54 protein-coding genes and 1 pseudogene (2 of these 55 only partly in view) are annotated in these 56,779 nt (G+C 63.5%); 30 read left to right on the top strand and 25 right to left on the bottom strand.

Annotation, left to right across the window (positions count from 1 at the left end; translation table 11 throughout):
* The 7 genes from ACSVDO_RS26895 to ACSVDO_RS26865 form a co-directional block, all read left to right on the top strand.
* Nucleotides 1–412 carry the end of a methyl-accepting chemotaxis protein gene (locus ACSVDO_RS26895; protein ID WP_489597657.1) on the top strand. The gene continues 1,142 nt to the left of window position 1, outside the view, so 412 of the gene's 1,554 nt are visible here — the last part of the coding sequence; the start codon falls outside the window, past its left edge; its stop codon occupies nt 410–412.
* 164 nt (nt 413–576) lie between these two features.
* Nucleotides 577–1,047, top strand: a complete 471-nt coding sequence (locus ACSVDO_RS26890) for a Spy/CpxP family protein refolding chaperone (RefSeq protein ID WP_489597656.1) — start codon at nt 577–579, stop codon at nt 1,045–1,047.
* Nucleotides 1,040–1,360 (top strand): hypothetical protein, encoded by a 321-nt coding sequence (locus ACSVDO_RS26885; RefSeq protein ID WP_332538871.1) that lies wholly within the window; start codon nt 1,040–1,042, stop codon nt 1,358–1,360. Before ACSVDO_RS26890 ends, ACSVDO_RS26885 begins: the two co-directional genes overlap by 8 nt.
* Nucleotides 1,361–1,370: 10 nt before the next feature.
* On the top strand, nt 1,371–2,063 hold the full coding sequence (locus tag ACSVDO_RS26880) for a response regulator transcription factor (protein WP_332548904.1): 693 nt from the start codon (nt 1,371–1,373) through the stop codon (nt 2,061–2,063).
* The gene (locus tag ACSVDO_RS26875) at nt 2,060–3,427 is read left to right on the top strand and encodes a sensor histidine kinase (RefSeq protein ID WP_489597655.1); all 1,368 of its coding nucleotides are present in this window, start codon (nt 2,060–2,062) and stop codon (nt 3,425–3,427) included. Before ACSVDO_RS26880 ends, ACSVDO_RS26875 begins: the two co-directional genes overlap by 4 nt.
* A 108-nt stretch (nt 3,428–3,535) precedes the next feature.
* Nucleotides 3,536–4,162 carry a class I SAM-dependent methyltransferase gene (locus tag ACSVDO_RS26870; RefSeq protein ID WP_489597654.1) on the top strand — a complete coding sequence of 209 codons (627 nt, stop codon included), beginning with the start codon at nt 3,536–3,538 and terminating at the stop codon, nt 4,160–4,162.
* A gap of 541 nt (nt 4,163–4,703) precedes the next feature.
* Nucleotides 4,704–5,336, top strand: coding sequence for a hypothetical protein (locus tag ACSVDO_RS26865; RefSeq protein WP_489597653.1), 633 nt, complete (start codon nt 4,704–4,706; stop codon nt 5,334–5,336).
* A gap of 365 nt (nt 5,337–5,701) precedes the next feature.
* On the opposite strand, the gene ACSVDO_RS26860 is transcribed toward ACSVDO_RS26865, so the two are convergent.
* Nucleotides 5,702–5,863 (bottom strand): hypothetical protein, encoded by a 162-nt coding sequence (locus ACSVDO_RS26860; protein WP_489597652.1) that lies wholly within the window; start codon nt 5,861–5,863, stop codon nt 5,702–5,704.
* Between the two features lie 194 nt (nt 5,864–6,057).
* On the opposite strand from ACSVDO_RS26860, the gene ACSVDO_RS26855 reads away from it, so the two are divergent.
* From ACSVDO_RS26855 to acs, 10 genes are all read left to right on the top strand, one after another.
* On the top strand, nt 6,058–6,972 hold the full coding sequence (locus ACSVDO_RS26855; RefSeq protein ID WP_332682586.1) for a LysR family transcriptional regulator: 915 nt from the start codon (nt 6,058–6,060) through the stop codon (nt 6,970–6,972).
* A gap of 154 nt (nt 6,973–7,126) precedes the next feature.
* Complete coding sequence (locus ACSVDO_RS26850; protein ID WP_489597651.1) at nt 7,127–8,500, top strand: SLC13 family permease; 1,374 nt, start codon at nt 7,127–7,129, stop codon at nt 8,498–8,500.
* Nucleotides 8,501–8,540: 40 nt separating this feature from the next.
* Entirely contained in the window at nt 8,541–10,223 is a 1,683-nt protein-coding gene (gene mdcA, locus ACSVDO_RS26845; protein ID WP_489597650.1) for a malonate decarboxylase subunit alpha, read from the top strand.
* Between the two features lie 9 nt (nt 10,224–10,232).
* On the top strand, nt 10,233–10,565 hold the full coding sequence (mdcC, locus tag ACSVDO_RS26840) for a malonate decarboxylase acyl carrier protein (RefSeq protein WP_332537111.1): 333 nt from the start codon (nt 10,233–10,235) through the stop codon (nt 10,563–10,565).
* A complete protein-coding gene (locus ACSVDO_RS26835; protein ID WP_489597649.1) occupies nt 10,562–11,440 on the top strand; it encodes a biotin-independent malonate decarboxylase subunit beta in 879 nt (292 codons plus the stop codon). Before mdcC ends, ACSVDO_RS26835 begins: the two co-directional genes overlap by 4 nt.
* A 13-nt stretch (nt 11,441–11,453) precedes the next feature.
* Complete coding sequence (locus ACSVDO_RS26830; protein ID WP_332549173.1) at nt 11,454–12,155, top strand: biotin-independent malonate decarboxylase subunit gamma; 702 nt, start codon at nt 11,454–11,456, stop codon at nt 12,153–12,155.
* 14 nt (nt 12,156–12,169) lie between these two features.
* Nucleotides 12,170–12,853, top strand: coding sequence for a malonate decarboxylase holo-[acyl-carrier-protein] synthase (gene mdcG / locus ACSVDO_RS26825; protein WP_489597648.1), 684 nt, complete (start codon nt 12,170–12,172; stop codon nt 12,851–12,853).
* Nucleotides 12,850–13,713: a triphosphoribosyl-dephospho-CoA synthase MdcB gene (gene mdcB / locus ACSVDO_RS26820; protein WP_489597647.1), complete on the top strand. Its 864-nt coding sequence runs from the start codon at nt 12,850–12,852 to the stop codon at nt 13,711–13,713. The genes mdcG and mdcB overlap by 4 nt, the downstream gene beginning before the upstream one ends.
* Nucleotides 13,710–14,618, top strand: coding sequence for an ACP S-malonyltransferase (locus ACSVDO_RS26815; protein ID WP_489597646.1), 909 nt, complete (start codon nt 13,710–13,712; stop codon nt 14,616–14,618). Before mdcB ends, ACSVDO_RS26815 begins: the two co-directional genes overlap by 4 nt.
* Nucleotides 14,619–14,669: 51 nt before the next feature.
* A complete protein-coding gene (gene acs, locus ACSVDO_RS26810) occupies nt 14,670–16,631 on the top strand; it encodes an acetate--CoA ligase (protein WP_489597905.1) in 1,962 nt (653 codons plus the stop codon).
* A gap of 239 nt (nt 16,632–16,870) precedes the next feature.
* Here the strand turns inward: acs and uraH are convergent, their stop codons facing one another.
* Both uraH and ACSVDO_RS26800 read right to left on the bottom strand, forming a co-directional pair.
* Entirely contained in the window at nt 16,871–17,284 is a 414-nt protein-coding gene (uraH, locus tag ACSVDO_RS26805) for a hydroxyisourate hydrolase (RefSeq protein WP_332537101.1), read from the bottom strand.
* A 52-nt stretch (nt 17,285–17,336) separates the two neighbouring features.
* Nucleotides 17,337–17,837, bottom strand: coding sequence for a GlcG/HbpS family heme-binding protein (locus ACSVDO_RS26800; protein ID WP_489597645.1), 501 nt, complete (start codon nt 17,835–17,837; stop codon nt 17,337–17,339).
* Between the two features lie 148 nt (nt 17,838–17,985).
* Here ACSVDO_RS26800 and ACSVDO_RS26795 point away from each other — a divergent pair, with 148 nt between their 5' ends.
* Together ACSVDO_RS26795 and ACSVDO_RS26790 are read left to right on the top strand one after the other, a co-directional pair.
* Nucleotides 17,986–18,657 (top strand): heavy metal response regulator transcription factor, encoded by a 672-nt coding sequence (locus ACSVDO_RS26795; RefSeq protein WP_332537098.1) that lies wholly within the window; start codon nt 17,986–17,988, stop codon nt 18,655–18,657.
* Complete coding sequence (locus ACSVDO_RS26790; protein ID WP_489597644.1) at nt 18,657–20,051, top strand: heavy metal sensor histidine kinase; 1,395 nt, start codon at nt 18,657–18,659, stop codon at nt 20,049–20,051. The genes ACSVDO_RS26795 and ACSVDO_RS26790 overlap by 1 nt, the downstream gene beginning before the upstream one ends.
* Before the next feature lie 53 nt (nt 20,052–20,104).
* On the opposite strand, the gene ACSVDO_RS26785 is transcribed toward ACSVDO_RS26790, so the two are convergent.
* From ACSVDO_RS26785 to ACSVDO_RS26770, 4 genes are read right to left on the bottom strand one after another with little or no spacing between them, the layout of a single operon-like run.
* Nucleotides 20,105–20,482, bottom strand: coding sequence for a response regulator (locus tag ACSVDO_RS26785; protein WP_332537095.1), 378 nt, complete (start codon nt 20,480–20,482; stop codon nt 20,105–20,107).
* A complete protein-coding gene (locus ACSVDO_RS26780; protein WP_489597643.1) occupies nt 20,479–20,976 on the bottom strand; it encodes a GAF domain-containing protein in 498 nt (165 codons plus the stop codon). The genes ACSVDO_RS26785 and ACSVDO_RS26780 overlap by 4 nt, the downstream gene beginning before the upstream one ends.
* Before the next feature lie 48 nt (nt 20,977–21,024).
* Nucleotides 21,025–22,485 (bottom strand): chemotaxis protein CheW, encoded by a 1,461-nt coding sequence (locus ACSVDO_RS26775; protein ID WP_489597642.1) that lies wholly within the window; start codon nt 22,483–22,485, stop codon nt 21,025–21,027.
* On the bottom strand, nt 22,482–24,212 hold the full coding sequence (locus tag ACSVDO_RS26770) for a methyl-accepting chemotaxis protein (protein WP_489597641.1): 1,731 nt from the start codon (nt 24,210–24,212) through the stop codon (nt 22,482–22,484). The genes ACSVDO_RS26775 and ACSVDO_RS26770 overlap by 4 nt, the downstream gene beginning before the upstream one ends.
* Nucleotides 24,213–24,483: 271 nt before the next feature.
* Here ACSVDO_RS26770 and ACSVDO_RS26765 point away from each other — a divergent pair, with 271 nt between their 5' ends.
* Complete coding sequence (locus ACSVDO_RS26765; protein ID WP_489597904.1) at nt 24,484–25,296, top strand: EAL domain-containing protein; 813 nt, start codon at nt 24,484–24,486, stop codon at nt 25,294–25,296.
* 315 nt (nt 25,297–25,611) lie between these two features.
* Here ACSVDO_RS26765 and ACSVDO_RS26760 read toward each other — a convergent pair.
* A pseudogene (locus tag ACSVDO_RS26760) lies at nt 25,612–25,743 on the bottom strand (IS3 family transposase); the annotation flags it as partial.
* Nucleotides 25,744–26,065: 322 nt separating this feature from the next.
* Here ACSVDO_RS26760 and ACSVDO_RS26755 point away from each other — a divergent pair.
* The 4 genes from ACSVDO_RS26755 to ACSVDO_RS26740 all read left to right on the top strand — a co-directional run bounded on the left by ACSVDO_RS26755 (nt 26,066) and on the right by ACSVDO_RS26740 (nt 29,675).
* Nucleotides 26,066–27,106 (top strand): porin, encoded by a 1,041-nt coding sequence (locus ACSVDO_RS26755; RefSeq protein ID WP_489597640.1) that lies wholly within the window; start codon nt 26,066–26,068, stop codon nt 27,104–27,106.
* A gap of 115 nt (nt 27,107–27,221) precedes the next feature.
* Nucleotides 27,222–27,620, top strand: coding sequence for a carboxymuconolactone decarboxylase family protein (locus ACSVDO_RS26750; protein ID WP_489597639.1), 399 nt, complete (start codon nt 27,222–27,224; stop codon nt 27,618–27,620).
* A 24-nt stretch (nt 27,621–27,644) separates the two neighbouring features.
* Complete coding sequence (locus tag ACSVDO_RS26745; RefSeq protein WP_489597638.1) at nt 27,645–28,607, top strand: SMP-30/gluconolactonase/LRE family protein; 963 nt, start codon at nt 27,645–27,647, stop codon at nt 28,605–28,607.
* 99 nt (nt 28,608–28,706) lie between these two features.
* Nucleotides 28,707–29,675 (top strand): Bug family tripartite tricarboxylate transporter substrate binding protein, encoded by a 969-nt coding sequence (locus tag ACSVDO_RS26740; protein WP_489597637.1) that lies wholly within the window; start codon nt 28,707–28,709, stop codon nt 29,673–29,675.
* 49 nt (nt 29,676–29,724) lie between these two features.
* On the opposite strand, the gene ACSVDO_RS26735 is transcribed toward ACSVDO_RS26740, so the two are convergent.
* The 14 genes from ACSVDO_RS26735 to ACSVDO_RS26670 form a co-directional block, all read right to left on the bottom strand.
* Nucleotides 29,725–30,855 carry a zinc-binding dehydrogenase gene (locus ACSVDO_RS26735; RefSeq protein WP_489597636.1) on the bottom strand — a complete coding sequence of 377 codons (1,131 nt, stop codon included), beginning with the start codon at nt 30,853–30,855 and terminating at the stop codon, nt 29,725–29,727.
* 17 nt (nt 30,856–30,872) lie between these two features.
* Nucleotides 30,873–32,357 carry an aldehyde dehydrogenase family protein gene (locus ACSVDO_RS26730; RefSeq protein WP_489597635.1) on the bottom strand — a complete coding sequence of 495 codons (1,485 nt, stop codon included), beginning with the start codon at nt 32,355–32,357 and terminating at the stop codon, nt 30,873–30,875.
* A 23-nt stretch (nt 32,358–32,380) separates the two neighbouring features.
* A complete protein-coding gene (locus tag ACSVDO_RS26725; RefSeq protein ID WP_489597634.1) occupies nt 32,381–33,334 on the bottom strand; it encodes a Bug family tripartite tricarboxylate transporter substrate binding protein in 954 nt (317 codons plus the stop codon).
* 336 nt (nt 33,335–33,670) lie between these two features.
* Entirely contained in the window at nt 33,671–34,483 is an 813-nt protein-coding gene (locus ACSVDO_RS26720; RefSeq protein ID WP_489597633.1) for an IclR family transcriptional regulator, read from the bottom strand.
* 479 nt (nt 34,484–34,962) lie between these two features.
* Nucleotides 34,963–35,880, bottom strand: coding sequence for a LysR family transcriptional regulator (locus ACSVDO_RS26715; protein ID WP_489597632.1), 918 nt, complete (start codon nt 35,878–35,880; stop codon nt 34,963–34,965).
* Nucleotides 35,877–36,458, bottom strand: a complete 582-nt coding sequence (locus tag ACSVDO_RS26710; RefSeq protein WP_489597631.1) for a DUF2889 domain-containing protein — start codon at nt 36,456–36,458, stop codon at nt 35,877–35,879. Before ACSVDO_RS26710 ends, ACSVDO_RS26715 begins: the two co-directional genes overlap by 4 nt.
* Before the next feature lie 11 nt (nt 36,459–36,469).
* A complete protein-coding gene (locus ACSVDO_RS26705) occupies nt 36,470–37,261 on the bottom strand; it encodes a crotonase/enoyl-CoA hydratase family protein (protein ID WP_489597630.1) in 792 nt (263 codons plus the stop codon).
* 8 nt (nt 37,262–37,269) lie between these two features.
* Nucleotides 37,270–38,310: an NAD(P)-dependent alcohol dehydrogenase gene (locus tag ACSVDO_RS26700; protein ID WP_489597629.1), complete on the bottom strand. Its 1,041-nt coding sequence runs from the start codon at nt 38,308–38,310 to the stop codon at nt 37,270–37,272.
* Between the two features lie 43 nt (nt 38,311–38,353).
* Nucleotides 38,354–39,313, bottom strand: coding sequence for a Bug family tripartite tricarboxylate transporter substrate binding protein (locus tag ACSVDO_RS26695; RefSeq protein WP_489597628.1), 960 nt, complete (start codon nt 39,311–39,313; stop codon nt 38,354–38,356).
* A gap of 46 nt (nt 39,314–39,359) precedes the next feature.
* Nucleotides 39,360–40,775: an aldehyde dehydrogenase family protein gene (locus ACSVDO_RS26690; RefSeq protein ID WP_489597903.1), complete on the bottom strand. Its 1,416-nt coding sequence runs from the start codon at nt 40,773–40,775 to the stop codon at nt 39,360–39,362.
* Nucleotides 40,776–40,780: 5 nt separating this feature from the next.
* Nucleotides 40,781–41,947 carry an iron-containing alcohol dehydrogenase family protein gene (locus tag ACSVDO_RS26685; RefSeq protein WP_489597627.1) on the bottom strand — a complete coding sequence of 389 codons (1,167 nt, stop codon included), beginning with the start codon at nt 41,945–41,947 and terminating at the stop codon, nt 40,781–40,783.
* Between the two features lie 7 nt (nt 41,948–41,954).
* Entirely contained in the window at nt 41,955–43,469 is a 1,515-nt protein-coding gene (locus ACSVDO_RS26680; protein WP_489597626.1) for a class I adenylate-forming enzyme family protein, read from the bottom strand.
* A gap of 136 nt (nt 43,470–43,605) precedes the next feature.
* Nucleotides 43,606–44,856: a CaiB/BaiF CoA transferase family protein gene (locus ACSVDO_RS26675; RefSeq protein WP_489597625.1), complete on the bottom strand. Its 1,251-nt coding sequence runs from the start codon at nt 44,854–44,856 to the stop codon at nt 43,606–43,608.
* A gap of 30 nt (nt 44,857–44,886) precedes the next feature.
* Nucleotides 44,887–46,056, bottom strand: a complete 1,170-nt coding sequence (locus ACSVDO_RS26670) for an FAS1-like dehydratase domain-containing protein (RefSeq protein ID WP_489597902.1) — start codon at nt 46,054–46,056, stop codon at nt 44,887–44,889.
* 272 nt (nt 46,057–46,328) lie between these two features.
* Between ACSVDO_RS26670 and ACSVDO_RS26665 the strand changes: the two genes are divergently transcribed.
* Complete coding sequence (locus tag ACSVDO_RS26665) at nt 46,329–47,552, top strand: amidohydrolase family protein (protein ID WP_489597624.1); 1,224 nt, start codon at nt 46,329–46,331, stop codon at nt 47,550–47,552.
* A 95-nt stretch (nt 47,553–47,647) separates the two neighbouring features.
* Entirely contained in the window at nt 47,648–48,832 is a 1,185-nt protein-coding gene (gene bktB / locus ACSVDO_RS26660) for a beta-ketothiolase BktB (protein WP_489597623.1), read from the top strand.
* A gap of 10 nt (nt 48,833–48,842) precedes the next feature.
* Here the strand turns inward: bktB and ppc are convergent, their stop codons facing one another.
* The 3 genes from ppc to ACSVDO_RS26645 all read right to left on the bottom strand — a co-directional run bounded on the left by ppc (nt 48,843) and on the right by ACSVDO_RS26645 (nt 53,730).
* Nucleotides 48,843–51,686, bottom strand: coding sequence for a phosphoenolpyruvate carboxylase (gene ppc, locus ACSVDO_RS26655; RefSeq protein ID WP_489597622.1), 2,844 nt, complete (start codon nt 51,684–51,686; stop codon nt 48,843–48,845).
* Nucleotides 51,687–51,728: 42 nt separating this feature from the next.
* Nucleotides 51,729–52,760 carry an XdhC family protein gene (locus ACSVDO_RS26650; RefSeq protein WP_489597621.1) on the bottom strand — a complete coding sequence of 344 codons (1,032 nt, stop codon included), beginning with the start codon at nt 52,758–52,760 and terminating at the stop codon, nt 51,729–51,731.
* 79 nt (nt 52,761–52,839) lie between these two features.
* Entirely contained in the window at nt 52,840–53,730 is an 891-nt protein-coding gene (locus ACSVDO_RS26645) for an isocitrate lyase/PEP mutase family protein (protein ID WP_489597620.1), read from the bottom strand.
* A gap of 246 nt (nt 53,731–53,976) precedes the next feature.
* Here ACSVDO_RS26645 and ACSVDO_RS26640 point away from each other — a divergent pair, with 246 nt between their 5' ends.
* The 4 genes in view from ACSVDO_RS26640 to ACSVDO_RS26625 are tightly spaced (at most 16 nt apart) and all read left to right on the top strand, a layout consistent with a single transcriptional unit that may run on beyond the window.
* Nucleotides 53,977–55,143, top strand: coding sequence for an FAD-dependent monooxygenase (locus ACSVDO_RS26640; protein WP_489597619.1), 1,167 nt, complete (start codon nt 53,977–53,979; stop codon nt 55,141–55,143).
* A 16-nt stretch (nt 55,144–55,159) separates the two neighbouring features.
* Nucleotides 55,160–56,017: an FAD binding domain-containing protein gene (locus ACSVDO_RS26635; protein WP_489597618.1), complete on the top strand. Its 858-nt coding sequence runs from the start codon at nt 55,160–55,162 to the stop codon at nt 56,015–56,017.
* On the top strand, nt 56,014–56,505 hold the full coding sequence (locus tag ACSVDO_RS26630) for a (2Fe-2S)-binding protein (RefSeq protein WP_489597617.1): 492 nt from the start codon (nt 56,014–56,016) through the stop codon (nt 56,503–56,505). Before ACSVDO_RS26635 ends, ACSVDO_RS26630 begins: the two co-directional genes overlap by 4 nt.
* Before the next feature lies 1 nt (nt 56,506).
* Nucleotides 56,507–56,779 carry the beginning of a xanthine dehydrogenase family protein molybdopterin-binding subunit gene (locus ACSVDO_RS26625; protein WP_489597616.1) on the top strand. Its footprint extends 2,127 nt past the window's final position, so 273 of the gene's 2,400 nt are visible here — the first part of the coding sequence; it begins with the start codon at nt 56,507–56,509; its stop codon lies off the right edge, out of view.

The following is a 56,779-nucleotide window of genomic DNA, read 5'->3' as shown; positions in this document are numbered from 1 at the left end:
AGGCCGTGGCTTTGCCGTGGTCGCCAGCGAAGTGCGCAGCCTTGCAGGGCGCAGCGCCGAGGCGGCCAGGGAAATCAAGCGCCTGATCACCGCCAGCGTGGAGCGCGTGGAGCAGGGCTGCGTGCTGGTGGACAAGGCCGGCGCGACCATGACGGACGTGGTCAGCGCCATCCGCAAGGTGACCGACATCATGGGCGAGATCAGTTCGGCCAGCAGCGAGCAGAGTACGGGCGTGGGCCAGGTCGGAGAAGCGGTGACGCAGATGGACCAGGCCACGCAGCAAAATGCGGCGCTGGTGGAAGAGATGGCTGCTGCCGCGAGCAGCCTCAACAGCCAGGCAAGAGAGCTGGTGAATGCCGTCGCCGTATTCAAAATTGACGGTGGGGCGGCTGGATTCGTGCGGCTTGCCTAGTCTTGCGGTGCCACAAGCGCTTTGCGGGGGGATTCTTCCCTTTTGCGCAAGCGTTCCCAGCGCTTGAAACAAAACGAAAAGAAGCGATACCGCCGTGAGACCCAGGCGGCGGCAGGAACGCGCACCATGCAGTCATCTTCTGTGTGACTGAAAGGATGTGCGTGATGAAAGCCTGGACCCGTAAAACCCTCTTGGGCATCTTTGCTGCCTCTGTGCTGGCCGGTGGTCTTTCCGCCTGTTCCAGTGCTTCCCACCACCACGGTCCCAAGTCCGCAGAGCGCATGGGCGAGATGCGCGAAAAGATGGTGAGCCGCGTCACTGCCAAGCTCGATCTCGATGGCGCGCAGCAGCTCAAGCTCCAGGCCTTGGCCGACGCCTTGCAGGCGCAGCGCAGTGCTTTCCTGGGCGCGCAGATGGCGGACCCGCGGGCTCAGTTCCAGGCACTGGTGGCCGGCGAGAAGTTCGACAGCGCGGCCGCCCAGACCTTGATCGATGACAAGATGCGCGCTGTGCAGTCGCATTCGCCGGCCGTGGTCGCCGCCATGGCCGCGTTCTACGACAGCCTGCGGCCTGCCCAGCAGCAACAGGTGCGCGATTTCATGCAGCGCCGCCCGGGCTGGTTCCACCGTGGCTGAGCCCCTGGACAAAGCTGTGCGAGGCTGCGCGGCGACGCGCGAGCTGGCGCGTAGCGCCCGGGCCCATGGCGCACTGTTGTTGGCCGGCGCAGCCTCGCCGCACGAGGAATGGATGTCGCTTGTCTGGGGGCCGCGTTTCGATCGGGAGCATGCCCTGGGTCTGCTGGCGAGCCGACCCGGCGGCGGCGCGGCGGCGCTGCCCGCAGTGATGGCGGCGGCCGACCGCTTCGATAGTCTGGCGTTGGAGGCCAAGCGCCGTGTGCGCCGCCTGATCCTGCGCCATGAACAGCGGACCCTGATGCGCACAGTGTGAGAATCGGCACATGCAACGCATTCTGCTCATCGATGACGACGACCAACTGGGGCCGCCGCTGGCCACCTACTTCCTGCGCTTTGAACTCCAGCTGTCGCAGGCGCTGCGGCCCAGCGATGGGCTGGCGCTGCTGCGGGCCGGCGGCTTCGATGCCGCCATCCTGGACGTGATGCTGCCCGAGATGGACGGTTTCGAACTGTGCCGCACGATACGCCGCGAGAGCGATCTGCCCGTCATCATGCTCACGGCGCGCGGCGACGTGATGGACCGCGTGGTCGGACTGGAACTGGGCGCCGACGACTACCTGCCCAAACCTTTCGAGCCGCGGGAGCTGGTCGCGCGGCTGCAGACGGTGCTGCGCCGCCGCCGTCCGGCAGCGGGTGCGTCGGCGGACGATGCGGCATTGCTGTGCTTCGAGGGTCTGCAGATCGATTCGGTGCGGCGCAGCGTGCTGCGCCAGGGCAAGGCGCTGGAGCTCACCGGCACCGAGTTCGAGCTGCTGCTGTTGCTGGCGCGCGAGCCCGGCCGGGTGTACAGTCGCGACGACATCCTCAACCACCTGCGCGGCCGCGAGGCCGATCTGTACACGCGCGCGGTGGACATCGTGGTCAGCCGCCTGCGCAAGAAGCTCGAGCCGCTGGACTGCATCAAGACGCTGCGCAACGCGGGCTACTCGCTGGCGTTGCGGCGGAGCGCCGCTTGAGCCGCGCCCGCCGCGCCCGCCGCCCGCCCGCCGCCGCGCGCTGGCATCGGCGTGCACGCCAGGCGCTGCGGCAGTCCATCCACCTGCGCCTGGTGCTGCTGTTTCTGGTGCTGGCGCTGGCGATGACGGTCACCTTCATCGGCGGCATGCAGAGCGCCTTCTCGGTGGGCTGGCGCGATGCCGCGCGGCCCTTGCTCGCGGACTACGTGGACCGGCTGGTGACCGAAATCGGCAGTCCGCCTAGCGTGGAGCGCGCGCAGACCATTGTGCAGCGCCTGCCCATCATGATGCGTATCGAGGGACCGCAGGTCCAGTGGATGTCGCATCCCGATGACCGTCCGGTGGCGCGCTGGCGCGGCGGGCGCGGCCCATGGGACGCCGACAGCCGCGAGCTGTTGCGCAAGCAGACGGCCGATGGGCATACGATTGAATTTGCCCTGAACCGTGCAATGCTCGACGGCGCCCATCGTTCGGGCGCCATCTGGTTCACTCTGGGTGGCGTGCTCTTTCTGACGGCGCTGGCGTACTGGTATGTGCGCCGCCTGCTGCGCCCGCTGGACGATATCCGCCAGGGTGCGCTGCGGTTCGGTGCGGGCAATTTCGAGGCATCCATTCCCGTGCGCCATGCGCTGCGTCCCGACGAATTGGGTCAGCTGGCGGCGACGATCAACACCATGGGCCAGGACATCCACCAGATGCTGGAGGCCAAGCGGTCGCTGCTGCTGGCCATCAGCCACGAGCTGCGCAGCCCGCTGACCCGGGCGCGCCTGCATACCGAGCTGCTGCCGGCGACGCACGAGGTGCAGCCCCAGCGCGACGCCTTGCTGCGTGACCTGGGAGAGATGGCGCGTCTGATCACCGATCTGCTGGAAAGCGAACGCCTGACGGGGCGTCACAGCGCGCTGCACAAGGAGCCTACCGACATCGCTGCCCTGGCCCGTGCCGTGGTGGACGAGATGAATGCATGCCATTCGGGCAGCGCCGGCATCGACCTGCAAGCCGATGCGGCCATGTCCCCGGTGCTGATCGACGCGACCCGCCTGCGGCTGCTGATGCGTAACCTGCTGGACAACGCCTTGCGCCATGGCGGGCGCGACCTGCCCGCACCTCAGCTGCACCTGCGGCAGACGCCCGCGGGGCTGGAGATCGAGGTGCGTGACTTTGGCAGCGGCGTGCCCGAGGACCAGATAGACCGCCTGGCCCAGCCTTTCTACCGCGCGGATGCCGCGCGCCAGCGCAGCACCGGCGGCGTGGGCCTGGGACTGTACCTGTGCCGCTTGGTGGCGCAGGCGCATGGCGGCACCCTGGTTCTGGGCAATGCCCGGCCCGGCCTGCGCGTGACCGTCACCCTGCCGCCGGGCTGAGCGCGACTGCCCTGGCATGCATGCATGCGATGCGCAGCGCAACCCTGGCGGTGCGCATCCCCTGAGTCAACCCCGTAAAACAGGCGCTGGCGTATGCCATGATGCGGCATGACACAGAGTTCCGAAGACCTGCAACAGATTGCCGCGCGCACGCTCGCGCACTACGAGCAGAACGCGCAAAGCTTCTGGGAAGGCACACGCGATCACGACGTGAGCCAGAACATCGCGGCGCTGCTCAAGCACCTACCCGGGCCTGGGCCCTTTGACCTGCTGGATTTCGGCTGCGGTCCGGGGCGCGACCTGCGCACTTTCCAGCAGATGGGCCACCGCGCCGTGGGCCTGGAGGGCGCGCCCAGCTCGGCGGCCATGGCGCGCGCACACAGCGGCTGCGAGGTGCTGGAGCAGAGCTTCCTGGACCTCGATCTGCCGACCGAGCGCTTCGACGGAGTGTTTGCCAATGCCGTGCTGTTCCATGTGCCCAGCCAGGTGCTGCCTCAGGTGCTGCACCAATTGCACGCCTGCCTGCGACCGGGCGGCGTGCTGTTCAGCTCCAACCCGCGCGGCAACGGCCAGGAAGGCTGGAACGGCGAGCGTTACGGTGTATTTCACGACTGGCCCAGCTGGCACGCCGTGATGACGGCTGCGGGCTTCGAGCAGCTCGAGCACTTCTACCGTCCCGCGGGCCTGCCTATCGAGCAACAGCCCTGGCTGGCCAGCGTGTGGCGCCGGGGTTGAGCCCTGGTCCGGCGCGAATGGGGTGCCCAATGCTGCAGGCAGCGCTGCCTGACATGGTGTGAAGGCCTGTGCGCAGGACACGGCATTGCGCCAGCGCATGCTTTTCCGTATGACAGTGCACAGCAGTTCCGCCAGTGTCTTGGCCGGCGTGGAAAGCGTTCGATCCCGTCGCTGGATGTAGAACAGCATTGCCGGTTCTTCCAGCGGCATGCTCCTCAACCCATGGCGCTGCGCATCGAACAAGGTCGGCAAAACACGGTAGCAGATGCACTTGGTCGCATGAACGGCCAAATGCTAAGCGAATGACGAGCATCGCGGCCTATGCCCAGCGGCTGATTCAAAACCAGTCAAGTTGGCCCGGGACTCCAAAGCCAAATGCTACTGAAAACGGGGCGACGTCGCCAGGGAGCGGAAAATCGCATTGCACCCAGATCCACACTCAAATGAAGTGAACGCAAGCAACGTGTCTATTCCTTGTATCGTGCGTAATTAAAGCGGGCACACTGGCTTCATCGAAGGAATTTATCTGGATGGAGTGACGATGAACATACAAGGATTTTCTGGCATTAGTCAGGCTTATAGCCTGAATGGCTTACCTAAAGCAAACCAAAGCCGTTCCCAGGTGGTGGCAAATGATGGGTCTGGATCGTCAGCTACGCAAGTCACCATCTCCGATCAAGCGAAGGCGCTGGCATTTCCGGAAGATGCTGTTGCTGCTCGCCTCAAGGACATCAAGGCCAAGCCGGCGACACAGCGTACCAGTGAAGAATTTGAGTTCGTCCACAAAAACGACAAAAAGCTTGCCGAGATCATTGCCAAAAATCCCGACGCGCAGACTGCGGATGAAATCGATTACATGCAGAAAGCCAGTGGTTTTGTAAACACGATGGCCACGCTGAGCCCGCAAGAAAAGAAGCTTTATGACGAGCTCGTCGCCAAAGGAGAAACCGAAGCGATGCGTGGGATGAGTTTGATCGCCATGTCCCGCACGGTCGGTGGCGACGTTTCTTTGGGCAATGGCGTGACGTTCAACCCGAGTAACACAGAGATCAGCGCTGACAACGTCAGAAACCTCTTCAGCAAGTTGTTCGCGAACGAGGATGGCCAAAATTCCACCAGCTTTGGCGCGCTGGCAGAGTATCTGGACCGTAGTAAGCATTCATCGCTGGCGTGACACCCGGCGGGACATCGCCGTCTTGCAGAAGGACTCACCGTGCTTTCAGGGCGGCGAGGATGCCAAATCTGGTGTTTTGAGGGTGTGAAGGTTGCCGCGTATGGGCAGAGGGCAGCGCTCTTTGGAGCCGAGCACTGTACCGCGATGCCCGAAAAGGCATAAACGTAGCGGGATGCGATCATGGCACTGCCTTGAGGCAACCGCCCGTGAGGTTGTCCAGCCATGCCGCATGCATGCGTGTTTGGGCCCACACGTTCTTTGCCGCGGCTGCCTTCGATCCGTGCATATTCTTATGACATGAGAGGCGCGCGGCCAGCGGATTGTGGCGTGGTGGGCTGGACCAGGCCAGCCCACCAGTCAAACCCTCAGGCGAACTCGATTCCCGTGGCCGCCAGGCCCACCAGATCGATGCGCGTGGCGTTCAGATCCAGATTGCTGGCCAGCACCGCGAGCTCGCCGCCCGTCACGCCCTGGGCCAGCATGTTGATGAACGGCTGCAGCTGCGCCGGCGTCGCGGCGCTGCCCACGACATTGGTCTACGATCGCTGCTTCACCTGACCGCTGACCGGGCGCGTGCGCACTTGGGCGTCACAGCGTCCCAGGTCCGGGAGGGATGAGCAGCCTGCTGAGACTTGCGCGCTGTCGATGCAAGCGTGTCGGCGACAGGACATCCACAATCATGTTTGCCCTAGAATGCGCCGTCCCCACGCACGCATGACCCATGCACCTTCACGTCGACGAAGACATCACCTTCCGCAGGTTGGAAATCCTCCTGGCTTTCATGCAGACGGGCAACCTCACGCGCGCCGCGGAAATGCTCGAGATCAGTCCCGTGAGCGTGCACCGCGCGTTGCATGCACTCGAAGCCGGCCTGCGCTGCGCGCTGTTCCGCCACGAGGGCCGCAACCTGCACCCCACCGAGGCAGCGCAGGCCCTGGCGGATGTGGCGCGTGAAGTGCTGCGCACCATGGCGGAAGGCATACGCTCAACGCGTGAAGTCGCCGGTTATTCGTCCGACCGCATTCGCATCGGCTCGCTTTACTCCCTCACGGCACGCACCGTGCCCAAGCTGGTCATGGGCATGAAGCTGCGCATGCCCGATATACAGACCGAACTCGTGCTCGGCTCCAATGCGGACCTGCTGCAGAAGCTGCGCGACGGCGCCGTCGATGCCGTGCTGATGGGCACGCCCGAAAACGCACCCGATCTGGAATCCCAGCCGCTGTTCGAAGACGATATCTTTTTCGCCACACCGGTCGGATCGCCTTACTGCGCAATGGAGCAGATCGACCTCGCGGCCTGCGCCAACGAGCACTTCGTCACGCTGAGCGAAGGCTTCGTGACCTACGGCGGCTTCGTCGACGCGTTTCGCATCGCCGGCTTCACGCCGAACGTCGTGATGGAAACCGCGGACATTTTCTCGTTGATGAACCTGGTGGCTGGCGGCGTGGGCCATACGCTGCTGCCCGGGCGCGTGGGCGGCATCATGCCGCAGAAGGTGCAGCTCGTGCCGCTGCAGCCGCGCTATCTGATGCGCCAGACGATATCGCTCAATTTCCTGCGCACGCGCGAGCGCGACCCCAATCTGCTGGCCTTGCTCGCAGTCTGCCGCGCAGCCAAGGCGGAACTGGGCTGAGCAGGCCCTGCGCCAACGGGTTAACCCCCGATCGTTTCAGTTAGCGTAAGAGTCGGCGAAACCGCTTCATTGATCCTTCCGGAGTGGGTACGTATTGTTCGTACCAGACGCACATCCACAGTGCGTCGCTATAAAAAACTCCGGAGACAAATCGATGAGTTCGCACTGGATTTCAATTTATGCGCTGGCGGGCATGTTCGTGCTGGCCACCGCGCTGCCCATCAACATGGGCGTGATCGCCTTTGTTGGCGCCTTCCTGGTCGGAACACTGGTCGCCGGCATGAATGCCAAGGAGATCATGGGCGGCTTTCCCGCCGACCTGTTCCTGACCCTGGTCGGCATCACTTATCTGTTCGCACTGGCGCAGAACAACGGCACCATCGATTGGCTGGTGAAGCTCGCGGTACGTGCGGTGCGCGGGCGCATCGCCGCCATTCCCTGGATCATGTTCTTCATCGCCGCGCTGCTGACTTCCGTGGGCGCCGTGAGCCCCGCGGCGGTGGCCATCATCGCGCCGATTGCGCTGGGATTCGCCGCAAGATACGGCATCAGCCCGCTGATGATGGGCCTGATGGTGGTGCACGGCGCGCAGGGCGGGGGGTTCTCGCCGATCAGCATCTACGGCGGCATCACCAACAAGATCGTCGCCAAGGCGGGCCTGCCGCTCAACGAGATGGCGACGATGCTGGCCAGCCTGGGCTTCAACCTGGCCGTGGCCGCGCTGCTGTTCTTCCTGTTCGGCGGCATGAAGCTGATGCGGCAGAAGGCCGATGCCGGCGGTGCGCTGCCCGTCGTGCGCCGGGTCGCGCACGGCCAGGGCGGCGCCCAGGTATACGGCGACGCCGAAGGCGAGTCGTTCGGCGAAGAGCGGCGCACCGCCGCACCCGATGCGGATTCGCTGATGGACCCCTCGCCGGGCACCGGCACCGAAACCGCTGCCCACTGGTACCGGGTCGTCACCGTGCTGGGCTTGCTGGCCCTGGCGGTGCTGACGCTGTTCTTCAAGCAGGACATAGGCTTTGTGTCGATCACCATCGGTCTGCTGCTCACGCTGATGGCACCCAATCTGCAAAAGCGCGCACTGGGCCAGGTGTCCTGGCCGGAAATCATGCTGATCGTCGGCGTCAGCACCTTTGTCGGCGTGATGGACAAGATGGGCACGATCAGTTTCGTCGGCCACAGCGTCGCGGGCCTGACTTCGCCGCTGATGGCCGCGCTGCTGCTGTGCTTCGTCGGCGCGGTGGTTTCCGCCTTCGCCTCGTCCACCGCCGTGCTGGGCTCGCTGATTCCGCTGGCCGTGCCTTTCCTGCAGGGCGACGCCTCGGTCGGCGCGGTCGGTTTCATTGCCGCGATGGCGGTGTCTTCCACCGTGGTCGATGTCAGTCCGTTCTCCACCAATGGCGCGCTGGTGCTGGCCAATGCCAAGGGCGTGGACCGCGACGTGTTCTTCAGGCAACTGATGGTCTACGGCGCCATCGTGACTGTGGTCGCTCCGGTGCTGGTGTGGCTGCTCTTCGTGGTGCTGTAGCGCGCCGCCTTCTTCAAACATTGCACAACCCTAGTCCAACATGAACACCAGATCCTGGGCCTCCAAGGCCGAAGACCGCCAAGCCAAGCTGGCGCGCGCGGCGCAAGCGCTGGGCCGGCAGCTTGCCGGCAAGCGCGTCGCCACCGAAGCCATAGGCACTTTGCTGGAGGCCGTGCTGTCGCCCGGCGATCGTGTCTGCCTCGAAGGCAACAACCAGAAGCAGGCCGACTTTCTGGCCAAGGCCCTGGTGCAGGTCGACCCGCAACGGGTGCACGGCCTGCACATGGTGCAGTCGGTGCTGGCCCTGCCCGAACACCTCGATGTGTTCGAGAACGGCGTCGCCTCGCGGCTGGACTTCAGCTTCTCGGGCCCGCAGGGCGCGCGCCTGGCCAAGCTGGTGTCCGGCGGCCGCATAGAGATAGGCGCCATCCACACCTATCTGGAACTGTTTGCGCGCTACTTCATCGACTTGACGCCCAAGGTGGCGCTGGTCGCGGCCCATGCGGCCGACGCGCAAGGCAATCTCTACACGGGGCCGAACACCGAAGACACTCCGGCCATCGTCGAGGCCACGGCGTTCTCGGGCGGCATCGTGATTGCCCAGGTCAACGAATTCGTCGACGGCCAGAGCACGACGCTGCCGCGCATCGACATTCCAGCCGACTGGGTCAGCTTCGTGGTCCAGGCGCCGCGGCCCAACTTCATCGAGCCGCTGTTCACGCGCGATCCCGCGCAGATCAGCGAGGTGCAGATCCTGATGGCCATGATGGCGATCAAAGGCATCTACGGCGAGTACGGCGTGCAGCGCCTGAACCACGGCATAGGCTTCGACACGGCGGCCATCGAACTGCTGCTGCCGACCTATGGCGAATCGCTGGGGCTCAAGGGCAAGATAGGCAAGCACTGGGCGCTCAACCCCCACCCGGCGCTGATTCCCGCGATCGAGGCCGGCTGGGTCGAGTCGGTGCACTCGTTCGGCTCCGAGCTGGGCATGGAAGACTACATTCGCGCGCGCTCCGATGTGTTCTTCACCGGGCTCGACGGCAGCCTGCGCAGCAATCGCGCTTTCTGCCAGGCAGCGGGCCATTACGCCTGCGACATGTTCATAGGCTCGACGCTGCAGATCGACCTGGATGGCAACAGCTCCACCGCCACGCTGGGCCGCATCGCGGGCTTTGGCGGCGCGCCGAACATGGGCGCCGACGCGCGCGGGCGCCGCCATTCCAGCCCCGCGTGGCTCAAGGCCGGGCGCGAAGCGCGTGCCGGCCGCAGCGGCGCGGCGGGCACGCCGCGCGGCCAGAAGCTGGTGGTGCAGATGGTCGAGACCTTCCGCGAGCACATGCAGCCGGCGTTTGTCGACCGGCTCGATGCCTGGACGCTGCAGGAGCAGGCGGGCATGGACCTGCCGCCGATCATGATCTACGGCGACGACGTATCGCACATCCTGACCGAGGAAGGCATCGCCAATCTGCTGCTGTGCCGCAGCGACGAGGAGCGCGAGCAGGCCATACGCGGCGTTGCCGGCTACACCGCCATCGGGCTGGGTCGCGACCAGCGCGCCGTGGAAAACCTGCGCGACCGCGGCGTGATCCGGCGTCCGCAGGACCTGGGCATAGATCCGCGCCAGGCCACGCGCAATCTGCTGGCGGCGCGCAGCATGCGCGACCTGGTGCGCGCTTCGGGCGGGCTGTACCAGCCGCCCAAGCGTTTCAGAAATTGGTAGGAGAACCCCATGAGCGACATTCCCGCAGGGCTTGAGACCCTGGATTTTTCTTTTTCCGGCGGTCAGCCCGCTGGCGCGTTCGCCCCGGTGCTGGTCGGCGTCGTCGGCTCGGGCAATCTCGAGGTACTGCTCGAGGCAGCGGCCGGCAACGACTGCGCGGTGCGCATCGAGACATCGGCGCGCGGCTTTCTGCCCATCTGGCAGGCCGTCATGACCGATTTCCATGCGCGCCACCGCCTGGCGGGCGTGCGCATCGCCATCAACGACATGGGCGCCACGCCCGCGGTGGTGAGCCTGCGCCTGGACCAGGCGGTCGCTGAACTCCACGGAGGTCAAGCATGATCAGCTTTGCCGAATGCTCGGCGCGCGAGCGCCTGGCGCTGCTGCTGGATGCGGGCAGCTTTCACGAATGGCTGCCGCCCAGCGAGCGCGTCACCAGCCCGCACCTGGCGCAGTTGGGAGTGCCCAGCGCGTTCGACGATGGCGTGGCCATTGGCCGCGCGACGCTTGCCGGCCACAGCGTCTTTGTCGCCGCGCAGGAAGGCGCGTTCATGGGCGGCGGCGTGGGCGAAGTGCACGGCGCCAAGCTCGTGGGCCTGCTGCGGCGCGCGCTGCGCGAGCGGCCCACAGCGGTGCTGCTGCTTGCCGAGTCGGGCGGCGTACGGCTGCACGAAGCCAATGCGGGCCTGATCGCGGTGTCGGAAGTGATGCGCGCGCTGCTTGACGTGCGCGCCGCTGGCATTCCCGTGATCGTGCTGATCGGCGGCGCCAACGGCTGCTTCGGCGGCATGGGCATCGTCGCGCGCTGCGCCGATCACATCGTGATGAGCGATGTCGGTCGGCTGGCGATGTCGGGGCCGGAGGTCATCGAGGCTTCGCATGGCGTGGAGGAGTTCGATGCGCGGGACCGCGCGCTGGTGTGGCGCACGACCGGCGGCAAGCACCGCTGGCTCACCGGTGATTGCGATGCCTTGGTCGAGGACGATGTCACCGCCTTTCGCGCCGCGGCCATCGCCGCGCTCGGCAAGTCGGCGCCGTTGACCCTGGCGACGCTGGAGGCCGAACACGCCTTGCTGGGCCGACGCCTGCATGCGCTCCCAGAGGATGGCGGTGCAGAAGACCAGTCCGAACTGCTGTGGCGCGCGCTCGGCGTGGTTGATGCCGCCCAGATTCCCGAACTGTCGGTCGCTGCAGTGCGTCCACTGCGCGCCGTTTAACCAGGAGCATCCCATGGAGTGGACTTCTCTCGTCACCCAACTCTTCGGCCCCTACCACGGCATGCGCGCACGGGAAGACTTCCTGCAGGGCGATGTCATGTTCGAGGGCGCACCGCTCACGGTGATCGGCACGACGAACCATGCGCCCATAGGCGTCAAGCTTGCGCTGGCCCAGGCGCGGGTGGTGCTCGACACCATTGCCAACCATCCCGGTCGTCCCATTCTGCTGCTGATCGACACCCAGGGACAGCAGCTGCGCCGCCGCGACGAACTGCTGGGCATCAACCGCGCCATGGCCCACCTGGGCGCGGCCATCGATCTTGCACGGCGCCAGGGCCACAGGGTCATCGGTCTGGTCTACGACCAGGCCTTGTCGGGCGGTTTCATCACCTCGGGCCTCATTGCCGACGCCTGCTACGCCTTGCCGGAAGCGGAGATCCGCGTGATGCGGATTCCGGCAATGGCGCGGGTGACCAAGCTGGCGGAAGAAAAACTGGCCGCATTGTCGCTGTCCAACCCGGTGTTCGCACCCGGTGTGCAGAACTATGTCGCCATGGGCGGCGTGCGCGCGCTGTGGCAGGGCGATCTGCCCGAGGCGCTGCGCGCTGCGCTGCGCGACACCCCGACCACGGATCAGCGCGCGCAGGACGGCGCGGCGCGCGGCGGCCGCCAGATGTCTGCGGCGGTGGTGCAACGCGTGCTGGACGCTGCCTGAAAGCGGGGCAAGTCATGCACGGTCTACGACGCCACCAACTGGTTCATCTCAGCGCCGAAGGCTGGAGCGGCGTGCTGCAGCGCGCCTGGGAGCCGCAGGCCCAGGCATTTCTGGCGCAATGGGCAAGCCACGGCCTGCCGCTGGTGGTCACGCGCCAACCGCCGGAATACGCCGGCAGCGGCCGCATCGCCTTGGGCCTGCCCTCGGCGCTGGCCTGGGGAAAGCTGCGGCTGGCGGTGCAGGTGCCCTGGACTGCGGTGCAGGACTTCGCAGAGTTTCCCGCGCTGGGCGCCGTGCTGGCACTGCTGCCCACCGAGGCCAAGGCCAGCGCCGCGCACCTGCAACAGGCGCTCGATGCCTGCGGCGTGACGGCGCGTGTCTTTGGCAGCTATGGCTGGCAAGCCCTCAGCGGCCTGCCTTATGTGCGGCCCGAATCCGATCTCGATCTGTGCATAGGCGTCGATGGCATGGCCCAGGCCGACGCGGTCGTGGCGCTGCTGCAGGCCCAGGCAACGCCGCTGCCGCGCATCGATGGCGAGCTGATGTTTGCCGACGGCGCGGCCGTCGCCTGGCGTGAATGGGCGGCGTGGCGCGGCGGACGCGCCCGCGCGCTGCTGGTCAGGCACCTGGAGCGCGTCGGGCTGGAGCATGACGCTGGCTGGTGCGCGCCGCGCGCGTTGCAGGAGACCATGCCATGAGAGCATCGGCACTTGCGCTTGCAGACCGCCAGCCGCTCACGCCGGCGGCGATCGGCCGGGCCGCCACGCTGGCGCTGCACGACGAACTGTCGCTGGCGCCCAAGCCCGGCCTGGTGACTTTGCTCGACAACGGCAGCCATGACGACATGGACGCGCACAGCTTCATGCGCAGCCTGTTCGCGCTGCGCCACTACTTCACGCAGATCGCCCAGGCCGGGCGCGATGGCGCCGGTTTCGCCGTGCTGGAGCAATGCGGTATCGCGGCCGAAGCGCGCATGCTGCGCGCCACGGGCGGCATCAACACCCACCGCGGCGCGATCTTCATGATCGGTCTGCTGTGCGCGGCAGCGGGCGCGGTTTTGCGCGAGCATGACGGCGTGCTGCATCCCGAGCTGCTGCGTGCCACCTTGCGCCAGTATTGGGGCCAGGCGCTGACGCTGCGCAGCCAGCGCGCATCGACGCTGCCCGGCGGCATCGCGAGCCGGCGTTATGGCCTGCGCGGCGCGTCCGAAGAGGCGGCGCTGGGCTTTCCCGTGCTGTTCGAGACCACGCTGCCCGCGCTGACGACCGCCTTCAAGCGCGGCCTCAAGCCCCGCGAGGCCCGTCTGGAGGCGCTGATGCACACCATTGCCGTACTGGACGACAGCAATCTGGCCCACCGCGGCGGCTTAGAAGGCCTGCGCCATGCCCAGCAGCTCGCCCAAGCCTTTCTGGCGCGCGGCGGCATGTCTAGGCCCGAAGGCCTGGTCGAGCTGCAGGCGGTGGCCGAGGCCTTTGTCGCGCGCCGCCTGTCGCCCGGCGGCGCGGCCGACACGCTCGCCGCGGCATGCTGGATCACTCGCATTTGCGTCCAGCCATGAGTTTTGCCCTGCTTTTCTCCGGCCAGGGCCATCAGCATCCGGCGATGCTGCCCTGGCTTGCCGACGATGCCGTCATGCAGGCCATGCGCGCGCACTTGGACGTCGATGACTGGCGGCTGGCGCTGGCCGATGCTGCCTGGGCCCAGCGCAACGACAAGGCCCAGATACTGCTGACCGGTCTGTCCCTGGCGGCGTGGGGGCAAATCGCACCACTGGTGGCGCAGCCCGCGGCGATTGCGGGCTATAGCGTGGGCGAACTCGCGGCGTTCAGCGCCGCGGGCGTCATGGATACGACCACGGCGCTGGCGCTGGCCCCGCAGCGCGCCGCGGCCATGGATGAATGCGCGCGCGGCGCTCCCGGCGGTCTGCTGGCCGTCTCCGGACTGCCCGTGGACAAACTGCAGGCGCTGCTGGAGCAGGCCGGGCTGGCGATCGCCATTCGCAACGGCATCGACAGCGTCGTTGTCGGCGGGCCGGTGGCGGCATTGGCGCTGGCGCAAACCCTGGCGGCGTTGGCCGGTGCCCATTGCACGCCGCTGCGCGTCAGCGTGGCTTCGCATACGCCGTGGATGCAAGGTGCGGCCGATCGCTTTTCGAGCACTCTTGCATCCGTGTCGCTGCGCCCACCGGCGGTCACGCTCTACAGCAATGCGGCCGATCGCATCCGCGACGCGGCGTCGGCCGCGCATGCGCTCGCGGCGCAGATCGCCACCACCGTGCGCTGGGACGAGTGCCTGGAAAACATCATGGCGCGGCAAGTGCGCTGCGTGCTCGAGATCGGTCCGGGCCAGGCCCTGGCGCGGATGTGGAACCAGCGCTACCCCGGCATTCCCGCGCGCGCCTGCGATGACTTTCGCAGCGCCGCCGCGATTGCCGCCTGGCTGAACAGCCATGACGACAGATGAAGCCATCCTTTCCAACGTTCCAGCCCCCAGGCCCAGGAGAATGCCGTGAGTATGAATGACGCCAAGACCCCGCTGATTGCCGCAGCAGATATCGAAAATGCCCATGTGCGCGGCATGTCGGCCTACGACCAACGGGTCGCCGAAGCAGACGCCGACTACGACGCGTACTGGTGCGAGCGCGCCCGCGAGCTGCTCAGTTGGCGCACGCCGTTCACCCGGGGGCTGGACGAAAGCCAGGCGCCGTTCTTCAAATGGTTCGAAGACGGCACGCTCAACGTTTCCTACAACTGCCTGGACCGCCATGTCGAGAAGGGGCTGGGCGACAAGACCGCCCTCATTTTCGAAGCCGACGATGGCCAGGTGACGCGCATCAACTACCGCGAACTGCTGGCGCGCACCTGCCGACTGGCCAACGCGCTCAAGGCGCGCGGCGTGCACAAGGGCGATCGCGTGGTCATCTACATGTCGATGAGCATCGAAGGCGTGGTCGCGATGCAGGCCTGTGCCCGCATAGGCGCAACGCATTCGGTGGTTTTCGGCGGCTTTTCCGCACAAAGCCTGCGCGACCGCATCCAGGACGCGGGCGCGGTGATGGTGATCACCGCCGACGAGCAGCTGCGCGGCGGCAAGCAACTGCCGCTCAAGGCCATCGTCGACGATGCGATCGCCCTGGGCGGCTGCGAATCGGTGGCGAATGTGCTGGTCTATCAGCGCACCGGGGCCGCTATCCATTGGGATAGCACACGCGACCGTTGGTTGCACGCAGAGACGCAGAATCAGCCCGACAGCTGCGAGCCCGAATGGGTCGGCGCCGAGCATCCGCTGTTTGTGCTCTACACCTCGGGCTCGACCGGCAAGCCCAAAGGCGTTCAGCATTCAAGCGGCGGCTACCTGCTGCATGCCGCGCTGACCACGCAGTGGACTTTCGATCTCCAGCCCGACGACGTGTTCTGGTGCACTGCCGACATAGGCTGGGTCACGGGCCACAGCTACATCACCTACGGTCCGTTGGCACTGGGCGCCACGGAGATCATCTTCGAAGGCGTGCCGACGTTTCCCGACGCCGGGCGCTTCTGGAAAATGATCGAGGACCACCGGGTCAGCATTTTCTACACCGCGCCGACCGCGATACGCTCGCTGATCAAGTCCGCAGAGAGCAACGAAAGCGTGCATCCGCGCAGCTACGATCTGTCGAGCCTGCGCATCCTGGGGTCGGTGGGCGAGCCCATCAATCCCGCGGCCTGGGAGTGGTATCACCAGCATGTGGGCGGCGGACGCTGCCCCATCGTCGACACCTTCTGGCAGACCGAGACCGGCGGGCACATGATCACGCCGCTGCCGGGCGCGACGCCGCTGGTGCCCGGCTCGTGCACGCTTGCTTTTCCGGGCATTGCGGCCGCGATTGTCGATGAGACCGGCGCCGACCTGCCCAACGGCCAGGGCGGCATTCTGGTGATCAAGAAGCCCTGGCCCAGCATGATACGCACGATCTGGGGCGATCCCGAGCGTTTCAAGGCAAGCTACTTTCCCGCCGAACTCAAAGGCTACTACCTCGCCGGCGACGGCGCGATCCGCGACGCACAGACCGGGTACTTCACCATCACCGGGCGCATCGATGACGTGCTCAATGTCTCGGGACACCGCATGGGCACGATGGAGATAGAGTCGGCGCTGGTGTCCTGCACCGAACTCGTGGCCGAAGCGGCCGTGGTCGGCCGTCCGGACGAGACCACGGGAGAAGCCATCTGCGCTTTCGTGGTGCTCAAGGGCCCACGCCCCAGCGGCGAAGAGGCCAGACAAATTGCCAATACGCTGCGCAATTGGGTCGCCAAGGAAATCGGCCCCATCGCCAAACCCAAGGACATACGCTTCGGCGACAACCTGCCCAAGACACGCAGCGGCAAGATCATGCGCCGTTTGCTGCGCTCGGTTGCCAAGGGTGAGGACGTCACGCAGGACATATCGACGCTCGAAAACCCGGCGGTGCTGGCACAGTTGGCGCAAAGCAACTGAAATGATGGGTTCGAAGGCTGACTGGTGACAAGTGGCGATCGGGTAAATCGCCTCTGCCAAACCAAAAGCCTAGAATCAAACCTGATTTCCAGAAGGCTGCTGCGTCACAGCAGCCACACCCCGAAAATTAACTATCCAAGCTATCGAGCAGATGACTGATCGATAGCTTTGGATGCCACGGCCTTTGAGCCCAAAACGCTCACCCCCTGGGTTTTTCAGGGAGTGAATTCGTTTTCAGGTCAATTGCCCCGGTAGCTGGAGAAGCCGTAAGGGCTGACCAGCAAAGGAATATGATAATGCGGAACAGAGCCGTCCGCCTTGAAAATAACGGGTATCTCCGGGAAGAATGTGGAAATTTTGTGCTGATTGAACCATTCCCCGGTCTGGAAGGTTACACGATAATTTCCCTTTTCCATGGTCGATTCGGAAGGGTACAAGGCGGTAATTCGGCCTTGCTCATTGGTCACCCCCTTGTTGAGCGAAACCCATTTGTCATCTACCTGCTTTTCAAGCTTGACCGTGACGCCAGCAGAAGGCAGGCCGTCTTGCAAATTCAGTACATGCACGCTCAGTGGGTTGGAGGCAGCCAGGGCGGAGGTGGCGGCAACTGCGTTCAGGAGCAAGCCGGCGATGAGTAGTTTGGTTTTCTTCATGGATTTTCCTTAGGGTTGGTTGTTTGGCGAAATTAATACGATTTTCAGAAGCTTATTTTCCCGGGCCAAGTACTTTATCCAAGGCTTGCAATGCGCAGCCTTCATCAATTACCGCTCCACCTGCGCCTCCCACGCCGATTGCACCGACGACCTCGTTGCCAACTTTCACGGGTACTCCGCCTCCGATGAGCAACAGGCTGTCAATCGTGTTCAGATTGCTTGAATCCGGATTGTTGCGTGCATTTTCCGCAAAGACTCGCGACAAGGTTTTTGTCGACAGCGCAGTAAAAGCTTTCTTTTGTGCCGCTTCCGTGTTGTGCACGCCGACAGTGTCATCGCGCTGAAGGGATAGCAAATGCCCACCCCGATCAATCACGACCACCACTGCTGAACGCCCCTGAGAATGGCACGCATCCATGGTGGCTTGAACCAGTTGATTGGCAAGGTGGAGTGACATATTGTTTTGCAGCAGTGTTGAAGGCTGTTCCGCAAACGCTTGTGTTGCCGCCATCAGACCCGCTGCTGCGAGATATTTAAATGAGCTCCATTGCATTTTTTGCCTTTTGCGCTATTTGTGTATCGAACAATATGGATTATTGACATTCAACATGACCCCAGGATTGCGTCAAAATTACAAATTTATCATTTGCATTACAGATTTGAAATAATTGAAAGTTACAAAAGTACCTTACAATTCATTCATGCGAATCCTTATTGTTGAAGACGAAATAAAAGCTGCCCAGTACCTTAAAGAAGCACTGATGCAGTCTGGTTATCAAGCAGAGTCTTCCCATGACGGGATCGACGGACTTTTCCTGGCGCAGTCAGGAACTTTCGATCTCATCATTTTGGATGTGATGCTCCCTGGAATTGATGGCTGGAGCTTCATCGGCAGGCTGCGCGAACGCAGCCAAGTTCCTGTGCTGTTTCTCACCGCCAAAGACGCGGTGGCAGACCGGGTGAAAGGTCTGGAGCTAGGGGCTGACGACTATCTGGTCAAACCCTTTTCGTATGCGGAGTTACTTGCGCGCGTGCGCACGCTGTTACGAAGAAATCCTGTGCGTCAGCAGGAAATATTTGAGCTTGCCGACTTGCAGGTCGATGCGCTCAAACGCCGCGCTACCAGAGGCGGGCAGCGGATCGATCTGACCAACAAGGAATTCGCACTCCTGCACTTATTGTTGCAGCACAAAGGTGAAGTCATGTCGCGCAGCCAGATTGCATCGCAAGTGTGGGACATGAATTTCGACAGCGATACGAACGTTGTGGATGTGGCAATCCGTCGTTTGCGCGCGAAGATTGATGATGATTTCACCGTCAAGCTTATTCAAACTGTGCGCGGCATGGGCTACAGGATAGAGGATGGATTCTGATGAGTAAAAAAATCAACATCAGTCTTCGATTCAGACTTTCAATTCTTTTTTCCCTGATAAGCGCAATTTTATTTGCAATTATGGGGGGCTATGCTTACAGTGCCTTGAGTCGCGAAATCTCATACCGGGATGATTCGGCTCTAATGGGCAGGGTTGATAGAATAAAATCAATTCTTCATGATGGCAAGAACATAGATTTCCTTAGAAGTCAACCTGAAATTTATGAAAACATGTTGGGGAATAAAGAGAATTTTTTATGGATTCTTGATGATTCAGGAAAGCTGCTGATTGAAGTAAATCCAGAAAAATTACCGATGCCATCCATTAGTACGCTGCATCCACCCATGCTTTTCACCACCACTGTTTCAGGGTCTGCGCGCATGGCATGGCTGAAGGTAAATGGTTCCGATGGTGCATTTTTTGTGATCGCCGGGAAATTATTGTCAGAGCGTGAGCATATGTTGAATGCATATCGGCGAGATCTCGGCCTGGCATGGCTGGTCGGTGTGCTTTTGACTTTCTTTGTCAGCTGGGAGGCGGTGCGTCGCGGCCTCAAGCCTTTGCTGAAGCTAAGTCTGCAGGCGGCTTCCATCGGCCCCCAGGAACTGCGATTGCGGCTGGATGAGAGCAGCCAACCGAAAGAACTTCAGGCCATGACCGCGGCACTCAATCTCATGCTGCAACGTCTGGAAGATGGATATCTGAAATTATCGCAATTTTCTGAAGACCTGGCCCATGAAATGAGGACACCGCTCAATACCCTCATACTTCAAAACCAGGTGGCATTATCCAAGGAACCAACAATAGAAGACTATGAAAAATATCTTGACTCTCAGCAGGAGGAGTTCGAGCGTCTTTCCCGCATGATAGACAACATGCTTTTCCTGGCACGGGCGGAACAGCTGGATGATTTGATTGAAATCGAAACGGTCGATCTGGAAAATACCTCAAAACAGTTGTTGGGTTATTTCGAAGGCATGGCGCAGGAGCGCGGGATGCGAATAGAGGCAATCGCTCAAGCTTGCATTCAAGCCGACACCAGATTGGTGCGGCGTGCCCTGGCGAATCTTCTGGCGAATGCCATTCGCTACGGCGATGAAAACACGGTCATTTCCTTGAGGAGCAATTTTATCGCTCACAAGTGGATGGAAATCGAAGTGTTCAATCAAGGTCCGAAAATAGATGAGCACCATTTGCCAAGAATTTTTGACCGTTTTTATCGGTGTGACGTCTCACGCTCTCGCACCGATGACTCAGGTGGGCTTGGCCTGGCAATAGTGAAATCGATCATGCACATGCACCATGGCGAAGTACTGGTCAGCAGCACAAGCGAAGGAACTCGCTTTACCTTGCGATTTCCCGTTGAATCATTGAATGCACAGGAATCGCATTGAAGGCTGGTTGGGATAGACGTTCCATGAATGACGCTATCCCATTGCCAGCCCGCTTACGCTTGCAGTTCCAGTGCGTTCAACAGGTCACGAATGCGCACGGGTTTGCGCAGTACGCGCGCAACTCCCAGCGTCTCCAGGCGTGAGCAGTCTTCGGGGTGTAGATCGGCCGCCAACACCACGACGGGTATATCCGCAGGGCAGGCAAATTTTCCCTGTCTGAGATCGCTCAGCAGCTCCATTGCCAGCGACCTGTCCTGAAGATCCAGTACCAGGCCGGCATAGGCTCCAGCGCTCAGCAGCTGGCGGGCGCGCCCTACATTGCTGGCCTCATCGAAGTCCACCAGGCCCAGGTCACGGGCCACCATGACGACGGTACGCCGCAGTACAAACTGAGCTTGCGTCAACAGCATCCGCGGCAGCGGGGCGCTCATTCGCCGCCCTCTTTTCCCGCCAGGGTCTCGTTCGCCAGGCACCGCAGGGCATCCAATATCGACAGCTCTATCGCCCCCAGCTTGCGCGGCACCGTGTCCACTACGCACAGTGTGCCAATGCGGTGGCCGCTGGGCGCACTCAGGGGAGCACCCGCATAGAAGCGGATATGCGGCTCGCCTGCTACGAGAGGATTGTCGGAAAAGCGAGCGTCGCTGCGGGCGTCCTCGATGACCAGAATCTCCGAGTTCATGATCGCATGTCCGCAAAAGGAGATGTCCCTGGCAGTCTCCGCTACGTCCAGGCCCACGCGCGACTTGAACCACTGGCGCTGACCATCCACCAGCGTCAGCAGTGCGATCGGTACATCCAGCTGTTCAGCCGCAAAACGAGCCAGCCTGTCATAGCGCTCCTCGGGAGAAGTGTCGAGCAACATCAAGTCGCGCAGAGCCTGGAGACGATCAGTCTCATCGGCAGGTATGGGAGCGGGTTTCATGTCGATTCCAGAATGCTGCATGCAGCGAAAGTAGGGGAGTGCGCTGGCTCAAGCCAACATATAAGCCATCTGCGCCAGATCCATCACCACCAAATTGGCATGGTCCTCGGCACCTTTGGCGTTGATCAGTTCGAACTCTCCCATGGCGCCCATGCGCATGCTGCTGCGACGCGCGCTGCGGGCGGGCAGCCAGTCGGCAAGGCGATGGATGGCGATGCCTATGGGTTCATCCGCATGTCCGCACGCCTGGACAATCACCGCCAGCATGGGCCTGACTTGTTCCGCGGACTTGCCCATGGCGGGGAGGTTGACCAGCCGAATCGTTCGACCACGCCACGCCAAGAAAGACGACTTTCCCGCATGCAAATCGTCTTTGGCTTCGGAGGGCAGTTCAACCACCCCCAAGATGCCATCCACGGCAGAGGCATAGCGTTGACCTGCATCGAACACCAGATAGGGGCAGGGCTCGGTGATGTCCGCCTCCAACGTCTCGTCACGCTGCGGCACATGCAGACTGATCGATGCTTCAGGTGTGAGGGCAAACAGCCGCCGCACGTCAAGCACCTTCAGCTTGCCGCCCTCTGGAAGCAGCGCCACGCCGGCGAGCAGGGGATCGTTGGGGCTGTCGACGATAGACCCGGGTGCGAGATGCAGCACCTGAAGACATTCAGATACTGTCAGTCCGAGCAGCAGGGGGCCTTGACTCAGCAGGACCATCCAGGCCGCAGCACGGCCATCACTGGCTTGGCGGCCTTCGCTGATGTCGACCAGCGCAAGCTTGCGCCCCTCCCACTGGCTGATCGCCCAGCTGCGCTGGTGGCGGCCCAGCACCAGTTCGGTGGCCGGCACGGGCACCACGCGCTCCACGGCCATGGCCGGTATCGCCCAATGCTCCGAACCAATACGGAACACCGCGTAGCGTTGGTCTCCGAGTCCCGGATGCGGGCCCTGGCGCGCGGCAATGCTGGTCAGCGCATCGCTGGCCGGGGCCAGTTGCGCCTGTGTGCACCAGACCTTGCTCAGCAACATGAGGCGTGCGACTTCAAGAATGCACAAGGTCGGGGAATGCGCGCCCGCGGGCACCACCGCTTCAAACAATTCGGCGTCATCCGGTTGATGGTGCACCTTGCGCACATCCTCCAGGCCGACGGTGTTGACACCCAAAACGGCATCCACCCTGACAGCCAGCAAGTTTCCTGCATGCTGCAGCACCATGAGCCTGGGCACAACGCACGAGTCGGTGCATGGCTCCAGGGGGAGCCAGCGCTCCAGGGCGACGATGGGCACCGTGGTGCCATCAATGTCAGCGACTCCGAGCAGGCCGCCAGCGCGGCGCGGCAAGACCGTCAAGCTTTGCGACGGATACGGCACCGCCCGGCGCACCTGATGGATGGGAATGGCGATGTCGCAACTGCCCAGACGCACATGTACGTGAACAAACATTGCGCGGGCCATCTTCGCCGGGGCATCGGGGGAAAGCTGTGTCACATTCTCCATGAACCAGGTCACACCACTTTGCGTGGACTGCCGCTGCCCTGCAGGTCGTCGAGCAGCCTGGCGACATCCTGGGTCGAAAGCTCCTGCTCCTTCGTCGCAGCCCCGATCTCACTGATGGAGCGCGTGGTGTTCTCCACCGCTCCCAGAATGCGTGAGAACGCAGCATCGACCTCCTCGGACAGGCGGCTGCCTTCGGACACCCGGCTGACCGTCTGGTTGATCAGCTTGGCAATTTCGCGCGCCGCCAGCGACGACTTTTCAGCCAGTTTGCGAACTTCATCTGCCACGACGGAAAAGCCCACCCCTTGCTCTCCTGCACGTGCGGCTTCGATGGCGGCATTGAACGCCAGCAAATGGGTCTGGCTGGAAATCTCGCTGATGGTGTCGACGATCTCGTGGATGTCGGACGATGACCGCTCGATGGCAATGATGGCGTCACGCGAGCGGCGCACCAGCTGGCTGCCTTCACCCGCTTCACGCTGCGTCTGCTCAGCGAGCTCCGTCGAGCGCCCGGCGCTGCGCGCCAGCCGCTTGATGGAGTCACTCATTGCATGCAGCACAGCGGTAATGTCCTGCACCTTTTGCGCCACGGCGTGCTCGCGCTGCACCTGGGCGGTGACATCCACCGCATATTTGACGACCTTGTAGGCCCGGCCATCGGCATCGAGAATAGGATTGTAGGTGGCCTGGATCCAAACCTGCGCGCCGTGCTTGCCAATGCGTCGATAGCGCGCGCTCTGGAACTTGCCTTCGCCCAGATCGGCCCAGAAGTCCCTGTACGACTGGCTTTGCGCCAGGCCTGGCTCGCAGAACATGCTGTGGTGCTGCTTGTGGATTTCCGCCAAGGTGTAGCCCATGGTGCGCAGGAAGTTCGGGTTGGCGGCCAACACGTTGCCCTGCATGTCGAACTCGACGACCGCCTGCGAAAGATCAATGGCGTCGATCTTGCCTTTTGTCTCTGAAGCGGACATCAAGTCGTGCGTGATGTCGACCGCGAACTTCACGACCTTGTGCGGTTTTCCCGCGGCATCCAATATGGGGTTGTAGGAGGCCTGAAGCCAGACATCCTTGTTTCCCTTGGCAACACGGCGAAAGCGGCCAGACACGGACTCTGCGCGCCCCAGCCGCTCCCAGAAATCCGCATACTCGCGCGACCCCAAAAACTCCGGCCGGCAGAACATGCTATGGGGCTGGCCCACAATCTCGTCCTTCGCATACCCGAAGGTGTCGAGAAAATTCGCATTGGCGTCCAGAATGCGCCCTTTGAGATCGAATTCGATCACCGCCTGCACTTCATGGATCGCTGCGACCATGCCTTGAGCGGCCGCCTGCTCGGCCCGATGCGCGGTGACATCCTTCGCCAGCTTGAGCACCCCTACCGTACGGCCTTCGGTATCACGTACCGGGCTATATGAAGCCTGCAGCCAGACCTGCCTGCCCGACTTGGTCGAGCGCAAAAAAATCCCCTCGTGCATCCCTCCCTGAATCAGTCCTTGCCAAAGTGCCCGGTAGTCTTCGCTGTTGGTCACCTCGGAGGGGCAGAAAATTCGGTGGTGCTGACCGACGACTTCTTCGGCGGAGTAACCCATCAAGTCCAGGAACAGGCTGTTGGCCCGCACCACCTTGCCCTCAAGGTCGAACTCGATCACGGCTTGTACCTGCTCCAATGCGGCAAGCAATGCCGCCGCACGCACAGCGTCCGCCAGAGCGGAACGGGGAATCTCAGATGTAGTGTTCATGGGAAATGTCTGCCGGTGTGGCCAGAGACAAGCTCGCAGAGCCTGCGGCCAGCAGCGGTCGTAGCCGAGTACGGCTAGCGTGATCGTGCGATGAAGTTGCGATTGCAACAAAATGAAGCTAGTGCTTTGATTATGGGGGAAGGCGGCTCACGCCAACGCGAAATGAACGACGAAGTTTGAACTGTGCGCGGCTGCGGGCCGCACACTGGCCTCAATCCGCGGCCACAGCGGCCGATATCAAAGGTAAGCTCCAAGGATTTTCATGTTCACGATGCATCAGGCTCCAGCCAACTTTGTGCCAATCGATGCCACCCTGGCGAACGGATGCGGCTCCTGCGGCACGGCCGAGCGGCTCGGTATCCCGTTCGAATATGCCTACCAGCCCATCGTCGACGTGGTGGCCCGTAGCAGCTATGCGCACGAAGCCCTGGTGCGCGGACCTGCGGGTGAAGGCGCGCTGTCGGTACTGTCGCAGGTGACAGAGCAAAATCGCTACCGCTTCGACCAGGCTTGCCGCGTGAAGGCCATCAAGACCGCCGCGCAGCTCGGGATGCAGGAGCGGCTGTCGATCAACTTCCTGCCGAACGCGGTCTACAAACCGGAAGTCTGCATCAGGACGACGCTGGAAGCTGCGCGCGTGCACAGCTTTCCCATTGATCGCATAATTTTCGAGGTCACCGAAGGCGAGCGGATCGAAGACGGTCCCTGGCTCGCGACCATTCTTCGGGAGTACAAACGCCAAGGCTTCCTGACCGCCATCGACGATTTCGGCGCAGGGTATGCCGGCCTCACACTGCTGGCCGACTTCACGCCGGACCTCATCAAGCTCGACATGGCGCTGGTGCGCGCAGTGGACACCAGCAAGTCACGCCAGGCGATTGCGCGCGGCATGGTACGCATCTGCCAGGAATTGGGCGTCCAAGTCATCGCGGAAGGTGTGGAAACCGCCGAAGAACGCGACTTCTTCCTGTACGAAGGTGTGACCCTGATGCAGGGATACCTGTTCGCCAAGCCCGCGTTCCGGGCGATCACTTCGGCGACCCCTGTGTCTTTGCCGTTGCCGTTGCAAAGCCAGGGCCTATGATTTCCTGTTCGACGCCTGCGCCTAAGTCCAGCAGATCAAGGCAAATGGCCTGCAGCCATGACCCGGCTTATCTGATATGAATTTCTCTCTCGCAGTCGAAGAGGAAAAAATGGCAGCGGTGCACTCGATTCAGAGATTCCAATTCGTCTGCAGGTGCTCGGCGCCTATGTAGGCGCTGGGGCGCTCAACAGGCGAATTGGGTGAGGATGTCGTCTCTGCAGCCCCGCATGGCGCCAATATCCCGATCGGGCGACCTGCAATACCTTGCATCCCGGCGTCACCCTTTGCGCGCTAGAACCAGTCCAGCAGCGTTTACGGCACGCAGCCGATCTTGGGCGCACTCGATTCCACGCCTGCCCACGGCGAGGGGAATTCCGCGCGGCGCGCCGACATCAGCCGCACTGCGCGTTCACGGACTTCCAAAAAGAACTTGTTGGACTTGTTAATCGCTTCATCATCTCAAGAGTTGAAGCCAGCAAAAAAACTGTGGGACTCAGGCCGCTCAAACGCAAAAGCCGCAACTCGCGTCCACAAAATCGCGATGGACTGGCCATCCCCCCATTTCTAGACTGCATTCAGCGCAACAGACCACACGCTGTTTGCGCTTGCTCCAGTGCAATTGATCCGATCAGGTGATTGAGCACAAGGCATTTCGGTGCAAGCAGGACACAGGCCGATGGATAGGCAGAGATTGCCCCGCAGCGGCCCGGAACGCGGCACCGTTGCACATGCTGATAGTTCTAGCAATAAATAACGGAGACAACAACTCATGAAAAAAATGCCACTGCTGTTGGCCATGGCAGGCGCCGCTGCATTCGCACAAGCCCAGTCGTCCGTCACTCTCACGGGTACCGTGGATGCCGGTCTCAACCGTTCTTCTGGCTCTTTGACAAGCCGTACGCAGATGATGAGCGGAGGCAATGCAACCAGCAAGCTGCTCTTGCGTGGGCACGAGGACCTGGGAGGCGGCATGTACGCGCTGTTTTGGCTGGAGGCAGGGCTGGCTGCGGACAGCGGCATGGGCCAGTCCACCAATACGAACAACCAACCCAGCGGAAATACAACACCTGGAGGGCTGACTTTCAACCGCCGCTCCATTGTCGGCCTGGGTGGCGCGTGGGGGGTGTTGCATCTGGGCAGGGATTGGTCGCCCACCTATGTGATGTACACCAGCAAGTTCGACCCATTTGCATTGGGTGTGGGTCTGGCACTGAACTATTCGGGAGGCATCAACCCGAATCAGCTGCGCGCATCGAACTCGGTGGCGTACCTGTCACCTACGGTGCTCGGCGGCTTAAGCCTGAATGCGCAGCATTGGCGCGGTGAAAACCCCGGTGGCACGGCCACTTCCCAGGATGGCACCGGCAGTGGTGCGCGTCTGAGCTACGACAACGGGCCGTTCAGTGCGGCCGCCGCGCTGCTGAAGACGAATTACGCCGCGGGGGATGCCATCTACCGCGTCGTCGCCACAGCCTATGACTTTGGTGTGGCGCGCGTCTCGTTCAACCTGAACCGGGATCAGCAGGGCCTGCTGCGGCAGGAAGGCTGGATGGCCGGTGTCACCGCGCCCGTGGGCCCGGTGCAACTGCGGGCTAGCTACTCGACGATCCAATCCAACCTGCCGGGAGAGCCGGAGGGTAAAAAGCTGGCGCTTGGCGCAGTCTACAACCTGTCCAAGCGAACCGCGCTTTATGCCACGGTTGCATCCGTTCGCAACCGCGGTGGTGCCAGTTTCGCCTTCAGCGGTGCGACGACAGCGCCGAATCGCAGCGCACGCGGTCTGGATCTGGGACTGCGCCATAACTTCTAGGTATGCCGCTCACGCGCTTCAAGCCGTGAGAGCCCAGCGCAGCGACACCAAGGCTTGCGCTGTGGCCAAGAGAGCTTTTGATCCATTTCCAGGTGATTTGAAAAAGGACAAGACAATGCAAGCCAGTCCCAAGGAAGTTGGCCGCCAGATCATGAACGAACTCATGGGCGAGGGCTATGTGGAAGGCAAGGACAAAAAGGCCAACGCCTTCAGCGCCGTGCTCAACGCCTATTCCGAAGAGGTGTGCTTTGGCCGGATCTGGGCACGCGAAGGGATCGATCGCAAGCTGCGCTCGATTCTCAACATCGCCATGCTGACCGCCTTGAATCGCCCCGTTCAGTTGCGCCACCATATCGACGGAGCCCTCAACAACGGGCTCACCGTCATTGAGCTGCGCGAGATTCTCCTGCAGACCGCGGTCTACTGCGGGCTGCCCGCCGCGGGCGAGGCATTCAAGGCTGCAGAGGAGGTCTTGCGCCGGCGTGGACTGATAGACGAAGAGCGAACTGCTTGAAGCAGTGGCTGCCACGGCACGATCATGAGCACGCTTGGCCACACCAGCGCCACCCGCGGATGGGCGCCGATTCCACCTTCCGAGCAGGACATACCCACGGTGTTGGCAGAGCCGTACTTCAAGGTCGCGGATGCTGCAGTGCCGTTGGAAGGTCCGGCGTTTGACCGCCAGGGCAACCTTCTATTTGTCGACATCTATGCCAGCCGGGTACTGCGTCTAACGACGAAGCTTCAGCTGGAAACGGTCTACGCGGAACCGGGACAGAACTTCTCCGGCGTCGCCGTGCACCAGGACGGCCGAGTATTCGTTGCTGCCGTGGGCCCGCGAAACGGCGCGGGACAGTTCGATGCCGGCACGATCTTCGCGATTGCGCCGGACGGCAGTGCAAGGCAGACGCTGGTGGGGCCGGCTGCGGGCTTTGTCACCAATGACCTGGTCTTCGATCGTCAGGGAGGCTTCTACTTCACCGACTTTCGCGGTTCTTCTACCCAGTCCATCGGCGGCGTCTACTACCTCGCTGCCACCGGCAAGGAGATCAAGCCCGTGCTGTCGGAGATGTGTGGTGCAAATGGCATCGCGCTCAGTCCCGACGAGAGGGTGCTATGGGCCACCGAGTTCAGTGCCTGCAAGCTGCATCGTATCGAGCTCAGCGCTGCAGCCATGGTTGCGCATACCGGCACTTCCGTGCCTTACCGCTTCACCGGACCAGGACCGGACTCCATGCGCACCGACTGCGAGGGCAATGTGTATGTCGCCATGAACCGGCAAGGGCGAGTGCTGGTGTTCAGCCCCTACGGCATTCCGATTGGCCAGATATTGCTGCCGGGCCGCGAAAGAAATCAATTTCTCCGCTGCACCAGCCTCGCCTTGGCGCCCGACTGCCATGAACTGTTCATCGTCTCGAGAGATGAGGTGGGTGGAGGCGGCGCCATGATTTTCAGGGCAGGCGGCTTTGCTGCCGGTGCCAAGCTGTTCTCTCATCAGTAAAGCCGCATGGCAGCGTACAGGTCCATGTGGGCTTTTACCGGCGTGAATGCCGGATTGGGAGTCCGCAGATTCCAAAAGCACTAAAAAGGAGACAAGCCAATGAATGTCACTCGCAGATCGATGTTAGTTGCCGGGGCCGCGGCCGCGCCACTGGCGCAGTCCCTGGCCCAGAGCGCTTACCCCAACCGGCCGATACGGGTGGTTGCTCCCTTCACCGCCGGCGCCGCGGCGGACACACTGTTGAGGAAACTCAACGAGGCGGCTGGCAAGCTGCTGGGCCAGCCTCTCATCGTGGAGAACAAGGCCGGCGCACAAGGCGCCATTGCCGCGCGCCTCGTCGCCAAAGCGCCCAGCGATGGCTACACGCTGATCATGGGGGGCAACTCCTCCCATGCCGCAAATGTACACACCTTAAAGGGTATGGGCTACGACCCGGTCAAGGACTTCACACCCATCAGCCAGATAAGCCTCAACCCACTGATGCTTGTCGTGCCCGCCGAGCTGCCCGTGCGCAGCGTGCAGGAATTCGTGCGCTATGCCAGACAAAGGCCTGGCAAGCTGAACTACGCCACAGGCAATTCGGGAATGCTGGTCGCGGCAAAGTTGCTCACAACGCAGGCTGGCATTGACGCCACGGCAGTGAACTATCCCGGAGCAGCGCCGGCCACTACCGACCTGCTGGCGGGCCGTATCGACTTCATCATGAACGACCCCGCAGTGGCGGCACCGTTCATCAAGAGCGGCCAGTTACGTGCGCTGGGCGTGACGTCCAGGCAGCGCGTGCCGCTGTTTCCAGATGTCGCGCCCATCGCCGAGCAGGGCCTGCCTTCCTACGAGTATGTCTCCTGGTCCGCCATGTTCGCGCCAGCAGGTTTGTCTGTCGATATCACGCGCAAACTCCATCAGGTGTTCGCACAGGTGATGTCGGAGCCGACCATGGAAAAGTTTGCGGCTTCTGCCGGCATGATTGCCCAGCCATCGACGCCTGAGCAACTTCAACTCTATGTCCAGGAACAGATTCGCCTGTGGGAGCGCTGGGCCCAGGAATCGGGTTTGGCGCCGACCTGAGCGAAGCAGCAGGAGGGGGGGCAGCCTGCGCCCCCTGCCTTGGGCGGGCTCAGCCGTGGGGCAGCAGCAGCTGACGCAGCACAGCCCCCTGATCCAGCCGATCGAGACTCAGGTTGAGATCATCGAAGCCCATGGTGCCGCTCATGAGTTTGTCCACCGGCAGCCTTCCCTGGCGGAAGAATTCCAGATACTGCGGGATATCGCGTTCAGGCACACAGCTGCCCATGAGCGAGCCGCGAAACACCTTCTCTTCGGCAACCAAACTGGTATGCGCATACTCGTAGAGTTCGCTCGAAGAGCCCATGCCGATACCGATCACCTCACCTCCCTTGCAGGTAATTGCAATGGCGGTCGCCATCGCGGGCCTGCTGCCGGATATCTCGAAAGCGAAATCGACGCCGCCGCCTGTCAGGTCCTTGATCTGCTGTACCAGATCAGGGTCACGGGCGCAGAGGGTACGCGTGCATCCAAGCTCCCGCGCCAGCGCGAACTTGCTGTCGTTGATGTCGATTCCTATGATCTCCGAAGCGCCCGCGACCTTGGCGGCCATGACCGAGCACAGTCCGACCCCGCCGAGACCAATGACCGCGACATGCTGACCGGCTCGAACCTGGGCGGCGTTGAACACACTGCCTGCGCCGGTGACCACAGCACAACCGAACAGGGCGGCGACTCCCAATGGAATGGAGTGGTCTATCTTCACCAGCGAGCCTGGCACGGTGACCGCATACTGCGCGAACGAGGACACCCCGCTGTGGTGGAACAGCGGCAGACCGCTGCGGCTGAGCGTGCGCCTGCCATTGAGCAGCAATCCCTTGGCCCGGGAAGCACCGACCGCATCGCACAGCACCGGTCGCCTGCCGATGCAGAAGCGACAATGGCCACACCCCGATCCCACGGTCATGACGACATGGTCGCCCGCTGCGAGGGCGGTCACGCCGCGCCCAACCTCGCGCACTATGCCCGCGCCTTCATGGCCCATGACTACAGGCACGGTGCGCTTGCGCAGACCGGCCACCTGAGACAGGTCGGAATGGCACAGTCCGGCAGCGCGCACCTCCACCAAGACCTCCCCTTCGCCAGGCCCTTCAAGTTCGACTTCTTCGATTTTCAGCGGCTGGCTCCGGGCATAGGGGGCAGGCAGTCCCTGTTCGTACATCACGGCGGCAATCATGCGCATGGTCAAGCCTTTCTTCATCAGTTCTCGTTGATCGTCACGGCTTTCTGGTAAAGAAAGCCTTCCACATGCTGGGTGCCGCCTTTCCAGCCATAGCCGCTTTGTTTGTAGCCCCCAAACCCGACGCCGGGGTCGACCAGGCCGTAGCAATTGACCCACACCTGTCCTGCCTGAATGCCGTGGATGAAGCGGGTCGCGGTCTTGAGACTGGCAGTCCACACAGCGCCGCCCAGACCGTACTCCGTGTCGTTGGCGAGCCGCAGAGCCTCGTCGGGCGTATCAAAAGGGATGACCGAAATGACCGGGCCGAAGATCTCTTCCCGCGCAATGCGCATATCGTTGGTGACGTTGCCAAACACGGTGGGCTGTACGAAATAGCCACCCGCGAGCGCGCCCTGCAGCCGCTGGCCACCGCTGCACAGTTGGGCGCCTTCGGCGCTGCCGATGGAGACATAGTCGAGCACACGCTCCATCTGTCGCTTGGAGACGATAGGCCCCAGCGCAACGTCGGGATCCAGCGGGTCGCCGACCTTCAGGGTGTTGCTGAATGCGGCAAGGCGCTCGGTCACCTCGTGCTGGATCTTTCGCTCCACAAACACCCGGGTCCCGGAATAGCAGGTCTGGCCACTGTTGTTGAAGACGCCCATCGCTGCACCCGGAATGGCCTGGTCAAGGTCGGCATCGCCGAAGATGATGTCCGGCGACTTGCCTCCCAGTTCCAGCGCCAGGCGCTTCATGTTGACGGCCGAAGCCTTGATGATTTCGCGTCCTGTGACGGTTGAGCCGGTGAAGGCGATGCGGTCCACATCGGGATGCGCCGCAAGCGCTGCGCCTGCCTCGCCGCCCAGTCCCGTCACCACATTGATCACGCCTTCGGGAACGCCTTCCTCGGTGAGGATCTCCGCCATCCTCAGCACGGTGAGTGAAGCGTCTTCGGCGGGCTTCATCACCACGGTGCAGCCGGTGGCCAATGCGCCGCCAAGAATCCACCATTGGCTGATCAGCGGACCGTTCCACGGAATGATGCCGCCGACCACCCCGACCGGGGCCTTCAGTATCATGGTGGTGTACTTGCCGGGATGCGAATTCGGAACCGTCTGGCCGGCGCAATTCATGGTCTGGCTGGAGAAGAACATGATGGTCTGGAGCATCCGCTCCTTCATCTTCTGCATGCGCGCCAGCGGTGCTCCCATGTCCAGGGTCTCCAGCAATGCGAGCTCGTCCCAACGACGGGCAACGACGTCGTGCACTCTCACCAGCAGCTTTTGCCTCTCGGCTGGAGTGAATCGGCTCCAGGGACCATGAAATGCACGGCGTGCAGCGGCCACGGCCGCATCCACGTCCTCGATGCGCCCGCGTGCCAGACGCGTGATTGCCAGACCGGTGGCCGGGTTGAAGGTTTCAATCGTTTCTCCGCTGAGCGATGCGCGCCATTGGCCATCAATGAAGTGGCGCTGAACGGGGTTTGCCAGGAACTCTGGCTGGGGACGGGTCGATGTGGTCAACGGTGTGTTCCTCTACCAATGCGTTACTCGGGCTGGATGCCGGCTTCGCGTGCCAACTTGATCCAACGGGTGATTTCCTTGTCGATGTGCTTGCCAAATTCCTCCGGCGTGGTCGGCCAGACCACCGAGGCACCGGCGGCGATCTTCGCGACCACTTCCTTTTGCGCCAGCACGGCGTTCAAGGCCGCATTGAGTTTCATGACGACGTCGGCGGGCATTCCCGCTGGTCCGATGAGGCCGGACCAGACCGGAACGGACAGCCCGGGCACGGTCTCCGCGGCCGTGGCAAGCCCGGGCGCCATGGCGTTGCGTTCGGGCAGGTTGATGGCCAGCACCTTGACCTTGCCGCTCTTGGCGTAGTTCAGCGCGGACGCAATATCGGCCAGCGTGCCGTCCACCGTGCCGGCCATGACATCGGTGTAGGCCGTGGTGGTGATCTTGTAGGGTACGGTCAGCAGCTTGATATCGGCCAGCTTGCCCAGTGCCGCGAACTGGAGTTTTGTCAGCGCGGAGTATTCGGCCACGGAGACCTTGCCCGGATGGGCTTTGGCATAGGCGATGAACTCGGGAAAATCCTTGACCGGCAGCGCGCTGCTGACCATGTATCCCTGGAAGGTGTTGTACATCCCGCCAATCGGAGTGAAGTCCTTGCGCGGGTCGTAAGGCAGGTTCTTGAGCACGGCGGGGTTCAACGCCACCGGAGATATGCCGCCCAGCATCAGCGTATGGCCATCGGGCCTGGCGCGCATCAGCTCCTGCACCGCCAACAGGCCATTGGCCCCAGGCTTGTTGTCGATGATCACCGGCCGCTTCATGTGCTCCGCCATAGCTGCCGCAACGACCCGGGTTACCGAGTCGCTCGGTGTTCCCGGACTGAGTGCAATGATGATGCGTATCGTATCGCCCGAAGGTTGCGCATGCACGGCCGACGCGGCCAGCGTCACGGCAGCGCCGATAAGAAATTTTCGCTTGTTCAAGCCTGTCTCCTGCTATTTGTTTTGGGCGGTGTCGGCCGATGGCCGCATCGCATTCAGACAGGTTGATACTTCCGGACTGCCTGTTCGGGGTGGTGGCAGCCGCCGCTCTCGCCTGTCTGATGCCCAGAATAGTCAACGCAAGCCGATATCGTCCATGGCGATATTCAGAACGCGACATCCTGCTTTCTGAATGGCCGTGCGTGCCAAGGCACGCACGGGCCGCTGGCGCTGGCAAGGCGAACGCCGGCCCTGTGGCGCGCGTGCCTTCCCCAGGCAACAGGTGTGCGCTTCGGGAGTTGGCTCAGTTGCGTAGCGCTGCGTGCCCGCTCAAAGCCTTCAGATGACTTCCCGTGGTACGGTGGATAGCTGGGCCCAGGCCTGGGCATTGCGGACCAGGGCCGCCGACAGCTCGGGCAGCCGCGGCTGCATCTCCGCGGTGGGCCCGACCACGGTGATCGACGCCACCACATCGCCGGCACGGTTGCGCACGGTGGTTGCCAGGCCGCAGCGCATGCGCGCAGGATTGAGATTCATCGCCACGTTTGCTCGGGTGATTCCTTCGAGCTCTGCCAGAAAGGTGTCGACCAGCTCCGTCTCCTCCCGCGGCCGGCGTCGCAGATAGAGTTCGCGTTCCGAGGCCGACTTGGCCGCGAGCAGTGCCTTGCCACCGGCAGTGGAAAGCAGGGTGCGACGAATGTTGGAACGCGCCTCGAAGCCCGCCACCGGATCGCTCCCGGCTTCTGCAATGTAGATCAGATGATCTCCCGCCTGCACACCGAGAAACACTGCCAGACCGGTCTCCTCATGCAGTGCGACCAGATCCTGGTGTGTCACGGAGCCGGCACGGATATGGCCGCTGGCAAGCGTCAGTCCATACACCGCGGGACCCAGATAGAAGCGATGCTGGTCCTCGTACAGCCAGCCTTTGGCCAGCAATCCACGGATGAAGCCGTGCACGGAACTCTTGGCCGCGCCCAGGGCGCGAACGAGTTCGGCAAAGGTCATTCCCGGCCGATAGACAACCTCTTCCAGGATTTGTGTCACGCGATCCACCGTACGGTGGTTCTGCGGCTCCGAAGCAGCCCGCGCCCGGGGCGCGCGCTGGGGCGGCACGACTGACTTGCGCTGTATTTGTTGATCTCTGTCCATCGGCTTTGGTGTTCGTCGTGCCCGTTGCGGGCCAGCACATCAGTTTAGGGCATGCCAGACTACAAGCCGCCCGAATGCTCGACTGCGGCAAGCCAATGATAGGGGCGCCCGGGCCGACCCGGACATTTGAAATTCAGGACATGGTGAAGCGAAAAAACCATGGACGGCCACCGCAACCGGGCTGGATGCCTGCGCAACCCATGATGGCTAAGGAGACTGTCACCCTGTCTCCAGGCGCTGCCTGTCATCTCCGGCATCCACAGCCTCTTGTTGCTGTCCAACCACTCCCATCAGCTATCGCCTAAAGTGGCGGCATCGGCCCGCGCCTAAATGCTGCAGGCGGTCAGCCTATCGTTTCGCGGCCCTGATGCGCGCGGGCACTTGGGTCGAGCGAGTCAGCATTGCCAAGCTCTAAGGCCATGGTCTTTTCGCGCCGGCTGCGCAAGCGAAATGCCGTGGGCGACCGCACGCCGGCCGGCTTACTTTCTCGCGGCCGAAGGCTTGCGCTTCATGTCCGGCCAAACTTCGCTGGCGGCATCGACAAAGGCCTTGATCAGCGGGTCGCTGTCGCGCCCGGCCAGGTGGGCAATGAATTGCGGATACTCGGTGCGCGCGATCGGCGACAGCGCCAGATGCCCCTGCGCAACGCCTTGCAAGGCGTATTCCTCACGCATCAGCAGCATGCCGACGCCCGCTTGCACCAGAGCCCGGCCCAGGGCAGAGTTGTCGAAGCGCACCACGCTGTTGAGCTCCAGGCCACGCTCGCCGAACAGACGGTCCAGCATGTAGGCGTAGGCGCGATTGGAGGTGCTGGGCGTGATCCAGGGCAGGGCAGCGAGCTGCGCCCAGTCGGCATTCTCGATCCGGTCTTTCCACGCGACCGGCCCCGCCACCAGGAAATGGATGGTGGTCAGCTGGTAATAGGTCAGGTCGGGGTCCATAGGGCGTCCCAGCAGCATGCCGATATCGAACTCCCCGGTCTTGAGCGCCTGGCGCGTGCCGGCGGAAGCGCGTGCGCAAACGTCGACGGTAATCAAGGGGTGCTGTGAGCGCAGCCCGGACACCACCTCCCCGATGCGGCTGGACAAAGGGTCGCTGCTCGCGCCAATGATGAGATTGCCTTCCGTCTTGCCACGTAAATCCCGAGCAAAAGACGTGAATTCCGCCGCACCATTGAGCAGCGTTTTGGCCTGGCGCAATAGCATTTCTCCGGCGCGCGTGAGCTGCAGGCTGCGGTTGGTGCGCTCGAAGAGCTGCATGTCCAGGCCGTCCTCAATGGCCCGCACATGGGCGCTTGCCGCGGATTGGCTGACGTGCAGCCGCTCCGCCGCGCGCGTGAGGTGCTGCTCCTCAGCCACCGCCACAAAGGTCCGCAACTGAACAAGGTCGATCATCATGTTTTCCCCGCAGTGCTGGCGGTATCAGGCAGCGGCTGATGGAACTGCGGCCAGTGCACCCGCACCAGTTCGCGCGCCGCGCCATACGCATAGCAGCTGTCAATTTTAAGCGGTTTTCCCAAGGCATCCACGCGTTCGGCCCGGGCCCGATGTTCTTCGCTGAGGGACTGGAAGGCGGTCGTGGCCATCGGGATCAACAGCTCCATCAGATGCGTGCAGCTGCTTGCTCCTGCCAGTCGGCTGCGCACCTCCTTGCTCCAGCCGCTGGTCATGCGCAGTCCGACCAGGGACTGCAGGGCACGCCCGCCTTCCGGACACTGTGGGTAGGGGGCGGCCTCGGTAAACGTTTGCACCTGGTGAATGCAAAGAGCCAGGTCGAATACCAGCCGCACTCCCATGTCGTGAATGGGTAGGCCGGCGCCCACGCTCTCGCCGCCGCGCCAGGGCACAAAATCATGCGGCTTGCGGTCGGTGACGCGGCCCTCCAGCTCGAAAAGCCCGTCGCTGCGTTTCCAGCTGCGCATGTCGATGCTGCGCCGGTGCAGCTCCTTTTCGCGCGTTGCCTGAGGCTCGAGCATGTTGCAAGCCCTCAACTGAACTGTGGAGCGCGCTTTTCCAGAAAGGCATTGACCGCCTCGCTGTGGTCAGGGGTCTTGTGGCAAACCGCCTGAAACACGGCCGAAAGTTCCAGAACGCTGTCCAGGCGGGAGTGGATGGCCTCGCGCATCAGCCGCTTGGTCAGCCGTATGCTGTGCGCGGCATTGGCCGCAATGCGCGCCGCCATGGCGCGCGCCGCGGGCATGAGTTCCTCGGGAGGCACCAGGCGAGACACCAGGTTCCATTCCAGCGCCTGCTGCGCACCAATGGTGTCGCCGGTGAATGACATTTCGGCGGCGCGCGACATGCCCACGACGCGCGGCAAAAGCCAGGCCCCGCCGTCGCCGGGAATGATGCCCAGTTTCACGAAACTCTCGGCAAACTTCGCGCTTTCGGAGGCAATGCGGATATCGCACATGCACGCCAGGTCGAGCCCGGCGCCGATAGCGTGACCGTTGACCGCGGCTATCACCGGAACTTCGAGGTTGAACAGGGCCAAGGTCAGGCGCTGGATGCCGCGCCGGTAGTCCTGGCGGATTTCCATCTCGCTGACCTTAGGTGAAGCCTGGCGCTTCATGTCATTGATGTTGCCGCCGGCGCAAAACGAGGGGCCGTTGCCAGTCAGGATGACGCAGCGCACACTGCGATCATCGTGAATGCGTTCGATGGCCGCCAGAAACTCGGGTATCGCGCTGTTGCCGGTCAGCGGATTGCGTTGCTCGGGCTGGTTCATGGTCAAGGTGACAACGGCGCCATCTTGTTCGTAGATCAGAAAATCGGCCATGGAGGTCCTCAAATGGTGGTGTTGTCGATGACGAAGCGAAAGCGCACCTGTCCTGCGAGCAGGCGCCGGTAGGCGTCGTCGATTCCGTCCGCGTGAATCACTTCGACTTCCGCGGCAATGTCGTGCCGGGCACAGAAGTCCAGCATTTCCTGGGTTTGTGCAATGCCTCCGCTGCGCGTACCTGCAATGGAGCGGCGGTTCGTCAACAAGACGGAGGCGCTGATGCGCAGCGGCTGCGAGGGCACGGCCAGGTTGACGTAGACGCCGTCGCGCGCCAGCAAGCCGAGGTAGCGGTCCAGATCGTCGTGGATCGGCACCGTGGAAATGACCAGATCGAAGGCGCTGTCAAGCGCGGTGAACGTGTCGGGGCCGCTACTCAGCCGGTAATCAGCTGCACCCAGACGCAATGCATCCTCGCGTTTGTCCAGAGAAAGATCGAGCACCGTGGTGCGCGCCCCCAGCGCCCTGGCCATTTGCACGCCCACGTGACCCAGTCCACCGAAGCCTATGACCGCGACCTCACTGCCGGGGCCGGCATTCCAGTGGCGCAAGGGCGAATACATGGTGATTCCCGCACACAGCAGCGGCGCAGCCTGGTCCAGTGCCAGCTTGTCGGGAATGGTGACCACAAAACGCTCGTCAACCACGACCTGCTGGCTGTAGCCGCCATCGGTTCGCCTGCCGTCGCGGCCGATGGAGTTGTAGGTCAAGGTGCGGCCGCCGCTGCAGTATTGCTCCAGTCCTGCAACGCAGTTCTCGCAGTTTCCACAGGCATCGACCATATTGCCCACGCCGACCCGGTCGCCCGCCTTAAAGCGCGTCACTTGAGTGCCTATGGAGGCGACCGTTCCAGCGATTTCATGCCCTGGCACGATGGGATAGGTGGTCTTGCCGCGCAGGCTGCGCGCATGCTCCACATCCGAATGGCAGATACCGGCGTAGGCGATATCGATCAGCACATCGCGCGGACCCGGGTCTCTGCGCTCTATGGTGGTCCGCACAAAAGGCGCTTGCGGGCCATGGGTACAGCAAGCTCTTGAGACAATCATTGCGGGCCTTCCTCGCGTCTACGGCCGACTCGGTTGCAAGACATCACTGCGGCTGTATCTTTGCGGCCTGGGCCAGCTTGAGCCAGCGCGCGGTCTCGCTGTCGATGAACGCCTTGAGTTCTTCGGGGCCCATGATCAATGGCGTGGTGCCGTGATTGAAATACTTCTCTACGAGATCCTTTTGCTTTTGCGCCTGCATGACGGCATGGCTGACGCGCAGCACCATTTCCTGCGACATTCCTGGCGGGCCGATCAATGCATTCCAGGAAGCAAAGTCAAAGCCGGGCAAGGTTTCCGAAATGGCTGGCCAGTCCGGGGTGGTCGGGTTGCGCTTGAGCGAAGTGACCGCCAGCGCCCGCAACTGGCCGGCCTTCACCTGTGACTGTGCATTGCCGGGGTCGGTAAGGGTGGCATCAAGCACTCCGCCAATGACATCGGTGATGGTCGCCGGGCTGCCGCGATACGGCACCGGCAGCAGCTCAAGGCCGGCGAGCTGGTTGATGGTGGCAATCTGTGTCTGCACGGCGGTGGTGGAATAGCCCACGCCAACCTTGCCAGGGCGTGCCTTGGCATAGGCGAGGAACTCCTGGAAGCTGCGGATCGGCGAATCCGCCTTGACCATCAGCACGTGGTTGGTGAGGCTGACGCCGGCAATCGGCGTCAGATCCTTGCGCGGGTCATAGCCCATGTTTTTCACCAGGGCGACATTGGCCGCCAGCGGCGAGTTCGAGCCGCACAAAAGCGTGTTGCCGTCGGGCGCCGAGCGCAGCACGTCCATGGTGCCAATGCTGCCGTTACCGCCGGGCTTGTTGTCGACGTAGTAGTTCTGCCCGTTGATTGCCGTCACCATCGGCAAAAGCACCCGGGTCGCGTAGTCGTTGGAGCTGCCTGCGGGCAACGGCACCACCACGCGCACGCCGCGCTGTGAACCCTGGGACCATGAAAGGTCTGCGGGAAGAGCGAGCGCCAGTCCCAGCGCCTTGAGAAAGCCACGTTTTTCCATTTTTGTCTCCAGCTGCTTGTATTTTTAGACCCACCCGCCGGTACGCTCAGCCGAGTACCGACTTGTATTCCATGAATTCCTCTATGCCGAAGCGCCCCCATTCGCGCCCTACGCCCGACAGCTTGAAGCCGCCGTGCGTGCCGCGCTTGTCGAGTGGCGCGCCGTTGATGCGCACGCGGCCCACGCGCAACCGGGCTGCGATGCGCTGGGCATGTGCCACGTCATGGCACCAGACTCCGCCGGCCAGGCCGTACTGTGAATCGTTGGCGATGCGAATGGCATGCTCCTCATCGTCGAAGGGAATAATGACGACCACCGGGCCGAAGATCTCCTCGCGCGCGATACGGCTATGGTTGTCGCCGCAGAAAATCGTCGGGCGAACATACCAGCCGCGCGGCAGGTCGTCGGGCGCCTCCGGGCCACCCGTCAGCATCTGCACGCCTTCTTCCAGCGCCGAGCGAATGAAGTCGCGCACGCGGTCGCGTGCCGCCGACGTCGAGACCGGCCCCAGCGTTGTCGCCTCGTCCAGGGGATCGCCCAGCACGTAGCTCTGCGCTTTTTGCACTGCCAGCTGTTGCGCCTCGTGCAGGCGCTCGCGCGGCACCAGCATGCGCGTCAGGCCGCCGCAGACCTGCCCGGTGTTGCGCAAGGCATCCTGGATGCCGTCCGCCACCGCGCGCTCGAAATCCGAATCCGCCAGAATGATGTTGGGCGACTTTCCGCCCAGCTCCAGATGAACCCTTTTGATCGACTCGGACGCCACCTGCATCACGCGGCGCCCGGATCGCACCGAGCCAGTGACGGACACCATGTCGACAAGAGGATGCGCTGCAATGGCCTCGCCGACCTCTGGTCCTGTGCCGCATACCAGGTTGAACACACCTGCGGGCAGGCCTGCCTCGGCGCACAGCTCTGCAAACACAAAGGCCGTGAGCGGCGCGACTTCCGAGGGCTTGAGTACCACCGTGCAGCCCGCGGCAATCGCCGCGCCGGCCTTGGAGATCACGGAGCGCAGCGGCGCATTCCAGGCGGTGATGGCGCCCACCACGCCCGAGGGCACGCGCTGCACCTGGGTGCTGCCCACGGTTTCCACCCACTGTATCTGCGCCAGTGATTCGGCAATGATTTCCAGTTCTTCCACTGCGCCCTGGGTCTGTGTGATGCGTAGGGCGGAGATCGGATAGCCCAGTTCGCTGACCAACAGCTGGGTGATTTCCTCCGAGCGCGCTTCGGTCATGCGGGCCAGGCGCTGAAAGATGGCACTGCGATCGGTCACCGAGGTCTGCGACCAGGCCGCGAAGGCGCGCACAGCCGCCTGGACGGCCAGATCGACGTCGTGCGCCGTGCCGCGTGGCACGGTGGCAATGGCTTCTTCCGTCGCCGGGTTGACGACGGTAAGCACTTCGCGTCCTGCGGAAGCGATCCATTTGCCATCGATGTAAATTGTGTTGCGCTCCATCATCTCTTTCACCATGCCTCTTCCAGAATCTGTTGCAGTTCGCCTGCGTTGTGCACCGCCCGGGGATTGCCGCGCAGGAACCAGTCGTTCATCGCATGCCCGGCAATGTCGGGCAAGGCTGCGCGCGGCACATTGACATCGCGCAGACGCTGGGGCACGCCGAGGGCGCTGAACATGGCGCCGAGCTTGTCGAGGACCGCGCACAGATCTGCCTGGCCTGGAGTGCGCTGCAGATCGAGCGCTGCTGCCACGTCGGCCATGCCGGCAGGGGCGGCCTCGGCGTTGAAGCGCAGCACGTGCGGCAGCACAATGGCATTGACCATGCCGTTTTCAATATCGTGGCGTGCGCCGATGGCGTGGCCCAGCACCGTGGTGATGCCCGCGGCGGTATGGTCCGTTCCTTGGCCGCACAGGATCGCGGCGAGCACCAGCTGGCCCCGCACCTCGGCGTCATCGGCCTGCGCGGCTTGCTGCAGGTTGCGCCCCAGCAAGCGCAGCGCCTGCATCAGCGCGCCTTGCGCCAGTGCATCCTGCGAGCGCGATGTCAGGCCCTCGATAGCCATCGACAAGGTGTTGATGCCTGCGCTGGCGACCAGTCCACGCGGCGCCGACAGGATCATGTGTGGATCGATGAACACCGCCTGCGCCCGTGTTTTGGGATCGAACATCGCCAGACGCTGGCCGCTGACCGGCTCGAACACCGCGCTGCCGGCCTTGACGGTGGCCGTGGTCGGCGTGGTTGGCACAATGAATTGCGCCAGCTTGGGCGCTGACAGCTTGGGGCTGCGCAGGCTGCCGTCGGCTTCGGTCACCGTGCACAGCTCGGATACCCGCTTGCCTTCGGCCGCCAGGATGCTAGCGGCACGGGCGGTCACTATGGCCGAGCCTCCGCCCACGGCGATCACTGCATCTGCGTCGAGGCGGCGCAACAGCTGGGCGGCGTCCTCGACGGACGCCATCGGGCTGTGGCCCAGGACCTCTGAATAAACGCCGGCACAGCGCTGGCCCAGTGCGGCATTCACGCGTTCGAACAGCGGGCTGCTGGCCAGCCAGTCGCCGCAGACAATGACGGCGCGCTGGCTCTTGATGCGATCGAGCTCTCGGCCCAGATGCAAGAGGCTGTCGGGGCCGTGAAACAGCCGCAGCGGCGGGGTGACGTGCTGAAAGTTTTGCATGCTCATATCAACCTTTGTTCAGCAGTTCGGCGCGCAGATGGGCGCTGATGGCCGCCTTATCCACCTTGCCGGTATGGTTCGTTGCCAGCGGCTCGCGCTGCAGGTGCCAGCGACTGGGCAGCGCGAAGGAGGCGATCCGGCCGCGCAGCTGTTCCTGCAGATATTGGGGCGTGATTGCGCCTTCGGTGACCACCGCGGCCATCACCTCTTCACCCAGATCACGGTGCGGTACACCGAACACCACGGCCTCGGTCACACCTGTGATGTTCAACAGCGCGCGTTCGATGGCCGCCGGAGCGATGTTCTCGCCACCGCGGATGATCATGTCCTTGCAGCGCCCGGTGATCCAGAGATTGCCTTTGTCGTCGAGCTTGCCGAGATCGCCGGTGTGCAGCCAGCCTTCCTTGTCGATGGGCGACTCCTGCAGGCCGAAAAAACCTGACATCTGGGTCGGTGATCGCAGCAGGATCTCCCCGTCAGGCATGCCAGGATGGGGCAGGAAGCGAATCTCCACGCAGGGCAAGGGCTTGCCAGTGGAGCCCAGTTCATCGAGAGCCTCCGCGCCGGCGGCGGCAGTCGCCTGGCCCCCGTTTTCCGTCAGCCCGTAGCCTGTGGGAATGCGCGGGCTGACGCTGGGCAATTGCGTGCGTATGCGCTGCATCAGCTCCGCATGCACCGCCGCGCCGCCAATGCTGATCGACTTCAGGCTGCTGAGGTCGCGGCGCGCAACATCGGGGTGGTCCAGAAGTCGCGTGACCATGGTGGGCACAGCGTTCCAGCGATTGACCTGGTTGCGCTCTATGCACGCCAGGACCTCGGCCGGGTCGTAGCGCCCCATCGACAATACCAAGGTATCGCCCACAACGACGGCGCGCATCAGCGACTGCATGCCGCCGACGTGAAACAGCGGCCCGGAGATCAAGGTCACGTCGCGCGAAGATCCGTCGATCTGCTGCGGCAGCTTGCGCGTGATGTGCAAAGTCATCTGCAGCCGCGCCAGCAGAGCGCGGTGCGAGAGGATGACCGCCTTGGGCTGTCCGGAGGTGCCGGATGTGAAGATGATCAGCGCCGTCTCGTCCTCGGCACGCTCGTCCTGCGGATCCGGCACGGGGGCAACGGCCTGGCTGCCTGTGGAGTCGATGTGCCAGGGACCTTGCGCTGCGCCTGCCGGCAGCTTGGGAGCGCAGCGCTCGTCTGCCAGTGTCATCGCCGGCCGCAATGCGGCGATACCGTCGGCAATCTCATCGGCGCTCCACCAGGCATTGGCCAGAACCGGCACGGCGCCCACCAGAAAGCAGGCCCAAAAGTTGACGACCCATTCGGGGCTGTTCCAGCCGAGGATGAAAACGCGGTCGCCGCGGCGCACTTCCATTGCGCGCAACGCGCTGGCCTTGGCGTGGGCGCATTGATACAGGTCCCTGAAGCTGAGTACGCGGTCTCCCTGAATCAGGTGGGGCCGTGAATCCCAGCGGTGCGCGAACGCGATCAGCTGTTCCACGCGACGTGGACGATCGGTGTACATGCGAAACGGGATTCCGCCTATCGATTCCGTTGCAATTTCCTTGCCCCACGGCCTTGGTGCTGCTGACATTGGTGTCTCCATTACGATGAGGCCGGCGGCATTGCCATGACAAGCAGACACGCACCCCTCATCAGGTTCATGTGCTCTGATAACGATTGAGGATGGCGTTGTCCTGGCCCAGCGCTGGCGCCGGCTTGGCCGGGCACCACTGCCCATCGAACTTGATCGGGATCCTCACGCTGCGTATGGTCCCGGCCGTGCCGGGGTACTCAACATTGGCGATGGCGCCCGGATTGCTTGCCGCTTCCATTTCCAGGGCCTCGCCAAGACTGCGCACCACGCCGCAAGGAATACCCGCTTTGTGTAGCCGCTTGACGATGTCCTCGGACGTGAAGCCCGAGAACACTTCGCTGAGCAAGCCATCGCATGCCTCGCGGTGCGCGACCCGCGACGCCGCGGTGGCGAAGCGCAAGTCTTCTGCCAGTGCGGGACGGTCCATGGCTTCGACGATCTTCTTCCAGGAACTGTCGCTGAAGGTCGACAGCAGGACCTTGCCATCTGAGGACGCATACTGGCCGTATGGCACCACGCCGGGATGGCGCGATCCCATTCGCTTCGGGTTCTCGCCGGTCACGAAGTAGCGCGTGGCGTTGTAGACCGACAGCGACAGCAGCGAGCTCATCATGCTGACTTCCACCAATCCGCCTTTGCCGGTTCGGGAGCGCCGGTGCAAAGCCGCGAGAATGCCGTGTACCGCGAACATGCCCGACGACAAGTCAGCGACGGGAAGACCAAGCTTGCTGGGCGGACTGTCGCTTTCTCCATTCAGGCTCATCACGCCCGACTCCGCCTGGACAATCAGATCGAAGGCGGCGCGCTGGCTTTCGGGGCCGGTAGCGCCAAAACCCGAGATCGAGCAGTACACCAGGCGCGGGTTGATCTTGGAGAGCACCTCGTAGCCGAACCCCAGGCGCTGCGCCACACCCGTGCGGAAGTTCTGTATGAAGACATCGCAGTCCGCAACCATCGCGTGCACGAGCTTCCTGCCTTCCTCCGACTTCAAGTCGACCTCCACCGAGGCCTTGCTGCGGTTGATGGTGGAGTGGTAGAAGCTCACATCGCCTTGCAGTGGTGCTATGTGGCGGGTGTCATCTCCGGCTTCGGGCACTTCCACCTTGATGACCTCTGCGCCCATCTCGGCGAGCAGCAGTGTTGCGTAGGGGCCCGAGAGGTAGCGCGTGAGATCGAGCACCCGCACGCCGCTCAGCGGCAGCGATTCCTCCTCGGATACGCTGCTGTGGTTCATCGATTCAGCGGATGCCGTCGCAGGGCGATCCGCAGACTGCGCTGCATTGAACATGGTGTCGCCGGGTGTGGGCATGGTCATGGCGTTTTCGTGAATTCAACGGGCTTGGTTTCAAGCGCCAGGACGCTTGGGCAGGGCGATGACGGCCGTCCCTGGCATGACCTGCTGGCCGCGCTGGTTCGTGGCCCAGGTCGTGAGCTTCACCACATGTTGGCCATCAATGTCGATCTCCTTGGCTTCCACGCGACCGCCCAGGCGAACCACATCGCCAAGATAGACATGCGCTCGGTACTGCCCCGTGATCTCGCGCAGCTGGCCGGTGTCACCCATCCAGTTGGTCAGTGAATGGATCTGCCAGCAGGTACGTTGGATGCCGACGTCGTAGGCAATCTGCGCGCCCTGGAGTTGCGCCGCATAGTCGTTGTAGTGCACGGAGTAAACCGGCTCGAGGGCATGGGTGCGGGGATCACGGAACGCCCATTTGGGGTGCTTGTGATAGCGCTTGAGCGAGACTGAATGCGCAGCCACGCGCGGAATAGGCGCTGCGCCGGCGGCGATGAAGGCAATGAAATCGGTCAGGCCCAGCGGCCCTTTGATGATGGTGTCGATCTCGTCGCCTACCTGCACATCGTCCCAGTAGCGCGGCAGTGCCCCGCGCGGTGCCTCCGCCAGGATCTGGGTTTCGATCGCGGCGATCTCTTCATCCTTCCAGGGATGGGGCACTTCGATCGCGCGACTCTCCCTGCGCTTTTGCATTTCGCCGCGCTCGAAACGCATGCGTGAGCAGATGAACGTGGCCTTGAGTTCACCCTTGTCGTTGCGGTACTCCTGGCGCAGGTAATCCTTGATGCGGCGACCGCCGAAATTGCTGTCGTCGATCGGGCCATCAAATCCGTCGAAGGTCACCTTGGCACTGATTTTTTCGCCGACGCGGATAGGCTCGTTGAAGGTCATCTTGGTTTCCGCGTGAAAACCGCCCAGGCCAGGCCAGCCTACCTGTACGGATCCGAGGCATGCAAACACGAAGCTCGGCGGCGCAACCAGCGTCTTGTATGGCCCTTGCGCCGCGTAATCTGCCAGGGTCCACAACGGGTTGTCATCGCCTATGCCTTCGCAAAAACGCAGGATGGCCATGCGCGTTGCGTACTCGTTGTTGAGGCAGGACTCGGTACGCAACTCCGTGCCGATCAGGGCCCGCATGTCTGCAAGCATCTTGTCGGTGAACTTGCCCTGGGCCAGCTCCTTGGTGATCTCACCGGAAGTGTTGTCTGTGCTGTTCATATATGCGAACTCCTGGTCGTATTTGCGATAGGCAACTTTAGGTTTGCATGAGAAGTTAGTCAATGCGGCTTTTGTGAAAACCGTATGCGCGAAAACGGTTGACGACGGATGCGGCTGCGGAGTTGGCATCGGCATGCGAAAAAGCAGGGCACCGGCTCCCGAAAACTGCGATGGACGCCAGGCAATGCCGGCTTCTAGACTGCCGTGCGAAGCCCCCATGCTTGCGGCGTGCGGGCCGGCCAACGTCCAACACCAGAACAAAGGAGACCTCCGTGACCCATGCTCAAGACATCCGCGCCCGCCGCTTGTTCCTTGGCGCCACAGCCGCAGTGCTGGGCGGACCGGCATTGGGCGATGCTGCGTCGCGCGTGGGAGCGCTGCCGGCGGCGCCCGCATACCGCGGCAATCAGCATCGCCCGACAGCGTCCCTGCTGCAGTGGCATGGGACAGGGCCAGGCGAGTCCGCCATTGAGCCGTGGATACCCATCGTCGATCCGCACCATCATCTTTTCAACGCGCAGTCCGATGCGCTGTACTACCGGCGAGAAGACATGGCGCGGGATCTTTCCACTGGCCACCATGTGGTGGGCACGGTCTATGTCGCCGCCTACGGCGCCGGCTGGCGCCCGGATGGCCCGGCCGGTCTGCGCTCCGTGGGAGAGACCGAGCGAATCGTGCAGCTTGGTGAAACTCCGCTGGCGACCCCGCATGGCCCCTGTCGACTCGCTGCAGGGATCGTGGCCGACGTGGACCTGACATTGGGAGAAGCAGTCGACCAGGTTCTGGCGGCGCACATGGCTGCTGGTCGTGGTCGTTTGCGTGGCGTGCGCTTTAACGCCACCTACCATGACAGCGATCTGGGCAAGTTCATTCCCAATGCGCCGGAGCACATCCTGGCAGACAGCGCCTTTCGCCGCGGCTTTGCGCAGCTCGATCGCCATGGCCTGTGCTTCGACGCGCTGATCTACCACACCCAGCTGCGCGCGCTGGCAGCGCTGGCCGATGCCTTCCCGCGCACTCCCATTGTGCTGAACCATGTAGGCATGCCTGTGGGCGTGCTTGCATTTCGCGGGCAACAGGCCAGCGTGCGACGGGAGTGGGAGCGCGACATGCGGACGCTGGCCGCCAGGCCGAATGTGCGTGTGAAGGTCGGTGGGATGGGCATGCCAATCTTCGGCTTTGGCTTCGAGACAGGCGCCAAGCCGGCCGCGACCTGCGCCTTGGTGCAAGCCTGGAAGCCGCTGATGGAGGTGACGATCGATGCTTTCGGTGCCGATCGTTGCATGCTGGAGAGCAATTTCCCGGTGGACAAGCAGTCCTGCAGCTACGTTCAGCTATGGAATGCATTCAAGCTCGTGACAGCAGGCCTATCGCCGTCCCAGCGCCAAGCCTTGTTCTACCGCACGGCATGCCAGACCTACAAGCTGCCTGACTTGGAGCGCGCCTGCGATCGAGTGTGGAGCGCGAGTTCCCCCGGTGGCAGCGCCGCCGCATAGCGCTGCAAACCGCTCGCGATCACGGCGATTTCCAAGTCGCCCTGCCATGCCTGGCTTTGCCGGGCCACTTTTACCCTTTGAGAAGAGAAATTTCCATGACCCGTGAAGTCGTCGTCGTCAGCGCAGTGCGCACCGCCATTGGGGCTTTTGGCGGCAGCCTGAAAGACATCCCGCCCACCGAACTCGGCGCGCTCGTAGTACGCGAGTCGCTGGCTCGCGCTGATGTGTCAGGCAAGGATGTGGGCCATGTGGTGTTTGGCCATGTCGTAAATACCGAGCCCAGGGACATGTACCTGGCGCGCGTGGCCGCTATTCATGGCGGCTGTGCCGAGGGCACGCCGGCTTATAACGTCAACCGGCTGTGCGGCTCCGGCCTGCAGGCGATTGTCAACGCCAGCCAGTCGATTTTGCTGGGCGATGTGGACGTGGCCATAGGTGCGGGTGCTGAGAACATGAGCCGAGCGCCCTTTGCCAGTCTGAACATGCGCTGGGGTGCCCGCATGGGCGACAGCAAGATGGTGGACATGATGATTGGCGCGCTGCACGACCCGTTTCTTGCCATCCACATGGGCGTGACGGCCGAGAACATCGCCGCGAAGTGGGGCATCAGTCGCGAGCAGCAGGATCGGTTGGCCGTAGACAGCCACAACCGCGCCGAGCGCGCCACGGCTGCCGGGTATTTCAAGGAGCAGATAGTTCCCGTCGTACGCGAGAGCAAAAAAGCGCATTCCGAGTACGCCACGGATGAGCATTTCCGCAGTGGCGCGACATTGGATGACTTTGCCAGGCTCAAGCCCGTCTTCCTCAAGGAGAACGGCACCGTCACTGCCGGCAATGCGTCGGGCATCAATGACGCGGCCGCAGCGGTGGTGCTGATGGAGGCCGGCGCCGCCAGGGCGCGCGGCGCCCAGCCTCTGGCCCGCCTGGTCGCCTACGCACATGCAGGAGTGGATCCGAAATACATGGGCATTGGACCGGTGCCGGCCACGCAGATAGCGCTACGCAAAGCCGGCCTGACGGTGAATGACATGGACGTGATCGAGGCCAACGAAGCCTTTGCAGCCCAGGCCTGCGCCGTGGCCCAGGAGCTGGGATTGGACCCCGCCAAGGTCAATCCGAATGGCTCGGGTATTTCGCTCGGTCACCCTATTGGTGCGACCGGAGCGGTCATTACCGTCAAGGCGCTGCACGAATTGCGGCGCGTGCAGGGACGTTACGCGCTGGTGACGATGTGCATTGGCGGCGGCCAGGGCATGGCGGTGATCTTCGAGCGGCTTTGAAGATGCGACGCTAGCCCGTGTTGCGCAGCCCTGATGCTATGCCGTTGATGGAGATATGGATACCGATCTTCACTCGTTCGTCGCCTTCGCCCGCGCGCCAGCGGCGCACCAGCTCGACCTGCAGATGGTGCAGCGGGTCGATGTAGGGAAAGCGGTGCTGGATGGAGCGCGCCAGCGCCGCGTTGTGCGCCAGGCGGTTCGCGTCGCCCGTGATGCGGCTGAGCGCAGCGGCCGTGCGCCGCCATTCGGCTTCGATGGCACTAAACACCTTCTTGCGCAGGCGCGCATCGGCCACGAGTTCGCTGTAGCGCGAGGCCAGCGCCAGGTCGCTCTTGGCCAGCACCATGTCCATGTTGGACAGTAGCGTGCGAAAGAACGGCCACTGGCGGTACATCCTGCGCAGCAAGTCCATCTGCGCTTCGGGCGTCTTGCCCGGTGACTGCACGAAGGCCTCGACGGCCGCGCCAAAGCCGTACCAGCCCGGCAGCGTGAGCCGGCACTGGCCCCAGCTGAAGCCCCAGGGGATGGCGCGCAGGTCCTCTATCTTCTGGCTGGCCTTGCGTGACGCGGGGCGCGAGCCGATGTTGAGCTCCGCGATCTCGCGGATGGGCGTGGTGTTGAAGAAGTAGTCGGTGAAGCCCGGCGTGTCGTAGACCAGCGCGCGGTAGGCCTGCATGCTGGCCTGCGACAGCGCGGCCGCGGCCGCCAGGAACGGCCGGGTAGCGGGCCTGGCCGGCGGCAGCAGCGTGGCTTCCAGCGTTGCCGCCACCAGCGTTTCCAGGTTGCGCCGTCCGATCTCGGGATTGGCGTACTTCGAGGCAATGACTTCGCCCTGCTCGGTGAGGCGGATCTGGCCGCGCACCGTGCCCGGCGGCTGCGCCAGGATCGCCTGGTAGCTGGGTCCGCCGCCGCGCCCCACGGTGCCGCCGCGGCCGTGGAACATGCGCAGCTGTATCGGTGCGCCGGGCTGGGCGGCGTTCATCTCGTCAAACAGCGCCGCCAGCGCGGTCTCGGCGCGGTACAGCTCCCAGTTGCTGGTGAAGATGCCGCCGTCCTTGTTGCTGTCGCTGTAGCCCAGCATGATGTCCTGCTCGGCGCCGCTGGCGCGCACCAGGGCCGCGTAGCCGGGCAGGGCGTAGAGCGCGCGCATGATGGGCGCGGCGTTGCGCAGGTCCTCTATGGTCTCGAACAGCGGCACCACGATCAGGTCCGCCGTGGCGGCGCCGTCCAGCGTGCCGCGCATCAGCCCGACTTCCTTTTGCAGCAGCAGTACTTCGAGCAGGTCGCTGACGGTCTCGGTGTGGCTGATGATGTAGTGGCGAATCGCCTCGGCGCCAAAGCGCTGGCGCGCTTCGCGCGCGGTCTCGAAGATGGCCAGCTCGCCGGTCGTGTGCGCGCTGTACGCCGCGCCCACCACGCGCAGCGGCCGGGCATCGCACAGCAGGCGCAGCAGCAGCGCGCGCCGCTGCGCTTCATCCAGCTCGCCGTAGTCGGCCTCGAGGCGCGCGCTGGCCAGCAGTTCGGCGAGCACGCGCTCGTGCTGGTCCGAACTCTGGCGCAGATCGACGGTGGCCAGATGGAAGCCAAAGACCTCGACGGCGCGCAGCAGCGGCTGCAGGCGCTCGGCAGCCAGCGCGGCACCCTGGTGCGAGCGCAGCGAGGCTTCGATCACCCGCAGGTCGGCGAGAAACTCCTGCGCCGTGCCGTAGGCATTCTGCGGCGCGACCGCATGCCTTGCGGCGTCGCGCCCGGTCAGGTTCTTGAGCGTTGCCGCCAGGCGCGCATAGATGCCGGTGAGCGCGCGGCGATAGGGCTCGTCCTGGCGGTGTTCGCTGGTGTCGGGCGAGCGCTCGGCCAGTTGCAGCATCTCCTGCGGCATGCGCACCAGGCGCGCCGACAGCGACAGCTCGCCTCCCAGGCAATGCACTTCGGTCAGGTAGTGGCGCAGCGCCACCTCGGCCTGGCGGCCCAGGGCCAGGGACAGCGTGGCGGCGCTGACATTGGGATTGCCGTCGCGGTCGCCGCCAATCCACTGGCCCATGCGCAGGAAGTTTGCCACGGGCACATCCCCGAGCGCCTGCTCTAGATCGGCGTAAAGCCGGGGAATCTCGCTGAGAAAAGTGGATTCGTAGTAGGACAGCGCGTTCTCGATCTCGTCGGCCACGGTGAGCTTGGAGTAGCGCAAAAGTCGCGTATGCCACAGTTGGGTGACGCGCGCGCGCAGGCGCTGCTCGTTGGCGGCAAGCGCGCGCGGCGTCAGCGCATCGGCGCTGGCGCGGTGATACTGCGCGCGCTCCTGGAGCGCATCGCGCGCGCTCAGCAGTTCGGCAATCTCGCGCTCGGCATCCAGAATGCTCTTGCGCTGCACTTCGGTGGGATGGGCCGTGAGCACGGGCGCCACATGGCTGCTGGCGAGCATCTGCGAAATCGCGTCCGGCGCGATGCCCGCGGCGCGCAGGCGCGCCAGCGCCACCGCGATGCTGCCCTCCTGCGTGCTGCCGGCGCGTTCGTGCACCCTGCGCCGGCGGATATGGTGGCGGTCCTCGGCCAGATTGGCCAGGTGGCTGAAATAGGTGAAGGCGCGGATCACGCTGACGGTCTGGTCGGTGCTCAAGCCCTTGAGCAGCTTCTTGAGCGCCTTGTCGGCATCCTGGTCGGCGTCGCGGCGAAACGTCACGGACAGCTGGCGCACCTGTTCGACCAGCGCGAAAGCCGCCACGCCTTCCTGTTCGCGGATCACGTCGCCCAGGATGCGGCCCAGCAGGCGGATGTCCTCGACCAGCGGCTGGTCCTTGTCGCTGGGGGGGGCGCAGGGCGCTGTGCTGTGGGAAGGGTAAAGTCTGGATGGCGTCATGAGGGCAGTGGATTCGGTGAAAGGGCGTCAAGGCGCTGGGTGTCAGTCGGCTGGCGTTTCAGGGAGTGCGCCCTCGCGGCGTGATTTGCCTTCGGCCACCGATGGAGCGCTGTGCTGGCGGGCGCCATTTTTCACAGCCAGGATCTCGGCCATCACGCTTACCGCGATCTCCGCGGGCGTCTTGCTGCCTATATAGAGCCCAATGGGAGCGTGCAGCCTTGCCAGCGATTGCTCGGTTTCGTCGAAATGTTCAATCATCCGCTGCCTGCGGTGCTGCGAGTTGCGGCGCGAGCCGATAGCCCCGACATAGAACGCGGGGCTGTGCAGCGCCTCCAGCAGCGCCATATCGTCAAGCTTGGGGTCATGGCTCAGGGCCACGATGCAGCTGCGTGCATCGGCACGCAGGCTGCGCACGGCATCGTCGGGCATTTCGCAGCTGGTCTGTACGCCTGCCACCGACCAGGTGTCGAGGTACTCGGCGCGGGGATCGCAGACGGTTACCGCAAAGTCGTTGAACAAGGCCATGGTGGCGACGTACTGCGCGAGTGCCCCGGCACCAATGAGCAGCATCCGGTACTGCGGCCCCAGCGTGCTGGCGAGCGTCACGCCGTCGAAGTACAAAGGCGTTGGCGCGTCGGCGGCCTGCAGCGTGACTGCGCCAGTGGTGCAGTCCACCTTGCGCTGCACCAGCTGCCCCTCTTCCAATCGCGCCACGAGGGCCTTCAAGGCCGCCAGGTCCGGATTGAATTCCAGCAGCAGCTCCAGCGTGCCGCCGCAGGGCAGGCCGAAGCGGTGGGCTTCATCGGCGCTCACTCCGTAGCGCACCAGCTGCGCACCGGTGTTCGGTATCCCGTCCGCGCCATGGGCGCGGGAGTGGCGAAAGATCAGATCGTCCTCGATGCAACCGCCCGAAACCGAGCCAACGCAGCGACCGTCTTCACGCAGGGTCATCATGGAGCCCACGGGACGCGGCGAGGAGCCCCAGGTTTTGACCACCGTGGCGAGAAGCAGTCGATCGCCTGCCGCACTCCAGTCGCGCGCCGCGCGCAGCACGCTTACATCAACGCTTTCCATGGCTTGAATTCCTTTTGAAGAAGAGGGGCAGGCGTCTGGAGCGCGAACGCGTCCTGCCCTGGATCAGCGGCTGCGTGCCTCAGGCATATTTCCTCTCAAATGCCGCGACCTCATCGAATCCCATGAGCTTGGAAAAATTCTGAAAGTCATACAGCGGGCTCTGCATGCCGGCCGTCGATCCGTTGTCCTGCAGCGTGGAATACACCGATTGCAGGGCCGCGGCAGTGGCCAGGAAGCCTGTCGCCGGAAAGATCGCCATGCTGAATCCCAGCGAGATCAGCTGCTGCCGGGTCAGGATCGGGGTGCTGCCGCCTTCGACCATGTTGGCCAGCAGGGGAATGTCGAAGTTGCGGCCTATGATTTCCATCTCCTGTGGCGATTCCGGGCTCTCGACGAACAGCACGTCGGCACCCGCCTTGACGTATTGCTCGCCACGGCGCAGCGCCTCGTCCAGGCCCAGGTTGGTGCGCGCGTCCGTGCGCGCCAGGATGAGCATGTTCGGGTCGGAGCGGGTTTCCACTGCTACGCGAATCTTCTTGACCATATCTGCTGCCTCTATGACCTGGCGTCCCGGCATGTGGCCGCATTTCTTGGGATATTGCTGGTCCTCGAGCTGAACGATGCAGGCGCCTGCGGCTTCATAGCCACGCACCGTGTGCATCACATTCAGCAGGCCGCCATAGCCGGTGTCGGCATCGCAGATCATCGGCGTGCGCGTGCCCGCGGCAAAGCGCTGCACGCGGTCGACCATATCGGTATACGACGCAAGTCCCGCATCCGGCAGGCCCAGATAGGAAGCCACAGTGCCATAGCCTGTCATGTACAGCGCATCGAACTGCATGGCATCCGCGATCTTGGCGGAGATCATGTCGAAGACGCCTGGAGCCGCGATGAACTGCTTGCTGCGGATGCGCGCGGCGAGCTGGCTTCGTTTCTGCGCTGCGTCGATGGTAGTGGAGTGGATTGTCATGGTGAGCGCGATCTCAATGAGAAAAGGGATGACACAGGGTGACTGTGGGCTTACGCGTTGTCCGCAACCTGGTTGCTGTGGTTCCATGAACCTACAAAGCGAACCTAAATTCTATACGAAACGTACATTAATTGGTGTAGAATCAAAACGCACGCCGGGAGCGACGCCAGATGGCTGTCCCGCTTGGTCGGCGCCTTCGGCGCCCAGGCGACTTGTGTAGGGCGTGCCCAGACTTAAGGCCAGAAAATGACTCAGCAGAGAATTGCCGTGATCGGCGGTGGCATGGGAGGCCTGACGGCAGGATCCCTGCTGCAGCGCATGGGCTTCGAGAACGTGACCGTCTACGAGCAGGCGCCCGAGCTGGCGCGCATAGGCGCGGGCATCAACATCTATCCCAACGGCATGCATGTGCTGCGCGCCACCGGCGTCGTCGAGGAAATGCTCACGCGCGGCCAGGTGCCCGCCACCTGGTTCAGCCGCGAGTGGGACAGCGGCAAGATCCTCTATTCACAGCCCCAGCAGGACTGGGCGACGCGCTACGGCGAGCCGCATTCCATCCTGCACCGCGGTGATCTGCAGTCCACGCTGCTGCGCGGCCTGCGCCCCGGCACCATAGAGTTCAGCAAGCGCCTGGTGGGGCTGGAGGAACTCGGAGATGCCGTGCGGCTGGATTTCGCCGACGGCACGACGGCCGAGGTCGATGCGGTGATAGGCGCCGACGGCGTCAACTCGCGCGTGCGCGAGTTGCTGCTGGGCCCCGAGGCGCCCCGGTACACCGGCTATGTCGCCTACCGCTCGGTGTTTCCGGCCTCGCGCCTGTCGCGCCCGCTGGACTCGGACGGCGCCAAGTTCTGGTCGGATTCGCGCCATCCTTCGGGCGAGGACCGGCACATGATCATCTACTACACGACCAAGGCCAAGGACGAGGTCTACTTCGTCACCGGCTCGCCCGATCCGCACTGGCAGGGCACTTCGCCCGTCGACGTGACGATCCAGGAAGTGCAGGACCACTACGCCGGCTTTCACGAGGAAGTGCAGCGCGTGATTGCCGCCTCGACGCACATCAGCAAATGGCCGCTGCTCACGCGCGACCCGCTGCCGCTGTGGAGCGCCGGGCGCGTGGTGCTGCTGGGCGACGCCTGCCACCCGATGAAGCCGCACATGGGCCAGGGCGCGGGCATGGCCTTCGAGGACGCTGCCGTTCTGGCACGATGCATGCAAGCGCACCCCGAGGATTTGCCGCTGGCGTACAAGCGCTACGAAAGCACGCGCCAGGCGCGGGCTTCGAAGGTGCAGGCGGTGTCCAATGCCAACACTTTCCTGAAATACGAGGAGGATCCGTCATGGGTCTTTGGCTACAACGCGATGACGGCGCCTTTGGCCGAGGCGGAGCCGGCCGTGGCGGCGCGTTAAGCGCCCGAGGTAGCGCATGAAACCCCCGGTCTTTGACTACCACGCGCCCGAGACGGTGGAAGGCGTGATCGCGCTGCTGCGCCAGTACGGCGCGGATGCGCGCGTGCTGTCGGGCGGCCAGAGCCTGGTGCCCATGCTCAATCTGCGGGTGCTCAAGCCCGCGGCGCTGATCGATCTGAACCGCTGCCCGGCGCTGGACTATGTGCGCCGCGAAGGCGACTGGTTGGCCGTGGGCGGCATGGCGCGCCAGTTCGACACCATGGAGCACCCGCTGGTGCGCGCGCTGTGCCCGCTGGTGTCCCTGGCGCTGGAGCATGCGGGGCCGGTGGCGGTGCGCTGCCGCGCCACCGTGGGCGGCACGATTGCCCATGCGGACCGCGTGGCCGAGCTGCCGTCGGTGGCCATGGCCCTGGACGCAAAGATGGTGATCGACGGCATCCACGGCAGCCGAACCGTGGATGCCCGGGACTTCTTTCAGGGCGATCTGAGCACGGCCATCATGCCCGGCGAGTTCCTGCGCGAAGTGCGCTTTCCGGTGTGCGCACCCGACTCCTATGCCTTGTTCCAGGAAGTGAGCGTGCGCCAGGAAGGGGTGGCGGTGGTGGGACTGGCGGCGTATGCGGTGCCGGGCAGCAGCATCGCGCTGGCGGCAATGGGCGTCGACGGCCAGCCGCTGCGCCTGCGGCAGACGCAAGCGCTGGTGCTGGAGCGCGGACTGGGCGCAGAAGGCCTGATAGCCGCGGCCGTGGACTGCGCGCGCGCGGAGGTCGAGCCGTCTGCCGACCCCTACGCCACGGCGGCCTACCGCAGGCATGTGGTGGGCGTGCTGGTGCAAAGGGCGCTGCAAGGCGCGATCGACAAGGGGATGCAATGACGCAAGAGCAGCAACTGATACGGATGACGGTCAACGGCGTCGAGATGCAGGGCGAGGCCGAGCCGCGCATGCTGCTGGCGGACTTCCTGCGCCACCAGCTCAAGCTGACGGGAACGCATGTGGGCTGCGCGCACGGCGCCTGCGGGGCATGCACGGTGGTGGTGGACGGCCAGCCGGCGCGAAGCTGCCTGATGTTCGCGCTGCAGGCGCAGGACACGTTCGTGACGACCATCGAGGGTTTGTCGACACCCGACGGTCTGTCGCCGCTGCAGCAGGAGTTCCAGAACCACCATGCGCTGCAGTGCGGGTTCTGCACGCCGGGGATGCTGATCTCGGCGCAGGCGCTGCTGGACCGCAATCTGGAGCCGACGGAAGACGAGATCCGCGCATGGCTGGCGGGCAATCTGTGCCGCTGCACGGGCTACGAAGGCATCGTGAATGCGGTCAAGGCGGCGGCAAAACGCATCAAGATTGAACAAGGGTGGTGAGATGAATGCTCCGAACGAGAAGATCCAGTTGAACGAGTCCTATGTGGGGCGTCCCGTGAACCGGGTCGAGGATCAGCGCCTGGTGCAGGGCGACGGGCGCTACATCGATGATGTGCCCGAGCCCGATGGCGTGCTGCATGCCGTCTTCGTGCGCAGTTCGTTTGCGCACGCGAAGATACTGTCCATCGACCGCGCGGCCGCGCAGGATGTGAAAGGCGTGCACGCCGTTGTCACCGGCCCCGAGCTCGCGGCCTTGATCCGTCCGATTGCCACG

It is taken from the genome of Comamonas sp. DB36 (assembly GCF_057914905.1).
This window is presented reverse-complemented; position numbering and strand designations above follow the sequence as displayed.

Coding starts and splice junctions, on each gene's coding strand:
- ACSVDO_RS26890 (WP_489597656.1), top strand. CDS start 577: ATGAAAGCCTGGACCCGTAAAACCCTCTTGGGCATCTTTGCTGCCTCT.
- ACSVDO_RS26880 (WP_332548904.1), top strand. CDS start 1,371: ATGCAACGCATTCTGCTCATCGATGACGACGACCAACTGGGGCCGCCG.
- ACSVDO_RS26870 (WP_489597654.1), top strand. CDS start 3,536: ATGACACAGAGTTCCGAAGACCTGCAACAGATTGCCGCGCGCACGCTC.
- ACSVDO_RS26865 (WP_489597653.1), top strand. CDS start 4,704: ATGAACATACAAGGATTTTCTGGCATTAGTCAGGCTTATAGCCTGAAT.
- ACSVDO_RS26855 (WP_332682586.1), top strand. CDS start 6,058: ATGCACCTTCACGTCGACGAAGACATCACCTTCCGCAGGTTGGAAATC.
- ACSVDO_RS26850 (WP_489597651.1), top strand. CDS start 7,127: ATGAGTTCGCACTGGATTTCAATTTATGCGCTGGCGGGCATGTTCGTG.
- mdcA (WP_489597650.1), top strand. CDS start 8,541: ATGAACACCAGATCCTGGGCCTCCAAGGCCGAAGACCGCCAAGCCAAG.
- mdcC (WP_332537111.1), top strand. CDS start 10,233: ATGAGCGACATTCCCGCAGGGCTTGAGACCCTGGATTTTTCTTTTTCC.
- ACSVDO_RS26835 (WP_489597649.1), top strand. CDS start 10,562: ATGATCAGCTTTGCCGAATGCTCGGCGCGCGAGCGCCTGGCGCTGCTG.
- ACSVDO_RS26830 (WP_332549173.1), top strand. CDS start 11,454: ATGGAGTGGACTTCTCTCGTCACCCAACTCTTCGGCCCCTACCACGGC.
- mdcG (WP_489597648.1), top strand. CDS start 12,170: ATGCACGGTCTACGACGCCACCAACTGGTTCATCTCAGCGCCGAAGGC.
- mdcB (WP_489597647.1), top strand. CDS start 12,850: ATGAGAGCATCGGCACTTGCGCTTGCAGACCGCCAGCCGCTCACGCCG.
- ACSVDO_RS26815 (WP_489597646.1), top strand. CDS start 13,710: ATGAGTTTTGCCCTGCTTTTCTCCGGCCAGGGCCATCAGCATCCGGCG.
- acs (WP_489597905.1), top strand. CDS start 14,670: ATGAATGACGCCAAGACCCCGCTGATTGCCGCAGCAGATATCGAAAAT.
- uraH (WP_332537101.1), bottom strand. CDS start 17,284: ATGAAGAAAACCAAACTACTCATCGCCGGCTTGCTCCTGAACGCAGTT.
- ACSVDO_RS26800 (WP_489597645.1), bottom strand. CDS start 17,837: ATGCAATGGAGCTCATTTAAATATCTCGCAGCAGCGGGTCTGATGGCG.
- ACSVDO_RS26795 (WP_332537098.1), top strand. CDS start 17,986: ATGCGAATCCTTATTGTTGAAGACGAAATAAAAGCTGCCCAGTACCTT.
- ACSVDO_RS26790 (WP_489597644.1), top strand. CDS start 18,657: ATGAGTAAAAAAATCAACATCAGTCTTCGATTCAGACTTTCAATTCTT.
- ACSVDO_RS26785 (WP_332537095.1), bottom strand. CDS start 20,482: ATGAGCGCCCCGCTGCCGCGGATGCTGTTGACGCAAGCTCAGTTTGTA.
- ACSVDO_RS26780 (WP_489597643.1), bottom strand. CDS start 20,976: ATGAAACCCGCTCCCATACCTGCCGATGAGACTGATCGTCTCCAGGCT.
- ACSVDO_RS26770 (WP_489597641.1), bottom strand. CDS start 24,212: ATGAACACTACATCTGAGATTCCCCGTTCCGCTCTGGCGGACGCTGTG.
- ACSVDO_RS26765 (WP_489597904.1), top strand. CDS start 24,484: ATGCATCAGGCTCCAGCCAACTTTGTGCCAATCGATGCCACCCTGGCG.
- ACSVDO_RS26755 (WP_489597640.1), top strand. CDS start 26,066: ATGAAAAAAATGCCACTGCTGTTGGCCATGGCAGGCGCCGCTGCATTC.
- ACSVDO_RS26750 (WP_489597639.1), top strand. CDS start 27,222: ATGCAAGCCAGTCCCAAGGAAGTTGGCCGCCAGATCATGAACGAACTC.
- ACSVDO_RS26745 (WP_489597638.1), top strand. CDS start 27,645: ATGAGCACGCTTGGCCACACCAGCGCCACCCGCGGATGGGCGCCGATT.
- ACSVDO_RS26740 (WP_489597637.1), top strand. CDS start 28,707: ATGAATGTCACTCGCAGATCGATGTTAGTTGCCGGGGCCGCGGCCGCG.
- ACSVDO_RS26735 (WP_489597636.1), bottom strand. CDS start 30,855: ATGCGCATGATTGCCGCCGTGATGTACGAACAGGGACTGCCTGCCCCC.
- ACSVDO_RS26720 (WP_489597633.1), bottom strand. CDS start 34,483: ATGGACAGAGATCAACAAATACAGCGCAAGTCAGTCGTGCCGCCCCAG.
- ACSVDO_RS26715 (WP_489597632.1), bottom strand. CDS start 35,880: ATGATGATCGACCTTGTTCAGTTGCGGACCTTTGTGGCGGTGGCTGAG.
- ACSVDO_RS26710 (WP_489597631.1), bottom strand. CDS start 36,458: ATGCTCGAGCCTCAGGCAACGCGCGAAAAGGAGCTGCACCGGCGCAGC.
- ACSVDO_RS26705 (WP_489597630.1), bottom strand. CDS start 37,261: ATGGCCGATTTTCTGATCTACGAACAAGATGGCGCCGTTGTCACCTTG.
- ACSVDO_RS26700 (WP_489597629.1), bottom strand. CDS start 38,310: ATGATTGTCTCAAGAGCTTGCTGTACCCATGGCCCGCAAGCGCCTTTT.
- ACSVDO_RS26695 (WP_489597628.1), bottom strand. CDS start 39,313: ATGGAAAAACGTGGCTTTCTCAAGGCGCTGGGACTGGCGCTCGCTCTT.
- ACSVDO_RS26690 (WP_489597903.1), bottom strand. CDS start 40,775: ATGATGGAGCGCAACACAATTTACATCGATGGCAAATGGATCGCTTCC.
- ACSVDO_RS26685 (WP_489597627.1), bottom strand. CDS start 41,947: ATGCAAAACTTTCAGCACGTCACCCCGCCGCTGCGGCTGTTTCACGGC.
- ACSVDO_RS26680 (WP_489597626.1), bottom strand. CDS start 43,469: ATGTACACCGATCGTCCACGTCGCGTGGAACAGCTGATCGCGTTCGCG.
- ACSVDO_RS26675 (WP_489597625.1), bottom strand. CDS start 44,856: ATGACCATGCCCACACCCGGCGACACCATGTTCAATGCAGCGCAGTCT.
- ACSVDO_RS26670 (WP_489597902.1), bottom strand. CDS start 46,056: ATGAACAGCACAGACAACACTTCCGGTGAGATCACCAAGGAGCTGGCC.
- bktB (WP_489597623.1), top strand. CDS start 47,648: ATGACCCGTGAAGTCGTCGTCGTCAGCGCAGTGCGCACCGCCATTGGG.
- ppc (WP_489597622.1), bottom strand. CDS start 51,686: ATGACGCCATCCAGACTTTACCCTTCCCACAGCACAGCGCCCTGCGCC.
- ACSVDO_RS26650 (WP_489597621.1), bottom strand. CDS start 52,760: ATGGAAAGCGTTGATGTAAGCGTGCTGCGCGCGGCGCGCGACTGGAGT.
- ACSVDO_RS26645 (WP_489597620.1), bottom strand. CDS start 53,730: ATGACAATCCACTCCACTACCATCGACGCAGCGCAGAAACGAAGCCAG.
- ACSVDO_RS26640 (WP_489597619.1), top strand. CDS start 53,977: ATGACTCAGCAGAGAATTGCCGTGATCGGCGGTGGCATGGGAGGCCTG.
- ACSVDO_RS26635 (WP_489597618.1), top strand. CDS start 55,160: ATGAAACCCCCGGTCTTTGACTACCACGCGCCCGAGACGGTGGAAGGC.
- ACSVDO_RS26630 (WP_489597617.1), top strand. CDS start 56,014: ATGACGCAAGAGCAGCAACTGATACGGATGACGGTCAACGGCGTCGAG.